This window comes from Kitasatospora sp. NPDC098652, assembly GCF_044760155.1.
In the GTDB taxonomy this organism is placed as follows: domain Bacteria; phylum Actinomycetota; class Actinomycetes; order Streptomycetales; family Streptomycetaceae; genus Kitasatospora.
Genome location: NZ_JBIWAQ010000035.1, coordinates 1 through 55,991 on the forward strand (window position 1 = coordinate 1; position 55,991 = coordinate 55,991).

General features: G+C 74.5%; 40 protein-coding genes. 17 read left to right on the plus strand and 23 right to left on the minus strand.

Annotation, left to right across the window (positions count from 1 at the left end; all coding sequences use genetic code 11):
• The first annotated feature begins 203 nt into the window (after nucleotides 1-203).
• The 3 genes from ACIQWA_RS38320 to ACIQWA_RS38330 all read left to right on the plus strand — a co-directional run bounded on the left by ACIQWA_RS38320 (nucleotide 204) and on the right by ACIQWA_RS38330 (nucleotide 2,832).
• Nucleotides 204-956, plus strand: coding sequence for a DUF6215 domain-containing protein (locus ACIQWA_RS38320; protein ID WP_402491075.1), 753 nt, complete (start codon nucleotides 204-206; stop codon nucleotides 954-956).
• Nucleotides 957-989: 33 nt separating this feature from the next.
• The gene (locus ACIQWA_RS38325; protein WP_402491077.1) at nucleotides 990-1,190 is read left to right on the plus strand and encodes a hypothetical protein; all 201 of its coding nucleotides are present in this window, start codon (nucleotides 990-992) and stop codon (nucleotides 1,188-1,190) included.
• Between the two features lie 142 nt (nucleotides 1,191-1,332).
• Complete coding sequence (locus ACIQWA_RS38330) at nucleotides 1,333-2,832, plus strand: PQQ-binding-like beta-propeller repeat protein (RefSeq protein ID WP_402491080.1); 1,500 nt, start codon at nucleotides 1,333-1,335, stop codon at nucleotides 2,830-2,832.
• A 44-nt stretch (nucleotides 2,833-2,876) separates the two neighbouring features.
• On the opposite strand, the gene ACIQWA_RS38335 is transcribed toward ACIQWA_RS38330, so the two are convergent.
• Genes ACIQWA_RS38335 through ACIQWA_RS38350 form a run of 4 tightly spaced genes read right to left on the minus strand, consistent with a single transcriptional unit; the run spans nucleotide 2,877 to nucleotide 4,535 of the window.
• Nucleotides 2,877-3,101, minus strand: a complete 225-nt coding sequence (locus ACIQWA_RS38335) for a DUF397 domain-containing protein (protein ID WP_402491083.1) — start codon at nucleotides 3,099-3,101, stop codon at nucleotides 2,877-2,879.
• Between the two features lie 58 nt (nucleotides 3,102-3,159).
• Nucleotides 3,160-3,384: a DUF397 domain-containing protein gene (locus tag ACIQWA_RS38340; RefSeq protein ID WP_402491086.1), complete on the minus strand. Its 225-nt coding sequence runs from the start codon at nucleotides 3,382-3,384 to the stop codon at nucleotides 3,160-3,162.
• A 60-nt stretch (nucleotides 3,385-3,444) separates the two neighbouring features.
• Nucleotides 3,445-3,678 (minus strand): DUF397 domain-containing protein, encoded by a 234-nt coding sequence (locus ACIQWA_RS38345; protein WP_402491089.1) that lies wholly within the window; start codon nucleotides 3,676-3,678, stop codon nucleotides 3,445-3,447.
• Nucleotides 3,675-4,535, minus strand: coding sequence for a helix-turn-helix domain-containing protein (locus ACIQWA_RS38350; RefSeq protein ID WP_402491091.1), 861 nt, complete (start codon nucleotides 4,533-4,535; stop codon nucleotides 3,675-3,677). Before ACIQWA_RS38350 ends, ACIQWA_RS38345 begins: the two co-directional genes overlap by 4 nt.
• A gap of 172 nt (nucleotides 4,536-4,707) precedes the next feature.
• On the opposite strand from ACIQWA_RS38350, the gene ACIQWA_RS38355 reads away from it, so the two are divergent.
• The 3 genes from ACIQWA_RS38355 to ACIQWA_RS38365 all read left to right on the plus strand — a co-directional run bounded on the left by ACIQWA_RS38355 (nucleotide 4,708) and on the right by ACIQWA_RS38365 (nucleotide 6,810).
• Complete coding sequence (locus ACIQWA_RS38355) at nucleotides 4,708-5,121, plus strand: ATP-binding protein (protein ID WP_402491094.1); 414 nt, start codon at nucleotides 4,708-4,710, stop codon at nucleotides 5,119-5,121.
• Between the two features lie 42 nt (nucleotides 5,122-5,163).
• Nucleotides 5,164-5,889: a hypothetical protein gene (locus ACIQWA_RS38360; protein ID WP_402491096.1), complete on the plus strand. Its 726-nt coding sequence runs from the start codon at nucleotides 5,164-5,166 to the stop codon at nucleotides 5,887-5,889.
• Nucleotides 5,890-6,000: 111 nt separating this feature from the next.
• Nucleotides 6,001-6,810 (plus strand): alpha/beta fold hydrolase, encoded by an 810-nt coding sequence (locus tag ACIQWA_RS38365; protein WP_402491099.1) that lies wholly within the window; start codon nucleotides 6,001-6,003, stop codon nucleotides 6,808-6,810.
• Nucleotides 6,811-6,899: 89 nt separating this feature from the next.
• Here the strand turns inward: ACIQWA_RS38365 and ACIQWA_RS38370 are convergent, their stop codons facing one another.
• Entirely contained in the window at nucleotides 6,900-7,892 is a 993-nt protein-coding gene (locus ACIQWA_RS38370) for a helix-turn-helix domain-containing protein (RefSeq protein WP_402491101.1), read from the minus strand.
• A gap of 181 nt (nucleotides 7,893-8,073) precedes the next feature.
• Between ACIQWA_RS38370 and ACIQWA_RS38375 the strand changes: the two genes are divergently transcribed.
• Nucleotides 8,074-9,462, plus strand: coding sequence for an alpha/beta hydrolase (locus ACIQWA_RS38375; RefSeq protein WP_402491104.1), 1,389 nt, complete (start codon nucleotides 8,074-8,076; stop codon nucleotides 9,460-9,462).
• A gap of 76 nt (nucleotides 9,463-9,538) precedes the next feature.
• On the opposite strand, the gene ACIQWA_RS38380 is transcribed toward ACIQWA_RS38375, so the two are convergent.
• The 4 genes from ACIQWA_RS38380 to ACIQWA_RS38395 all read right to left on the minus strand — a co-directional run bounded on the left by ACIQWA_RS38380 (nucleotide 9,539) and on the right by ACIQWA_RS38395 (nucleotide 12,045).
• Entirely contained in the window at nucleotides 9,539-10,096 is a 558-nt protein-coding gene (locus ACIQWA_RS38380) for a hypothetical protein (protein ID WP_402491107.1), read from the minus strand.
• A complete protein-coding gene (locus tag ACIQWA_RS38385) occupies nucleotides 10,093-11,235 on the minus strand; it encodes a serine hydrolase domain-containing protein (RefSeq protein ID WP_402491110.1) in 1,143 nt (380 codons plus the stop codon). Before ACIQWA_RS38385 ends, ACIQWA_RS38380 begins: the two co-directional genes overlap by 4 nt.
• A gap of 133 nt (nucleotides 11,236-11,368) precedes the next feature.
• Entirely contained in the window at nucleotides 11,369-11,695 is a 327-nt protein-coding gene (locus tag ACIQWA_RS38390) for a hypothetical protein (RefSeq protein WP_360242772.1), read from the minus strand.
• Between the two features lie 86 nt (nucleotides 11,696-11,781).
• A complete protein-coding gene (locus ACIQWA_RS38395; RefSeq protein WP_402491113.1) occupies nucleotides 11,782-12,045 on the minus strand; it encodes a hypothetical protein in 264 nt (87 codons plus the stop codon).
• Between the two features lie 234 nt (nucleotides 12,046-12,279).
• On the opposite strand from ACIQWA_RS38395, the gene ACIQWA_RS38400 reads away from it, so the two are divergent.
• The 3 genes from ACIQWA_RS38400 to rfbH all read left to right on the plus strand — a co-directional run bounded on the left by ACIQWA_RS38400 (nucleotide 12,280) and on the right by rfbH (nucleotide 15,338).
• Nucleotides 12,280-12,864 (plus strand): flavin reductase family protein, encoded by a 585-nt coding sequence (locus tag ACIQWA_RS38400; protein WP_402491116.1) that lies wholly within the window; start codon nucleotides 12,280-12,282, stop codon nucleotides 12,862-12,864.
• A 254-nt stretch (nucleotides 12,865-13,118) separates the two neighbouring features.
• Entirely contained in the window at nucleotides 13,119-13,739 is a 621-nt protein-coding gene (locus ACIQWA_RS38405) for a TetR/AcrR family transcriptional regulator (RefSeq protein ID WP_360242763.1), read from the plus strand.
• Nucleotides 13,740-14,036: 297 nt separating this feature from the next.
• On the plus strand, nucleotides 14,037-15,338 hold the full coding sequence (gene rfbH / locus ACIQWA_RS38410) for a lipopolysaccharide biosynthesis protein RfbH (protein ID WP_402491119.1): 1,302 nt from the start codon (nucleotides 14,037-14,039) through the stop codon (nucleotides 15,336-15,338).
• On the opposite strand, the gene ACIQWA_RS38415 is transcribed toward rfbH, so the two are convergent.
• The 3 genes from ACIQWA_RS38415 to ACIQWA_RS38425 form a co-directional block, all read right to left on the minus strand.
• Complete coding sequence (locus tag ACIQWA_RS38415; protein WP_402491121.1) at nucleotides 15,310-16,242, minus strand: SDR family oxidoreductase; 933 nt, start codon at nucleotides 16,240-16,242, stop codon at nucleotides 15,310-15,312. The genes rfbH and ACIQWA_RS38415 overlap by 29 nt on opposite strands.
• A gap of 129 nt (nucleotides 16,243-16,371) precedes the next feature.
• The gene (locus ACIQWA_RS38420) at nucleotides 16,372-16,566 is read right to left on the minus strand and encodes a (4Fe-4S)-binding protein (protein WP_360242754.1); all 195 of its coding nucleotides are present in this window, start codon (nucleotides 16,564-16,566) and stop codon (nucleotides 16,372-16,374) included.
• Nucleotides 16,567-16,643: 77 nt separating this feature from the next.
• Entirely contained in the window at nucleotides 16,644-17,894 is a 1,251-nt protein-coding gene (locus ACIQWA_RS38425) for a cytochrome P450 (protein ID WP_402491124.1), read from the minus strand.
• Between the two features lie 295 nt (nucleotides 17,895-18,189).
• On the opposite strand from ACIQWA_RS38425, the gene ACIQWA_RS38430 reads away from it, so the two are divergent.
• Complete coding sequence (locus ACIQWA_RS38430; protein WP_402491129.1) at nucleotides 18,190-19,377, plus strand: cytochrome P450; 1,188 nt, start codon at nucleotides 18,190-18,192, stop codon at nucleotides 19,375-19,377.
• A 92-nt stretch (nucleotides 19,378-19,469) separates the two neighbouring features.
• On the opposite strand, the gene ACIQWA_RS38435 is transcribed toward ACIQWA_RS38430, so the two are convergent.
• On the minus strand, nucleotides 19,470-20,675 hold the full coding sequence (locus ACIQWA_RS38435) for a nucleotide disphospho-sugar-binding domain-containing protein (RefSeq protein ID WP_402491132.1): 1,206 nt from the start codon (nucleotides 20,673-20,675) through the stop codon (nucleotides 19,470-19,472).
• Between the two features lie 202 nt (nucleotides 20,676-20,877).
• Between ACIQWA_RS38435 and ACIQWA_RS38440 the strand changes: the two genes are divergently transcribed.
• Nucleotides 20,878-22,383 carry an MDR family MFS transporter gene (locus ACIQWA_RS38440; protein WP_402491134.1) on the plus strand — a complete coding sequence of 502 codons (1,506 nt, stop codon included), beginning with the start codon at nucleotides 20,878-20,880 and terminating at the stop codon, nucleotides 22,381-22,383.
• Between the two features lie 115 nt (nucleotides 22,384-22,498).
• The gene (locus ACIQWA_RS38445; protein WP_402491137.1) at nucleotides 22,499-23,362 is read left to right on the plus strand and encodes an aldo/keto reductase; all 864 of its coding nucleotides are present in this window, start codon (nucleotides 22,499-22,501) and stop codon (nucleotides 23,360-23,362) included.
• Between the two features lie 231 nt (nucleotides 23,363-23,593).
• Here ACIQWA_RS38445 and ACIQWA_RS38450 read toward each other — a convergent pair whose 3' ends face one another.
• Entirely contained in the window at nucleotides 23,594-35,686 is a 12,093-nt protein-coding gene (locus ACIQWA_RS38450; protein WP_402491140.1) for an SDR family NAD(P)-dependent oxidoreductase, read from the minus strand.
• Nucleotides 35,687-35,878: 192 nt separating this feature from the next.
• Between ACIQWA_RS38450 and ACIQWA_RS38455 the strand changes: the two genes are divergently transcribed.
• From ACIQWA_RS38455 to ACIQWA_RS38465, 3 genes are all read left to right on the plus strand, one after another.
• The gene (locus ACIQWA_RS38455; protein ID WP_402491143.1) at nucleotides 35,879-37,330 is read left to right on the plus strand and encodes an NDP-hexose 2,3-dehydratase family protein; all 1,452 of its coding nucleotides are present in this window, start codon (nucleotides 35,879-35,881) and stop codon (nucleotides 37,328-37,330) included.
• 106 nt (nucleotides 37,331-37,436) lie between these two features.
• Entirely contained in the window at nucleotides 37,437-38,207 is a 771-nt protein-coding gene (locus ACIQWA_RS38460; protein ID WP_402491145.1) for a thioesterase II family protein, read from the plus strand.
• 23 nt (nucleotides 38,208-38,230) lie between these two features.
• A complete protein-coding gene (locus tag ACIQWA_RS38465; RefSeq protein WP_402491148.1) occupies nucleotides 38,231-39,754 on the plus strand; it encodes an FAD-binding oxidoreductase in 1,524 nt (507 codons plus the stop codon).
• A gap of 118 nt (nucleotides 39,755-39,872) precedes the next feature.
• Here the strand turns inward: ACIQWA_RS38465 and ACIQWA_RS38470 are convergent, their stop codons facing one another.
• Nucleotides 39,873-41,144: a nucleotide disphospho-sugar-binding domain-containing protein gene (locus ACIQWA_RS38470; RefSeq protein WP_360242725.1), complete on the minus strand. Its 1,272-nt coding sequence runs from the start codon at nucleotides 41,142-41,144 to the stop codon at nucleotides 39,873-39,875.
• 178 nt (nucleotides 41,145-41,322) lie between these two features.
• Nucleotides 41,323-42,522, minus strand: a complete 1,200-nt coding sequence (locus ACIQWA_RS38475; RefSeq protein WP_402491151.1) for a nucleotide disphospho-sugar-binding domain-containing protein — start codon at nucleotides 42,520-42,522, stop codon at nucleotides 41,323-41,325.
• A 166-nt stretch (nucleotides 42,523-42,688) separates the two neighbouring features.
• Between ACIQWA_RS38475 and ACIQWA_RS38480 the strand changes: the two genes are divergently transcribed.
• Nucleotides 42,689-43,288, plus strand: coding sequence for a TetR family transcriptional regulator (locus ACIQWA_RS38480; RefSeq protein WP_360242719.1), 600 nt, complete (start codon nucleotides 42,689-42,691; stop codon nucleotides 43,286-43,288).
• A 93-nt stretch (nucleotides 43,289-43,381) separates the two neighbouring features.
• On the opposite strand, the gene ACIQWA_RS38485 is transcribed toward ACIQWA_RS38480, so the two are convergent.
• From ACIQWA_RS38485 to ACIQWA_RS38515, 7 genes are all read right to left on the minus strand, one after another.
• The gene (locus ACIQWA_RS38485; RefSeq protein WP_402491154.1) at nucleotides 43,382-45,250 is read right to left on the minus strand and encodes a 2-oxo acid dehydrogenase subunit E2; all 1,869 of its coding nucleotides are present in this window, start codon (nucleotides 45,248-45,250) and stop codon (nucleotides 43,382-43,384) included.
• Complete coding sequence (locus ACIQWA_RS38490; RefSeq protein ID WP_402491157.1) at nucleotides 45,247-45,474, minus strand: acyl carrier protein; 228 nt, start codon at nucleotides 45,472-45,474, stop codon at nucleotides 45,247-45,249. Before ACIQWA_RS38490 ends, ACIQWA_RS38485 begins: the two co-directional genes overlap by 4 nt.
• Nucleotides 45,471-47,357 (minus strand): HAD-IIIC family phosphatase, encoded by a 1,887-nt coding sequence (locus tag ACIQWA_RS38495; RefSeq protein ID WP_402491159.1) that lies wholly within the window; start codon nucleotides 47,355-47,357, stop codon nucleotides 45,471-45,473. Before ACIQWA_RS38495 ends, ACIQWA_RS38490 begins: the two co-directional genes overlap by 4 nt.
• Complete coding sequence (locus ACIQWA_RS38500; protein ID WP_360242706.1) at nucleotides 47,354-48,382, minus strand: 3-oxoacyl-ACP synthase III family protein; 1,029 nt, start codon at nucleotides 48,380-48,382, stop codon at nucleotides 47,354-47,356. The genes ACIQWA_RS38495 and ACIQWA_RS38500 overlap by 4 nt, the downstream gene beginning before the upstream one ends.
• Nucleotides 48,383-48,734: 352 nt before the next feature.
• Nucleotides 48,735-50,219 carry an FAD-dependent monooxygenase gene (locus tag ACIQWA_RS38505; RefSeq protein ID WP_402491162.1) on the minus strand — a complete coding sequence of 495 codons (1,485 nt, stop codon included), beginning with the start codon at nucleotides 50,217-50,219 and terminating at the stop codon, nucleotides 48,735-48,737.
• Nucleotides 50,220-50,238: 19 nt separating this feature from the next.
• Nucleotides 50,239-55,071, minus strand: coding sequence for a type I polyketide synthase (locus ACIQWA_RS38510; RefSeq protein ID WP_402491168.1), 4,833 nt, complete (start codon nucleotides 55,069-55,071; stop codon nucleotides 50,239-50,241).
• Between the two features lie 26 nt (nucleotides 55,072-55,097).
• A partial coding sequence (locus ACIQWA_RS38515; protein WP_402491165.1) for a beta-ketoacyl reductase occupies nucleotides 55,098-55,991 on the minus strand: 894 nt, incomplete at its 5' end.

Genomic DNA, 55,991 nt, shown 5'->3' on the forward strand with positions numbered 1-55,991 from the left:
GCCAACCACCGGCGACGCGCACACGCACGGGGCGAAGCCCCCGCGCGGCACGCGCGGCCGGAATCCCCGTCCCTTTAGGGCAGGGAGGAAGTCAAACGTCGTCCCCACGCGGGTGGGAGCCGGCCTCGGAGCCGGCCTCGGGGCCGGCCTCGGGGTCGGGGAATTCCGGTGCGGACGGGCGCCGACGGGGATAGGGTCCGCCGGTGACTGGTGATCGTGGGGGAAACGTGGAGACCGGCACCACCGAGCCGGAGCCCGCACCCGAGGTAGAGCCCGAGGCGGAGCCCGACCCCGAAGCCGACGCCCGGGCGCCGCGGGTGGGCTTGCAGGTCGCCCTTGCGGTCGTCCTGGTGGGGGCGCTGCTCGCCGGCCTCTGGTACCTGACCGGGGACGGCCGGGGCCTCGGGCCGAACAATGCGCCGGCGAAGTGCAGTCCGGCGAAGCCGACGGACTCGGCCAGGTACCCGGCGCTGTGCGCCGCGCTCAACCGCCCCGACCTGCCGGTGCTGATGGGCGTGCCGAAGGAGCGGGTGCTGGTGGCGCAGGCCGGGATGACGCTGGGCGGCGGGCCGGGCCTGGACAAGGACGGCTACGGCGCGGCGGAGGTGCAGTTCAGCGAGCTCTACGTCCAGCTCGCGGACAGTACGGACGTCGACGTGGACGACTACGCCCGGCTCTACCCGTCGGCGGACCCGCGCGCACCCGTCCTCGGGCACAAGGCACTGTTCTACCGCGCCCCCACGATGACGCTGTCCTTCTCCCTCGGCGGCGGCAAGTCCACCACGGGCACCGGCGCCCCCGCCCACGCGCTCGCCGTGGCGAAGAATCCGGACGGGAGCGGCGGCAGCTTCGAGCTCAGCGTCTGGCGCAAGGACTCGCTGCCGATCGACGACGCCGCCCTCTACCGCCTCGCCGAGGCGGTGCTTCCGGGCCTCCCGGGCTGGGCGTCGAGCTGACGACGGGCCGCGGCTGACGAGGAGGGGGCGGAGATGCTGGTGACGCTGACCGGCGGGGCCGGTGCGGGCAAGACGACGCCGGCCGTGGCGCCGGCGGCCACCGTCGGCCCGGAGCGGGTGCGGGTGCTGCACGGGGACGACTACTACTTCGCCGAGCCGGGCCGAGCGGGCGTGTGGGCACCGGACGAGACCGGGGTGCTGCGGCTGGACGTGGGGCACCCGCGCGATTCGTAACGATCGCGCCGGTCAGGGCCTCCCATGTGCAGGGCAGGACGTGGTTTTTCCTGCTCTTTGTTCAGGAATTTGCCCTGCTCTGCGACGATCCGATGATCGACGCCCCACTGCGGGGGCGGCGCTTCGCAGGGGAGAGACGGGCATGGCCGAGCGGCCCGAGGACAGCGTCGTCCGGGCAAGGTCGAGGTGGGCCGCCAGGTTCGCCGAGCACAGGGAGACCGGGGCCGTACTGACCGGCGGCGTGCTCGGGGCCCTGTTCGCGAGCATGGGCCTGGCCGTGCTGTTCGGCCCTGCGAACGGGTTCGGCGGCGAGAGCCTGGGCTACCTGGGCGCCATCAGCATCCTCGGCCTGCTGCCCTGCGGCGCCGGCTTCGTCTGGGCGCTGATCCACCCCAGGCGCGGGCTCCCTGCGGCGGCCGTCGGCACCGTGCTGGGCCTGGGGGTCTTCTTCTGCTTCGCCGGGGACGGCCTCAACGACTCCTGGAAGGCCCCGGCGGACCACCCGGCCACCGTCCGGGCCGTCGGCAGCTGGACCAACGGCAGCCTGGTGGTGCGGGTCCGTCCCGACCAGGTGGTGGCCTACCGCAGCAGCGGCGGGTCGGTGGCCTGGCAGTGGACGCCGCCGGGCTCCGACTCCGTGTGCACGATGAGCCGGGGGATCGGAGCGGGCGGCATCGGCCTGGTCGGGCACTCGCCGCACGGCAAGCCCTGCGCGGCGGTGACCTCGCTGGACCTCGCGGACGGCAAGCAGGGCTGGACCGCCACCGTGAACGCCCCCGCCCGGGACGGGGACAGCGCGGACTCCGACCTCGTCGCGGTGGCGGGCGCCCAGGCCGTGCTGCAGGGCACCGACGGCTGGCGGGCCGTCCGGCTGACCGACGGCCAGGAGCTGTGGCGCAGCGCGCCCGACGCCGGGTGCACCCCGATCGAGGTCGCGGGCGGGGACCAGGACGTGGTGACGGCCGCGGAGTGCGGTGACGGGACGGCGGTCGTGCGCACCCTGGCGCCCGGGGACGGGCAGGGGCGGACGCGGGCGGCCATGGCGGCCGAGGGCGGGCTCAAGAACTTCATGGTGGTGTCCGTCGACCCGCTCGCGGTCTGGGTCGACGCCCAGGCCGAGCGCGGCACCCACGCGGTGCTCAGCTTCGACCGGACGGGCCGCCGCCGCGCGGCGATCCCCGTCTCCGGGGACGAGTACGACCTGGACGTGATGCTGGGCGGGGTGCACGCCTTCGACGAGTTCACCGCCCGGCCCCTGCTCGGCGGGATGGTGGTCGGAGACCTGTTCATCGTGCCGGGGGAGCGGCAGGGCGACGTCAGCATCAGCGGCGGCCCGCACCCGAGCCGCACCGCCACCGGGCGGCTGGTCGCGTACTCCCTCGCGGACGGCACCAAGCAGTGGACGGCGGGCCTGGACGACCAGGTGACGGGCGTGCTGGTCGACGGGACGTCGGTGTGGGCGATGACCCGCGACAAGCTGACCCGGATCGACGCCGCGACCGGCCGGCAGAGCCGCGAGCTGGACGTCAACGACACTGCCTCGCTGTACCCGGTGGACCTGTCGGTGGCGGGCAGGGAGCAGTTCACGGTCGTCGCGGAGGACGGGACCAGGGACGAGCCGCCGGTCCGGGGGATCGGCTGAGGACGGCCCGGCCCGTTGGTGAACGGGCCGGGCCGGAGGGTCTGTTAGGCGGTGAAGCGGGGGTCGCGGGCTTCGATGGCCTGGATGAAGGCGGTCCACTCGGCCTGGTTGAAGGCGAGGTGGGGGCGGTTGGGGTTCTTGTCGTCGCCGAGCCAGACGTCGCCATTGGCGAAGCGGGCGATGGTCACGCAGTCGCCGTTGTCATCGGCGGAGAAAGGGGACTTGACCCACTGGGCGTCGGCGGGGTTGTGGTTGTACGGGTTGTGCATGATTGCCTCCCGATGGCCGGTGGCCCTGCTCGTTGTGTCGAGCAGGGCCACTGCCAGGTTAGGCGGTGAAGCGGGGGTCGCGAGCTTGGACGGCTTGGACGAAGGCGGTCCACTCGCTGTGGTTGAAGGCGAGGTGGGGGCGGTGGGGGTTCTTGTCGTCGCCGAGCCAGACGTCGCCGTTGTCGAAGCGGGCAATGATCACGCAGTCGCCGTTACCGTCACCGGAGAAGGGGGACTTGAACCAATCGGCAGAGGCCGGGTCGTGGTTGTACGGGTCGTGCATGAGACCTCCCGGTGGGCAGCGGCCCGGCTCGTTGGTGAACGGGCCGGGCCGGAGGGTCTGTTAGGCGGTGAAGCGGGGGTCGCGGGCTTCGATGGCCTGGATGAAGGCGGTCCACTCGGCCTGGTCGAAGGCGAGGTGGGGGCGGTTGGGGTTCTTGTCGTCGCCGAGCCAGACGTCGCCGTTGTCGAAGCGGGCGACGATCACGCAACTGCCGTTGTCATCGGCAGAGAAGGGGGACTTGACCCACTCGGCGTCGGTTGAGTTGTGGTCGTAGGGGTCGTGCTTCGCGCTCACGTCAGCTCTTCCAACTTGCGTTCAAGGACGGTGATGGTCTCTTCGGGCGACAACGCGTAGCGCTCAACACGAGCGATGGCCCGCTCGGCCCGTCGTACGTCGCGTCCCGTTCTGCGAGGGAGCATACCTCCGACGGCCTCGATGAAGACGAAGCCTCCATCAGGGTCACCGGGGAACCGCATCAGCACCACGCCTGAGGCCAGAATGCCAGGTCGGCCAGCGCTGAGCGGGACCATCCTGACTGTGACGTTGGGATATTGAGCGACCTTGATCGTGTGTCGGATCTGGTCTGCGAGGACCTGCTGATCACCTGCGACCAGCAGTGCGACTTCTCCGAAGTAGGCATCGAATTTGAGCGGATGGTCGTCGGTCAAGCGACTCTGTCGACGGAGGCGGACCTCGGCTGCGGCTTCGATCTGTTCGTCATTGGGAGCGCTCAAACTGGCTGCGATCATCTCAGTTGCGTAGCCCTCGGTTTGGAGCAGTCCGGGGAACGCGGCAGGGAAGTACTCCGAGATGTGAGAGGCATCGGCTTCGAGGTCGAGGTACTCGGCGAAAGCGGCCGTGATGCTGTCGGCGAAGTCCAGGCTGCGCCACCAACGCCGTGCAGGGCCTGCGGTGAGCAGACTCTCAATGTCCTCCCGCTCCTGGCCGGTAATGCCGTAGTGGTCCAGGAGGATCTTCAGATCGGCGCCACCGATCGGCTGCTGTGCGCGCTCTATTCTGCTGAGCCGGGCGGGGTTCCAACCCTTCAGCCCTGTCGTGGCGTCCGCCAGGGTCTTGTTGTTGTCCAGCCGCCAGGCGCGCAGCTCCTCGCCGAGGCGGATTTGCCTGATTGCGGACAGATCCTTGTTCAAGTGGCGCCCCTCCCCATCGGTGTGGACCGCCAGTCTTGCGGTTGTCTCGATCCGTTTCAAGATCCACGGAATTGTGATTGCGTTCGGGTTGCAGGTTCGAATTTACATCCGTCACACTCAACGTGACCGCACGGACACGCACCTGACGTCGTGTCGAAGCGAAGGGGCACCCATGTCCGCGTTGAGCACACCTCTCCTCCGCACCTCCGAGCTCACCCTCACCGAGCACTCCACCTCGGTCCGAACCGCCCGCCACCACATCCGCAACCAGCTGGGCTTCTGGGGCTACTTCGGCGACACGGTCGACGACCTCGTCCTCATCGGCTCCGAGCTCGTCACCAACGCCGTCGTCCACGCCTGCCAGGGCCACGGCGAAATCCGCCTCTACCTCCAGGAGTTCGGCGGCGACTGCCGCCTCGAAGTGTGGGACCCGCGCTTCGACCTGCCGCTCCAGAAGCCCCGCCTGCGCCGCTTCAACGAGGGCGGCCGGGGCATCCAGCTCGTCCGTGAGCTCTCGCTCGACTTCGGCGTCGTCGTCCGCCGGGGCTCGGGCAAGCGCGTCTGGGCGCGCGTCCTCCTCACCTGACCCCCGCCGACCCTCCACCTACCCCGAGGAAGTCCACCCGCCATGCACCCCGCCGCGATCGCCTTCCGCAACCCCGCCGCCCTGCACGCCCGTTGCGACTACGGCCGCCCCCGCCGGCTCTACTTCGAGCCCGACTACGAGACCTGCGCCGTCGTCCCCGACCCCGACGCCTGGGAGCCCCTGCCCGGCGGCTACCCCGAGCGGTTCGCCCCCGGTTACTTCACCCCCGCCTCCGGTCTGGTCGAGCTGTTCCGGCTCCCCGACACCGTCACCGACCGCGACACCCTCGCCGCCCTGGTCGAGACCCTCGGCGACCCCCACCCGATCACCCTCGGTGACGCCGAGGACCCGCCGGGCCTGCCCACCACCCACGTCCTCCCCGAGTCCGCCCGACGCCCCGGCCTCCACGTCGACAACCACCAGAACCTCCCCTACGGCGAGCGCCGGAAGGCCCGCCGACGACTCTGCGTGAACCTCGGCCCCGGCCCCCGCTACCTTCTCCTCGCCGACACCGACATCCTGACCATCTGCCGCTGCGTCCAGGACCGCTACGAGGACCACCACCCCTCCACCGACGACCTGCGCGCCTACCTCGCCCTGCACCGTCCGCTGCGCCTGCTCCGCCTGCGCATCGACCCCGGTGAGGGCTGGTTCGCGCCCACCTCCTTCCTTCCCTACGACGAGTCCACCGAGGGCCTCGCCCTGCCCTCCTCCACCTGCTCCTGGCTCGGTCACTGGGAGCCGCACCTCTTCGAGTCCCCGATCTGACCGGAGTCCGTTCCGCCTGACCGGACCGTCCGTCCCGCCTGACCGGACTGTCCGTTCCGCGTGCCTGTGTCAGGCTGGTGAGGGAGCACCGCCGAGATCGGGAGGCTCGTGATGGCCGAGATCAGGGTGAACGGGGTCGGGCTGCACTACGAGGCCCAAGGCGAAGGCCCCGGCGTCGTCCTGGTGCACGGCTCGTGGACCGACGGTGACTCGTGGGCCCGGGTGATGCCGGGCCTGGCCGAGTCCACCACCGTCGTCGCCTACGACCGCCGGGGCCACAGCCGCAGCGAGGACCCGCTGACCCAGGGCTCGGTGCACGAGGACGCCGCCGACCTGGCCGGGCTGATCGAGGGCCTCGGGCTCGCTCCGGCCTTCGTCGCCGGGAACTCGTACGGTGCGCTGATCGCGCTGCGGCTCGCCTCCGTCCGGCCCGACCTGCTGCGGGGCCTCGCCGTGCACGAGCCGCCCGGCACCGGCATCCTGCTCACCGACCCGGAGCTGCGGCCGATCGCCGCCGCCCTCGCCGGCCGGACCGCCGCCGTCCGGGAGCTGCTGGAGCAGGCGGAGTCGGCCGCGGCGGCGGAGCTGTTCGTGGAGACCGTCGCCTTCGGGCCGGGGGCGTGGGCCCAGCTGCCCGCGCCGGTGCGGCACACCTTCATCCGCAATGCCCCGACCTACCTGGACGAGCTGCGGGACCCGGATGCGCTGGATCTGGACCTGACCGCGCTCAGCGGCTTCAACGAGGCCGTGCTGCTCACGCAGAGCGACGACAGCCCGCCGATGTACGGCGAGGTGCTGGACATCATCGACCTCACCCTCCCGAAGGCGGAACGGCACCTCTACCAGGGCGCCGGTCACGCTCCGCACCTGTCGCAGCCGGAGGAATGGGTGCGGGTGGTGCTCCCGCGCGCGTTGGTGTGAAACGGACCTGAGGGGCGCGAAATCAGGAGCACGCGCCCGCTCATGCGCCCATCGCGGTGCGCCCCTCAGTGCGCTCCTCAGAGCGCATGTCAATGCGACATCACCAGCTCCTCCCCGCGCGGCGTCCGCCGGTACAGCACCTCCCGCCCGCTGCGCACCCGGCTGACCAGCCCCGAGCGGTGCAGCACCCCCAGGTGGTACGAGACCGTTCCGGGGCTGAGGAAGTGCCGGGCGGCCAGCGCCGCGGTGGTCGCCGGGTCCACCAGTGCGGCCAGCAGGTCCGCCCGGGTCGGCCCGACCAGCTGGGCCAGGGCGGGCGCGGGTGTCCGGGGCGCGGGTACGGACGGCGTGATCGGGTACATCAGCGTCGGCGCCCGGTGACAGCCGTCGACCGTGTCGAGGATGACGTGGATCGAGCGGCTGACCAGCGTCGGCATCAGCAGCACCATGCGGGCCGGCAGGTCCACCTCGAAGCGGCTCTCCAGCTGGATCAGCCCGTCCGACCAGGAGAGTTCCGGGGAGAGCGAGTTGAACAGCGACCCGGTGCCGTACCGGGCGACGTGCCGGCCCCGCTGGTCGATCTCGGCCTCCAGTACCGCGCGGGCGTCCGGCCAGTACGGGGCGACCGCCAGCTCCCAGTACCGGCCCAGCTCGTCCGCGACCCGCTCGGCGAAGTGGCGCGGGCCGCGCCGCAGCGCGCTCAGCACCACGTCCGGCAGCGGCCGGCCGGCCAGGTTGGCGGCGGGCAGCCCGTGGCGGACGGTGTCCAACTCGGCCAGCACCCGGTCCGGGTCGGCGCGACGGACGGCCTCCAGCTGCTCGGCGATCGTCGGGTCCGGCCCGGTCGGGTGCGGGGCGAGGAAGTCGGGGAGGTAGCCGCCGGCTCGCTCCAGCGCCAGCCCGGACAGCAGCTCCAGCCCCTCCCGGCGCAGCACCCGGCGGGACCGGCCGACCCAGGCGTACGGGCCGGTACGGGAGTTGAGCGCGGAGGCGGCCGTCAGGGTGTTGACCGCCTCGTGCAACGGCGAGACGACGAACCGGGTGCGGGCGAGCCCGGTCGAGTCGATCGTGAGCCGGATCATGGCGTCCACCCCTCTGCCAGCCTGCCGGAACGGTCGGGTTTGTCGTCCTTTCGGTCGTCAACCCTTCGACCCTGGTCGAATCCTGGCACGAATGCTCGCCTTCGAAGTCACCCGGGCGCAGGCTTCTTCCCGTGACCGCGTCAGGACGGACGCGGCGCGAGCGGAAGGAACCCCGACGAACATGACGAGCACGCGCGGCCGCATCGCCGCCCTGCTGGGCGCCGTCGCGGTGGTCGCCGGCACCACCCTGGCCGGCCCCGCCGTCGCCGCCCCGACCGAACCCCAGCGCCACGGCGGCGGCGTCACCGGGCAGGCACCCTGCCAGGGCGCGCCCGAATTCACCTGTGGAACCATCACCGTGCCGCTCGACCACAGCGGCCGGACCCCCGGCACCCTCCAGCTCGCCGTGGCGATGACCGGCAACGCCGACGCCCCCAAGGGCGACCTGCTGTTCCTCGCCGGCGGCCCGGGCCAGCCCGGCGTCCCGCTGATCCGCCGGATCGCGGGCAAGATCGCACCCGTCCTCAAGGGCTACCGCCTGATCATGTACGACCAGCGCGGCACCGGGGAGCGGGCCCTCCAGTGCCCCGGCCTCCAGGAGGACATGGGCTCCTCCGACCTCGCCTTACCCCGCAAGCAGTCCATCGCCGACTGCGCCGCCGCCCTCGGCCCGAACGCCCGCTACTACAGCAGCGCGGACACCGTCGCCGACATCGACCTGCTCCGCCAGGCCCTCGGCGACCGCCGGCTGACCCTGGACGGCGTCTCCTACGGCACCTTCGTCGCCGAGCGCTACGCCCTCGCCCACCCGGCGCACGTGGAGCGGCTGGTGCTCGACTCGGTGGTGCCGCAGGGCGGCTACGACCCGATGGACCTGGTCGCGCTGCCCGCCACCGCCCGGGTGCTGCGCACCGCCTGCCAGGCCACCGGCTGCACCACCGACCCGGCTGCCGACCTGGCCGCCACCGTGCGGAAGTACGGCAACGGCGCGCAGATCCTGGACGCGCTCACCAGCTACGAGTTCGCCGACCCCAACTACGGCGGGGTACCGGAAGCCCTGCACGAAGCGGCCGGCGGCAACCCGCAGAAGCTCCAGGCCTTCATCGACGACGTCCACAAGAACGACGCCGCCCCGGCCGAACTGCTCAGCCAGGGCCTGCACGCCGCCACCCTGTGCGCCGACGGGCGCTACCCGTGGGGCTCCTCGGACACCCCGGTGGCGGGCCGGGCGGCCGCGCTGGAGCGCACCCGGCAGCGGCTGACCGCCGAGCAGACCTGGCCGTACGACCCGGCGACCGCGACCGGCCTCGGCAGCCTGCTGGTCTGCCTGGACTGGCCGCGCGAGCCGGTGCCGCCGCTGCCGCCGGCGCACCGCAAGCTGCCCGACGTGCCGGTGCTGCTGCTCGGTGGGGACCGGGACCTCTCCACCCCGTACGAGTGGCTGTACCAGCAGGCGAAGCTGACGCACGACCCGCAGATCGTGATCGTCCCGGGGGCGGCGCACTCGGTGCAGACCCGGGCGGCCAACCCGGTCGGGCGGCAGGCGGTCTACGACTTCCTGCTCAAGTAGCCGGTCGGCTTCCTGCTCAAGTAGCCGGTCGGCGGTGGGCCGTTCCGCACAGGGGACGGAACGGCCCGGCGCCGGCTCAGAGTTCGGCCGCACCCCAGCCGTCGTCCGGCAGGGTGCCGTCCGGCTCGGGGCAGTCGGGGTGGTCGTAGCCCCAGAGGCCGACCTTGTACAACAGCCAGTCGTCCAGGGGCGGTTCGTCCCGGGCGATCCGGTCGGCCAGCACGAACGCGACCCGGACCTCCTCGGTCGGCGCCACCTCCAGGGTGCGCTGGTCGGGGATGTTCTCGTAGGTCACGGTCTCCCAGGCGAGGCCGGCCGCCGTCAGCGCGGCGACCAGCGCGGACTCGGTGACCCGGGTGTCGTACGTCAGCAACCCCGGGCCGTCCGCCGGGAGTTCGAGCTCCCCGTGCCAGGTCGGCAGCGAGAAGGAGCGGAGCCGGCGGCAGCGGCAGAACACCGTCCACGCGTCGCCCCAGCCGAAGGCGTGCGGCCAGCGGGTGCCCCTGTGGACCGGGCCCGAGTCGTACGGGTCGCCGAAGCGGGCGGCGAGTCGGGGCAGCGAGGCGTCGTAGCCCAGGCCGCCGAGGTCGGCGGTGGCGGCGAGTCCGATCAGCCGGTCGAGGAACGCCGTCACCCCAGGCACCCGCGCAGCGCCTCGATCAGCCGGTTGGCGCGGGCGTCGCCGTGGCCGATCATCCGGTTGGCGACGTAGCCGAAGCCGACGCCGAACTCGTCGTCGCCGAAGGCGAACTGGCCGCCGGCGCCGTCGTTGCCGAAGCTGCGCGCGCCGAGCAGCGGGCGGAACCCGGCGGAGTCCAGCAGCAGGCCGGAGCCCCAGCGGGCACCCAGGTCGAAGCCCAGGAAGCCCGCACCGGAGGAGACTTCGCGCACCGCGTCGGTCAGGGTGTCGGCGGACAGCAGCCGGGGGCCGCCGTCCAGGCCGGTGGCCGCGGCCGCGTAGAGGCCGGCCAGCCCGGTGGCGGAGGCGACCGCGCCCGCGCCGGGGAGCTCGATCGCGTGCAGGGCCGGGTCGTTCCAGCCGTGCGGCACGTCCAGGCCGGGGAAGACCAGGGCGCCGTTCATGGTGACGATCCGGGTGAGCAGGTGCTCGGGGCCGGGCATCGGGCGGCGGCCGTCGGCCTCCACCAGCCGGGCCAGGCGCGGGAGTTCGCTCTCCGGCAGGCCGATCCACAGCGGCAGGCCGAGCGGCTCGGCGATCTCCTTGCGCAGGAACGCGCCCGGGGTCAGGCCGGTGATCCGGCGGATCACCTCGCCGACCGCGAAGCCGAACACATGGCCGTGGTACTCGTAGGTGGTGCCCGGCTCCCAGAGCGGCTGCTGGGCCTCGATCGCGCGGATCACCGGCTCCCAGGCGGCGACCTCCTCGAAGGGAAGCACCGCGTCCAGCGCCGGGATGCCGGCCCGGTGGCCGAGGATCATCCGGGTGGTGATGTCCTGCTTGCCGTGGCGCGCGAACTCGGGCCAGTAGCGGGCGACCGGGGCGTCCAGGTCGAGCCGGCCCCGCTGGGCGAGCAGCAGGGCGCTGATGCTCACCGCGCCCTTGGCGCAGGAGAACACCGGGACGACGGTGTCCTGCGTCCAGGCCCGGCCGGTGCGTTCGTCGGCGGTGCCGCCCCACAGCTCGACCACCTTGCGGCCGCCGACGAAGACCGTGACGGCGGAGCCGAGTTCGGGGAAGTCGGCGAAGTTGCCGGCGAAGGCGTCGGCGACGGCGCCGTAGTGTTCGTCGACCCAGCCCTGGTAGTCCTGCATGGTGTACCGCCCGCTCCGCGTGCTCCAAGATCGTTGACCGGACCACGGTACGGCGTCGGGACGGCCGGGGCGAGGGGAATTCCCGGGGCGGGGAGGGTGGTACGGATGGGGCGGCCGGGACGGGCCGTCCGGCTCAGTCCGCGGCGGGGTCGTACAGCGGCAGGAAGTTGACCACCGGCTCCTCGTAGGGGTGGGCGGCGCGTACGGCCGCCAGTACGGCGGCGGCCTGCTCCCGCTCGCAGGAGGACTCCACCCGGCACTCCTCGGCCCGTTCCACCTCGCCGGCCGTGCCCAGGTAGGGCCGGGCGGCGGGGGAGGGCAGCCAACTGCCGGTGATCCGCCAGACGCTGGTGCAGCGGGCGTACTCCCCGAGTCGGCCGGCGCCGGCGGCGTGGAGGGCGTCGACGACCTGTTCGACGTGGCTCTCGGGGACGGAGATCTCGATCTTCACGCGGGTCATGCCGGGGACTCTAGCGGGCGGCCGGTCGGGTCGGTCCGGTCGGGCGGGTCGGTGGGTCGCTCCGGCGAGGCGTGTGCCGGGCGCGGTCAGCGGGGGAAGCGGAGGACGAGTTCCTCCCAGAGCCGGCGCTCCAGGGGGCTCAAGCGGTCGGTGGCGAGGGCTTCGGGGTGGCCGGACGGCAGGGCCGGGTGCGGGTCTGGAGCGGCGGTGTGGGTGGCGGGTACCCGGGCGGGCCCCGGACAGTAGGGGGGCGGGGGTGCCCAGCCCATCAGGTATCCCAGGTCGCCGACCCCCTGCCACCAGCGGAGCAGGGCCGGGATGGCGGTGCGCCATCTCGCTCGGTGCGGCATTGCGGTTCCTCCACCGTCCGTGGGTGCCGGTCTCCCAGCCTGTGGAGGTCGATTGTCGGAACGGCCGCTAAGTCGGGGCTAAGTGCTTCCGGCCGCCCCGACCCGGGGGCGGAGGTGCCGGGTCGGGGCGCGAGCAGGCTAGCCGGAGGCAAGTCCTGTATTAGCCCTGCGGGGGACCATGGCCGGGACAACGGCCAGGACGGCGGTTCAGGGAGCACCCGTGGAAGGATCCGGATGGCAGCGAACCGTATCGAAGCACTGAACGACCTGCTGGACGAGCCCCGGGAGGACGCGTTCGACCAGGCGGACTTCCGGCGGGTGCTGGGCCACTTCGCCTCCGGCGTGGTGGCGGTGACCGGGATGGACGGCGGGGAGCCGGTCGGGCTGTTGGTGAGCTCGTTCACGTCCGTCTCGCTGGACCCGCCGCTGGTGGCGTTCTGCGTGGCGCACACCAGTACCAGCTGGCCCCGGCTGCGGGGCGGCCGGCGGCACGGCATCTGCTTCCTGGCAGCCGGCCAGTACGGGCAGGCCCGGCGGCTGGCCACGGCCAGCGGGGACTCCAAGTTCCACGGGGTGGCCTGGTCGGCGTCGCCCGCGGGGATGCCGGTCCTCGACGGTGCGCTGGCCTGGCTGGAGTGCTCGGTGGAGGCTGAGCATCCGGCGGGCGACCACATGATCGTGGTCGCCCGGGTGCACCGGCTCGCCAAGACCGGGTGCAGCGCCGAGGCCGGGCCGATGGTGCTGTTCCGCGGCGGCTACGGGCGGTTCACCGCGGTCGCCCCGGCCCCGGTCGACGCCGCCGCGGAGGCCTCGCCGTGAGCCTGCCCGTCGGATCGGGGCCACCGGCGCGATCCTGAGGCCGCCGCCCGGGACGGTGCTCTCCGCGACGCCGGCCACAGCGCCGCGCCGCGCATATACCGTGGGGGGCTTGGACGGTGACGGACATTCAGGTGCCCGGCCCGGGGGCGTGCGGGCCTCCGCGAGGGCCGGGCCGGTGCACAGGCTTCGGGCGATGAGAGGAGGACGGGGGCGGCTGACCGTCCGGCGCGTTCCGGCCGGCCCCCTGACCAGCCATGACCGCAGACCAACCGATGGGCATGCGGGCCCGCAACAAGCAGGCCACCCGTGAGGCGATCGGTGCCGCCGCGCTGCGGCTGGCGCTGGAGAAGGGCCCCGAGGGGCTGGCCCTGGTGCGGGTGCGCGACATCGCCGAAGCCGCCGGCGTGGCGCCCCGGACGTACAACAATTACTTCTCCAGCCGGGAGGAGGCGATCTGCGCCGGCCAGACCGACCAGTCCCGCCGCCTCGGCGGGGCGCTGCGGGCCAGGCCCGCGGAGGAGCCGCTCGGCGAGGCCCTCATCGCGGTGGTGGTCGAGGTCTTCGCCGATCCCGAGCCCGACCGGGCCGGGCTCGCGATGATCATGTCCACGCCCGCGCTGCAGGGCGAGGCGCTGAAGGCGTTCAGCATGGCCGAGGAGCCGCTGGCGGACGCGATCGCCGAGCGGACCGGCGCCGAACGCTGGGAACTGGCCCCGGCGGTGACGGCCGCCGTGGTCGCCGGGGCCGTCCGGGTGGCGGGCCGGTACTGGCTCAGCAGCGTCAACCCCCCGTCGTTCGCCGAGGTGCTGCGCGAGGCCCTGCGCCACGCCCTGGGGATCGGCCCCGGGCCCGACGGCCGCGCGGGGTGCGGCTGAGCCGCCGGTTTTAGATCCGACCAGGCTCGCTGTTAGGGACGGCGGCGAACCTGTCCCCGTGGGCACCCACTGAGGGTGCCCAGGGGGGACGCTTCGTCCCGACGCGGCTCGGCCGATCGGTCGTGCCGCCGGTACCGGCTGCCCGGACAGGCCCAGACGGAGCGGAGCTCCGGCCGGCCCCGGCCGGGTCGAACTCCTGCACCTGGTCGACCGGGAACCCCGGCAGACCCGAGCCACGCCCTGGATCCGCCCGGCGGAAGCGCGCCGCACCGACAACGGCTACGGAGGTACCACCACATGGGTGAGGACAAGGAAGCGATCCTGAAGCTGGTGAGGGACTACCACCAGAGCCAGGCCGACGGAGAGTTCGTCCCGGGGAGGACCCCGGTGCTCACCTCCGGCGCGGTCCTCGACGAGGAGGACCGCGCGGCGCTGGTCGAGGCGGCGTTGGACATGCGGATCGCGGCGGGCCCCAGCGCGCGCCGCTTCGAGCGCGACCTCGCCAGGTACTTCAAGCGGCGCAAGGCCCACCTGACCAACTCGGGGTCGTCGGCGAACCTGGTCGCGCTGACCGCGCTGACCTCACCGCAGCTGGGGGACGTGCGGCTGCGTCCCGGCGACGAGGTGATCACCGCCGCCGCGGGCTTCCCCACCACCGTCAACCCGATCCTCCAGAACGGGCTCGTCCCGGTCTTCGTCGACGTCGAACTCGGCACCTACAACCCGACGCCGGAGGCCATCGCCGCCGCGATCGGGCCGCGCACCCGGGCGATCATGACCGCGCACGCGCTCGGCAACCCGTTCGCCGCCGAGGAGGTCGCCGAACTGGCGCGTCAGCACGACCTGTTCCTGATCGAGGACAACTGCGACGCCGTCGGCTCGCGCTACCGGGGCAGGCTCACCGGCACGTTCGGCGACCTCTCGACGGTGAGCTTCTACCCGGCCCACCACATCACGGTCGGCGAGGGCGGCTGTGTGGTCACCAACGACCTGGCACTCGCGCGACTGGTGGAGTCGATCCGCGACTGGGGCCGGGACTGCTGGTGCGAGCCGGGCGAGGACGACCGCTGCCTGAAGCGCTTCGACCAGCAGCTCGGCACCCTCCCGCCGGGCTACGACCACAAGTACATCTTCTCCCACGTCGGTTACAACCTGAAGAGCACCGACCTCCAGGCCTCGATGGGCGTGACCCAGCTGCGCCGCATCGAGGAGTTCGGCGAGGCGCGCCGCCGCAACTGGCGGCTGCTGCGGGAGGGGCTGGACGGGGTCCCCGGCCTGCTGCTGCCCGAGCCGACCCCCGACTCCGACCCGAGCTGGTTCGGCTTCGTGCTGACCGTCGAGCAGGACGCGCCGTACACCCGCCGCGAGTTGGTGGCGTTCCTGGAGGAGCGGCGGATCGCGACCCGTCGGCTCTTCGGCGGCAACCTCACGCGCCACCCGGCGTACGCGGACGTCACGTTCCGGGTGTCGGGCGACCTGTCGGTCAGCGACATCGTCACCGAGGACACCTTCTGGATCGGCGTGTACCCCGGGATCACCCCCGAGATGATCGACTACGTGGTCGGCTCGATCAGGGAGTTCGCGGGAGTTCCCCGCTGAGGGCGAGTTGGTCCCGCATCGTGGCCAGGGCGTCCTCGATGCGGGAGAACCGCACCCCGAGGACCCGGGTCGCGTGCTCGTTGGACACGTTCAGCCAGCGCGGGTACGGGCGTCCGGCGTCGCGCAGGTAGTCCGCGAGGCGGCCGCGGGCGGCGGGGGCCGCGTCGAGCCCGAAGGTGCGGGCCACCGTCACCGTGAGGTCGTAGGGGGACAGCGAACTGCCGCCCGCGCAGTGGAACAGCCCGTCCGGCGGCCGGAGTTGTGCCACCCGCTCGACGGCCGCGGCGAACTCGTCGACGAAGGTGGGGGTCACCAGGGTGTCCTCGAACATCGGCGGGATCCGGCCGGCGGCGAGCCAGCCGACCAGCTTGCGGACCAGGTCCTCCTTGCGCCGGTAGCGGGCCCGGAACGGGAAGCTGGGGCGGAGGACGGAGAACGCGCAGCCGGACTCCTGCACCTCGCGCTCGGCCCAGAGCTTGGTCCGGCTGTACCAGTCCAGCGGGTCGGGCCGGTCGGTCTCCCGGTACGGCTCAACCTGGTCGCCGCTGAACACGTAGTCGGTGGAGACGTGGATCAGGTAGCGGCCGTGCCGGCGGCACGCGGCGGCGAGGTTCGCGGTCCCGTCGACGTTCACCCGGTAGCAGCGGCCGTCGCGGTCGCCGGTCTGCGCCGCCGCCGCGTTGAGGTCGGTGAACGCGGCGAAGTGCGCGACCACCTCGGCGGGGCTCTCGGCGACCGCCCGGTCCACCGCGGCGGCGTCCGTGAGGTCGCACTCCAGCTGGTGCCAGCGGTTGCGGCCGCCGAGTTCGGCGGCCCGGTCGCCGACCAGGCCGCGCAGGCCCGTGCCGGCCAGGGGGGACGACTGTCCGGTGCCGGCCAGGGGGGACGACTGTTCGGTGTCCACGGGTTCTCCCGTCATCGGTGTCCGACGGCCCGTCGGAGGAGGCCGGCGTACGGCCGGCGACGACCGGCGGGCGCCGGGGCAGACGTGGGGGGAGGCCGCCGGAACCGGCGGCCTCCCCCGTGCGGGCGCTCAGTCCTCGATCGACAGCGCCCGGGCCGGGCACAGGCTGACCGCGACCCGCACGGTCACGGTCGTGCCGGGGTCGGGACGGTCGGTCAGCAGCTCGACCATGCCGTCCTCGTCGTTCTGCTGGAAGACGCGGGGCTCGGTGAGCACGCACTGGCCGGCGCCGATACAGACGTCGCGGTCGACGACGATGCGCACGGGGGGTCCTTTCCGTTCGGAGTGGTCCGGGGAGGTGGCCGGGGCGGTCAGGAGCCCGCCCGGCGCCGGGCGGACCGTCACCAGGTGACGGGCAGCTCGTGCAGGCCGTAGGTGTTGGAGTCCTGCTTGAACGGGAGCTCCGACACGGGCACGGCCAGCCGCAGACCCGGCAGCCGCGCGAACAGCGTGGTGAAGACGATCTCCAGCTCCGCCCGGGCGAGGTTCTGGCCCAGGCACTGGTGGATGCCGTAGCCGAACGCCATGTGGTGCCGCGCGCCCCGGTGGATGTCCAGCCGGTCGGGGCTGTCGAAGACCGTCTCGTCCCGGTTGGCCGAGCCCAGGCCGAGCAGGACGCCGTCGTCCTTGCGGATCGTCACGCCGTCGATCTCGATGTCCTCGCGGGCCGTCCTGAGCAGCACGTCCGAGATGGTGAAGTACCGGAGCAGTTCCTCGACGGTCCGGCCGATCCGGCTCGGGTCCGCGATCAGCTCGGCCACCACCTCCGGGTTCTCCAGCAGGCCGGTGGTGCCCAGCGCGATCATGTTCGCGGTCGTCTCGTTGCCGGCGACCAGCAGCAGGTAGGCCATCTGGATCAGGCCCATGTGGGTGAACACCCCGGTCTCCCGGTTGTTCACGACGAGCCGGCCGAGCACGTCGTCGGTCGGCTCCTGTTCCTTCTCCCGGATCAGGCCGTCGATGAAGGTGGCCAGTTCGATCATGGCGGTGCGGCGTTCCTCGGGGGTGCTCGCGCGGCTGAGCATCGCCGAGGTGCGGGTGTGGAAGAACTCGCGGTCGGGCGGGTGGACGCCGAGCAGTTCGGACAGCACCATCGAGGGCACCCGCACCGCGACCGTGCCGACCAGGTCCGCGCCGGGGCCGGCGGCGATCAGGTCGTCGATGCAGCTCTCCACGATCTCCGTGATGCGGGGCCGCAGCTCCTGGATCCGCCGGACGGTGAACTCGGCGATGACCATCCGCCGCGGCGCGGAGTGCTCCGGCGGGTCCAGCCCCACCAGGGTGTTGCCCATCGCCTGGGACTCCCCGCCCTGGGTGCCCTCCTCGGAGAGGCCGAGCGGGACGAGCAGCGGCAGGTTGGGGTGGTGATGGTCCGAGCTGATCCTCGGATCGGTCACCAGCGCGCGCACGTGCGCGTAGCTCGTGACCAGCCAGGCTTTCTGCCCGCTGGGCAGCGCGACCTGGGTGACCGGCCGCTCGGTGCGCAGCCGCGTGTACATCGGCGCCGGGTCGAGCGGGCAGCCGCGCGACATCGGGAAGTCGGGCACCTCGGGAAGGTCGCCACTGTGCGGTGCCGACGTGGCCTCGGTCATGGCAGCTCCTGTTTCGGCGGCGGTGCGGCACGGCCGGAATCGTCGGATTTCCGGCGCCGCGGGATTACCGACACCACGGGAATGCCGGCGTCATGGGATTGCCGGTGCCGCAGTCGTCGGAATTCGTTTGTCCATGGCGGATGTCAGGCTAGCGGTGAAATCTAAAATCTCACTAATATGCGGTCCCGGGTATTTTTTCCCACGACAGGCCGCCGGTTCGTTGATAAATTGGGCCGCTGTCGCGGGCCGCGAAACGGGATTCGCCGGAATCCCGCGGCCCGATACGGGAGGTGTGATGAGCACGGGCGAAACCGTCCGGATGCCGCTGTTCACCGACGGCGGCGCCGAGCTCCTGGAATGGATGCGGCGGATGCGCGACGAGCAGCCGCTCTGGCAGGACGAGCGCGGCCACTATTTCGTCTTCCGGTACGACGACGTCCAGGAGGTGTTCTCCGACCCGGCGCGCTTCTCGTCGAACATCGGCCGGCTCATGCCGGTCTTCGGCGAGGAGAAGCTCAGCGCGAACCTGCCCTGGCAGGATCCGCCGGACCACCGGAAGCTGCGGCAGCTGGTCAGCCAGGCGTTCACCCCGAAGACCGTCGCCGCCCTGCGGCCACGCATCGGTGAGATCGTCCAGGAGCTGCTGGCCGCCGCCCCGGACGACACCTTCGACTTCGTCGAGTACCTGGCCTACCCGCTGCCGGTCATCGTGATCGCCGAACTCCTCGGCATCTCGCCGGCCGACCGGGCGTTCTTCCGGCAGTGCGCCGACCGGCTGCTCGGCATCCGGGCCGACGACTCGGAGTCCGACCAGGCCGCGGCCCAGGCCATCGCGGACACCACCAAGGAGCTCGACGAGTACCTGGTGGCCGAGGTCCGGCGCCGGCGCTCGGACCGGTCGACCGGGGACGTGCTCGGCGCGCTGGCCGCGGCGGAGCTCGACGGGCAGCGGCTGACCGACCTCCAGGTGGCCACCTTCGCGGCCCTGCTGCTCAACACCGGCCACATCACCACCACGCTGCTGCTCGGCAACACCCTGCTCTGCCTGGGGGACACCCCGGAGGCCGAGGCCCGGATCCGGGCCGACCGCTCCCTGGTGCCCGCGGCGCTGGAGGAGGTCGTCCGGTGGCGCCCGCCGTTCCCCCGGGCGCTGCGGATCGCCACCGAGGAGCTGGAGTTGGCCGGCGGCGTCATCCCGGCCAACGGGATCGTCATGCCGTCGATCCTGTCGGCCAACCACGACGAGCGGCAGTTCCGGGAGCCGGAGCGGTTCGACATCGACCGCGACCCGAACCGCCACGTCGGGTTCGGCCACGGCATCCACTTCTGCCTCGGTGCGCCGCTGGCCCGGCTGGAGACCGAGATCGCCCTCAACGGACTCATGGACGCCTTCACCGAGCTGCGGGCCACGGGCGACGCGGTCTTCCACGACTCGGAGTTCTACGGGGTCAAGAAGATGACGGTGTCCGCCCGGCGGTCGTGAACGACGGCCGGACGACGACGGGCGGACGACGACGGGCGGGGCGCCTCCCGGTGCCGGGAGGCGTCCCGCCGGGCCGGGGCCGGCCGGTGCGGTCAGGCCAGCTGCTCCAGCGTGCGCACCAGGTCGGCGGGCGACGGGGCGGCGGCGATCTCGTCGCGCATCTTCCGGGCGGCGGCCCGGATTCCGTCGTCGGCGAGCACCGAGTCGACCGCGGCGCCGATGGCCTCGGTGCCGGCTTCGGTGCCGCTCAGGGTGATGCCCGCGCCGCTCTCGCAGAAGTTCGCCGCGTTCGGCGGCCGTTCCACCAGGGGGAGCAGGACCTGCGGGGCGCCGAGCGAGGCGGCGGTGAGGATGGTGTTGGTGCCGCCCTCGCTGATCACGGCGGCGCAGTCGGGCACGAGCGCGTGCAGCGGAAGGCCGTCGGCGAGGCGGATCCGGTCCGGGAGCGGGCGGTGCCGGACCCGGTCGATCCCGCTGCCGGTGAGGACGACGTCGACGTCCCGGGCGGCGAGCGCGTCGAGGACGCGGGTGAGGACGGGCGCCTCACCGACCCCGCCGTCGGGCTCGCCCCGCTCGCCCCAGCTGACGCAGACCTGCGGGCGGCCGCTCGGCTCCGGGGCCCGGTCGGGCGCGGCGGCCGCGCCGTCGTACGGGACGAAGCGCACGGGGATGCGGGCGGGTGCGTCCGGTACCTGCACGCTGCCCGGCCAGGGGTCGATGCTGCCCGACGCGTAGTCGTCGCGGACCGCCGCGCCGAACTCCGTGAAGAGTTCGGCCAGCCCGGTGGGCCAGTTGGGGGTGTACTCGTCGCCGGTCGTCGGCCCGTGCATCGGATTGTGGGTGCGGTGCATGATGTCGGGCCCGGTGAGGTGGCGCAGCAACGGGATGTCCCGCGCCGCCGCGACCAGCGGTGCGGCGAAGGCCATCGGATCGGCGACGACGAGCTGCGGGCGCCAGTACTCGGCGAACCGCACCAGGTCGGGGGCGGTGCGGACGGCCGTGTCGACCAGGGGGGCGAACCTGAGGTCGAGGAGCCTGCGCCGCTCGTCGTCGGATGCTTCGGCGAGGAGGCCGGGAGTGGCGGGCCGGCCGCCGGGAGGGGTGGGCGCCGCGGGTGCCGCCGGGTGCGGTCCGGCACCGATCTCGGCCGGGGTCAGTCCGGCCCGGACCACCGCCTCGGTGAGGTCGGGCGGTGCGGCGATCCGCACCTCGTGCCCGGCCGCCCGGCAGGCCCAGGCCAGCGGTGCGACGAAGTACAGGTGGGAAGCCCTGGGGAGCGGGGCGAAAAGGATACGCACAGGGTCACCTCTCGGGATGCTGGTGGCCCATGGAAGCCCGGTGCGCTAAAGGAGGGCTGAACCCTCCCCGGCTCGGCCGCCGAGCCGCAGTGATCGGCAGATTTCTGCAGAGTCTGCAACTGGTTGCGTGTCACGCAAGCTTGTGGGAGCCTGATGCCGTGATCGAAAGGCCCGGATATGCGGACGTTCGCGAGGGAGTCTGATGGCGCAGAGTTCGAGTGACGCCCAGCCCGCAGGCAAGAGCCAGCCGTTACCACCGGAGCTGCTGAGAGTCGCCGGGGTCGTCCTGATCGGCCTGCTGGTGATGCAGCTCGACGGGACCATGGTCAGCGTGGCGCTCAACACGCTCGCCCACGACCTGTCGGCCTCGGTGGCGACCCTGCAGTGGGTGGTGACCGCCTACCTGCTCGCCCTGATGGTCGGCATGCCGCTCGCCGGCTGGGCCGCGGACCGCTTCGGGCCCCGGACGATGTGGATCGTCTCGCTGGCCGTCTTCCTGGTCGGATCGGTCCTGTGCGGCCTGTCCACCTCGATCTGGATGCTGGTGGCGGCCCGGGTGCTGCAGGGCCTCGGCGGCGGGATGATGGTCCCGGTCGGCCAGGCGATGCTGATGCGGCTCGCCGGCATGGAGCACCGGGCGAAACTGGTCGCCCTGATGGCGATCCCCGGCATGATCGGCCCGACACTCGGCCCGGTCCTCGGCGGGGTCATCGTCGACGGCATCGACTGGCGGTGGATGTTCTTCATCAACATCCCGATCGGCGTGATCGCCTTCCTGGTGGCGGGCCGCAACCTGCCGAACATGAAGGCGGAGACCGCCGCCAAGCTGGACGTGCTCGGGGTGCTGCTGCTCGTCCCCGGCCTGGTGGCCATCGTCTACGGCTTCTCCCGGGCGGGCGCGGTCGGCTTCGGCAGCGGCCAGGTGATCGCGCTGCTCGCGGTCGGCGGAGCGCTGCTCGCCGGATTCGGCGTGCACGCCGCGCGGCCGAACGTCGACGCGCTGGTGTCGATGCAGATGTTCAAGTACCGGGGCTTCGCGACGTCCTGCACCCTGCTGCTGCTGGTCGGGCTCACCATGGGCGCCGGCATCGTCCAGCCGCTGTTCCTGCAGCAGGTCCACGGTGAGAGCCCGATGAGCACCGGCGTGCTGCTGGTCGCCTTCGGGGTGGGCTCGGTGGTCACCTCCGTCCTGCTCGGCCGGGTGTTCAACAAGCTCGGCCCGCGGCTCGTCGGTGTGGTGGGCATCGTCCTGGCGATCGCGGGCGCCGCCATCTACCCGATGTTCGACGCGGGCACCTCGCGGGTCCTCATCATCACGGCCATGCTGGTCTCCGGCGTGGGCCTGGCGATGGTGGTGCTGACCATGTCGACCGCACTCTACGTCGGGCTGCCGCCGCAGCAGATCGCCCGGGCGACCGGCGCCTCGCGGATCTTCCAGCAACTCGGCCTGTCGGCCGGCACCGCCGTGATCAGTGTGGTGCTCCAGATCCAGCTGTCCGACCAGACGGACCGGGCGCCCGACGGCACCGTCGGCCCGACCGGTCTCGCACACGCCTACAGCACCACCTTCTGGTGGGGCGTCGGCTTCCTGGTGCTCGCGGTCGTGCCGACCCTGTTCCTGCCGAAGACGGTGGTGGCGCCCGCGCCGGTTCCGCGACAGGCGGCCGAGGCCGCCCAGTCGCAGGGGGCCCAGCCGCAGGAGGCGTGACCGGCCCGGTGCGGCGATCCGGCCCGGCGGTGTCCGCACTGCCGGGCCGCGTGCGTCGGGGTCCCGACCTGCTCAGACCTGACCTGTCCAACCGACAACCCGAGGATGCACACACATGACCACCACCACGGCCTCCTCCGCCGGAGAATTCCTGCTCGGCGGTGACCTGCGGGTCAACCGGCTCGGTTTCGGAGCGATGCGGATCGCCCTCGGCGGCTCGGTGCGCGACCCCGAGTCGGCCGTCGCCGTCCTGCGCCGCGCCGTCGAACTCGGCGTGAACCACATCGACACCGCGGGCTTCTACGGCTTCGGGGACCTCCAGTCGCACGAGACGATCCGTCAGGCGCTCTCCCCGTACCGCGACGACCTGGTGATCGCCACCAAGGTCGGCCCGATGCTGGAGGGCGGTGTGGTGCCCACCGCCGAGGCCACCCCCGAGCAGCTGCGCGGCCTGGTCGAGGAGGACCTGCGCCGGCTCGGCGTGGACCGCCTCGACCTGGTCTACCTGCGGGTCGGCGGCATGGGCGAGCCGGGTGGCGAGTCGATCGGCGACCGCTTCGAGGCCCTGGCCGAGCTGCACGCCGAGGGGTTGATCCGGCACCTGGGCGTCAGCAACGTCGACGCGGCCCAGCTCGCCGAGGCCCGGGCCATCGCCCCGGTGGCCGCCGTGCAGAACCAGTTCCACGTGCACCGCCGGGCCGACGCCGACCTCCTGGCGATCTGCGAGCAGGCGGGCATCGCCTACGTGCCGTTCTTCCCGCTCGGCGGGGGCGGCGAGAAGATCGACCCGGCCCGGGTGGAGGCCGTCGCCGCCCGCCACGGCGCGACCACCCATCAGGTCGCGCTGGCCTGGCTGCTCGCCCACTCGCCGGCGGTGCTGGCGATCCCGGGTACCAGTGTCCTGGAGCACCTGGAGGAGAACGTCGCCGCGGCCGGCCTGCAGCTGACCGCCGAGGACCTGACCGAACTGGCGGGCTGAGGACGCGGCTGCGTCCGGGCGCCACCGGCGCCGCCCGTCGGCGGCCCCGGGCCCGGCGGCAGCGGACCCCCTTCGGCGAGGACATGATCCTCGCCGAAGGGGGTCCTCGGCGTTCCGGGCAGGTGAGGGCGTTGCGGGCACGTGAGGCCGGTGACGGGTCCGGGCCAGGGGCCCGCGGCCGCGGGGCCCGCAGCCGGGGGGACCGGCCGGAGCCGCTCCCCCCGGCGACGGTCACCCCTGGCGGAACTCGCGGTCGATCAGGTCCATCAGCTCGTCGGCCGAGGCCGTCCCGATCCCGGCGCCGCCCGGGGCGCCGTCGGTCGTACCGTCGGTGGCCCCGTCCGCGGGTGCGCCTGCGGATCCGTTCCCGGACCCGTTCCCCGCGCCCGCATCCTGCGGGCCGCCGGGTACGGCCCTCGGGCGGAAGGCCAGCAGTCGCAGGCGCTGGTCGATCGAGGCGTCCGAGTCCTCCTGGGGCAGCGCCGCCAACGCCGCCTCCAGCTGGTCGAGGTAGGCGAGCACCGTCTCGGCGGGCGACTGCTCCGGCGGGGCGAGACGCTCCCTCAGGTACGCGGCCAGGGCCCCCACCGTCGGGTAGTCGAAGACCAGGGTGGCCGGCAGCGCGAGACCGGTCGCCCGGCTGAGCCGGTTGCGCAGCTCGATCGCGGTCAGCGAGTCGAAGCCCAGCTCCTGGAAGGCGCGGTCGATGGCGATGCCGGCGGGTGAGCCGTGGCCCAGAACGGCGGCCGTGTGGCCGTGCACCACCTCGGCCACCAAGGCCAGCTGGTCGGCCGGTGCCCGGCCGGTGAGCCGTTCGGCGAGGGCGGGGCCGGTGTCGTCCGCCCGGCGCTGCGGCACCCGGACCAGTCCGCGCAGGACCGGCGGCAGGGCGTCGGCGGCCGCCTGGGCGCGCAGTGCCCGCAGGTCGAGTTCGGCCAGGACCAGGGCCGCGGGGCCCGCGTCGAGGGCGGCGTCGAAGCGGTCCAGCGCGTCCGGCGTGGTGAGCCGGGCGAGGCCGCGGCGGACCGGGCCCGTCCCCCGGGCGCCGTCCGTGTGGGCGGTGAGCGCGCTGGTCTGCTCCCACGGGCCCCAGGCCAGGGACACCGCGGGCAGCCCCCGGGCCTGCCGGTGGGTGGCGAGCGCATCGAGGAAGCTGTTGGCGGCGGCGTAGTTGGCCTGGCCGGGGGCGCCGAGGACGCCCGCGGCGGAGGAGAACAGCACGAACGCCGACAGCCCGAGGTGCTCGGTCAGGGCGTGCAGGTGCCACGCGGCGTCGGCCTTCGGGCGCAGCACGCCGTCGAGCCGCTCCGGGGTGAGCCCGGCCACGGTGGCGTCGTCCAGCGTCCCGGCGGCGTGCACCACCGCGGTCAGCGGGTGCTCGCCGGGGACCGCCGCGAGCACCGCGGCGAGTGCCTCGCGGTCCGCCGTGTCGCAGGCGGTGACGGTGACGGTGGCGCCGAGGCCGCCCAGTTCGGCGGCCAGCTCGCCGGCGCCGTCCGCCAGCGGGCCGCTGCGGCTGATCAGCAGCAGGTGGTCGACGCCGTGCGCGGTCACCAGGTGTCGGGCGACGAGGCCGCCCAAGGTGCCGGTGCCGCCGGTGACCAGGACCGTGCCGCCCGGCCCGAAGGACGAGGGCGCCGACCCCGGCACGGGCCCGGACCCCGGCAGGGGCGCGGCCCCCGGCACGGACGCAGCCGAGGGCACGGGCGCGGCGGCCGCCGGCCGGGCCAGCCGAGGCAGGTGGACCCTGCCTCCGCGCACCGCGGCCTGCGGCTCCCCGGCGGCGACGGCCGCGGCGAGCGCGTCCTCGGTGGTGTCCGCGTCCACGTCGACGAGCAGGAACCTGAACGGGTTCTCCGACTGCGCGCTGCGGACCAGCCCCCAGACGGCGGCCGCAGCGAGGTCCGGCACGTCCTCGTGCGCGGTGACGGGCGTGCCGTCCCGGTCCGTGACGGCGACCGCGCCGCGCGAGAGCAGGACCAGCGTCGCCCCGGCGAACGCCTCCTCGGTCAGCCACTGCTGGACCAGTCCCAGCGCGTGGCGGGTCGCCCGGCGCGCCCGTTCGGCCGGGTCGCCCGACCCCGCCCGCGCGGCGCCGCAGTCCACCACCACGGCGTCCGGTGCCGGGGCGCCGGCCGCGACGGCCGCGCGCAGCGCGTCCAGGTCGGCGTACCGGGGGGAGCGGTCGCCGGTGACGCCGGCCACGCCGACCAGGGCCAGCGACGGCGCGGCCCCGCCGGCCGGGCCGGCCTCGACCCACCGGGTGGCCAGCAGCGCCCCCCGGCCGCGGCCGGCCCCGAGCCCACCCGGGCCCTGGGTCAGCGGCCGCAGCCGCAGCGCCCCGATCCGCCCGAGCGGGCGGCCGGCGCCGTCGGCCAGGTCCAGACCCACGGAGCGGTCGGCGCCGGAGCGCACCCGGACGCGCAGCGTGCGCCCGGCGGCCGCCTCCAGCGAGAGACCGGTCCACGAGAACGGCAGCAGCACCGCCGACCCGTCGGCCGCGTCGGCCGGTGCGGGCGGCGCCGCCATCAGGGCGTGCAGGGCGGCGTCGAGCAGTGCGGGGTGGACGCCGAACCCCTCCGGGTCGACATCCTCGGGGAGGGCGACCTCGGCGTAGAGGTCGCCCTCCCGCCGCCAGACCGCCCGCAACCCCTGGAACACCGGTCCGTAGACCTGGCCCTTGGCGGTGAAGCGGTCGTACGCGGCGCCGGCGTCGAGCCGTTCGGCCCCGTCCGGCGGCCACACGGTCAGCGGCTCCGCCGCCGGGCCCGCGGCCACGGCCAGCGACCCGGTGGCGTGGAGCGTCCACTCCGCGTCGGGGTCGTCGGACTCGGGGCGCGAGTGCACCGTGACGGGGCGTGCACCGTCCTCCTCGGCCAGGACGACGACCTGCAGGTGGACGGCGCCCTGCTCGGGAAGCACCAGCGGCGCGAGCAGGGTGATCTCGTCCACCGCCGCGCAGCCGGTCTCGCGCGCCGCGTGCAGCGCCAGTTCGACGAAGGCGGTGCCGGGCACCAGGGCGGCGTCCTCCACCCGGTGGTCGGACAGCCACGGGTGGCTGCGCAGGGAGACCCGCCCGCTGAGGATCCGCCGGCCGTCGGCGGCGACCGACAGCCCGGCCGAGACCAGCGGGTGCCCGGTGTCGGCCAGTCCGGCGGCCGAGACGTCGCCGGCCACCGTCGAGGGCCTGAGCCAGTACGGGGTGCGCTGGAACGCGTACGTCGGCAGGGCGGGCCGTGCGGTGGCGGGGGCGAGCACCGTCGTCCAGTCGACCGGGGCGCCGTGGGTGTACGCCCGGGCGAGGGCGGCCAGCAGCTCGCGGCCGCCGTCCTCGTCGCGCCGCAGGGTGCCGAGGGCGTGCGCCGGGACCTCGGCGCGTTCGATGGTCTGCTGCACGCCGACGGTCAGCACCGGGTGCGGCGCGGACTCGACGAACAGCCGGTGGCCGCTGCCCAGCAGCGCCTCGGTGGCCTCGGCGAACCGGACGGTGTGCCGCAGGTTGCGGTACCAGTAGTCGGCGTCCAGTTCGGCGGTGTCGATGATCGTGCCGGTGAGGGTGGAGTAGAACGGCACGGTGCCGGTCCGCGGGCTGACGGGGGCCAGCACCTCCAGCAGCTCGTCGCGCAGCGCGTCGATGTGCGGGGTGTGCGAGGCATAGTCCACGGGGATCAGCCGGGCCCGGACGCCCTCGGCCCGGTACCGCTCGACGAACGCCCGGACGGCGTCCGCGCCGCCCGCGACGACCGTGCTGTCCGGCCCGTTGACCGCGGCCAGGTGGACGTCGTCGGCCTCGGCCAGGCGGGCGGCCACCTCCTCGGCGGGCAGCGGCACCGAGGCCATGGTGCCCGTCCCGGCGAGCCGGGTCAGGACCTTGCTGCGGAGCGCGACCACGCGGGCCGCGTCGTCCAGCGACAGCGCCCCCGCCACGTAGGCGGCGGCGATCTCCCCCTGGGAGTGGCCGACGACCGCGTCCGGGAGGACACCGGCGGACTTCCAGAGCTCGGCCAGCGAGGTCATCACGGCGAACAGGGCGGGCTGGACCACGTCGACCCGCGACAGGTCGGCCGCGCCCGGTCCGCCGCGCAGGGTGTCGAGCAGCGACCAGTCGGTGTGGCGGTCGATCGCGTCGGCGCAGGCGGCCAGGTGCGCGGCGAACACCGGAGAGCGTTCCAGCAGGTCGAGCGCCATGCCGTCCCACTGCGAGCCCTGGCCGGGGAAGACCAGGACGGTTCGGCCCGGCCCGGAGGCGGCGGCCGGGCCGTGGACCAGTGCCGGGTGCGGCCGGTCGGCGGCGAGCGCGGCCAGCGCTGCCGCCAGCTCGTCGCGGTCGCGGCCGAGGACGACGGCGCGGTGCTCGAACGCCTCCCGGCCGGTGGCCAGCGCCCAGGCCGTGTCGGCCGGTGAGGCCGCGCCGTCGCCCGCCGCGTACCCGGCGAGCCGGGCGGCCTGGGCGCGCAGCGCCGCCGGCGTCCTGCCCGACACCGGCCAGGGCAGCGCGGCGCCCGGGTCCGGTACCAGGACGGCCGGGTCGGCGGCGGCGGGTGCCGGCGCGATGGCGCGGTCGGCGGCGGCCGGCTGCTCCAGGATGACGTGGGCGTTGGTGCCGCTGATGCCGAACGCGGACACGCCCGCCCGCCGGGCCCGCCCGGTCTCCGGCCACGGCACCGCCCTGGTGAGCACCGAGACGGCGCCGGACTCCCAGTCGACGTGCGGCGTGGGCTCGTCGACGTGCAGGATCGCCGGCAGCCGGCCGTGCCGCATCGCCTGGACCGTCTTGATCACGCTCGCCACGCCGGCGGCCTGCTGGGTGTGGCCGATGTTGGACTTGACCGAGCCGATCCGGAGCGGCTGTCCGTCGGGCCGGTCCTGCCCGTAGGTGGCCAGCAGGGCCTGGGCCTCGATCGGGTCGCCGAGCGTCGTCCCGGTGCCGTGCGCCTCGACCGCGTCCACGTCCGCCGGGGTGATGCCCGCATTGGCGAGGGCCTGCTCGATCACCCGCTGCTGGGAAGGCCCGTTGGGGGCGGTCAGGCCGTTGCTGGTGCCGTCGGAGTTCACGGCCGAGCCGCGCACCACCGCGAGCACCTGGTGCCCGTTGCGCCGGGCGTCCGACAGCCGCTCGACCAGCAGCAGACCGACGCCCTCGGAGAAGACGGTGCCGTCGGCGCCCGCCCCGAACGGCTTGCAGTGCCCGTCCGGCGCCAGGCCGCGCTGGCGGCTGAAGCCGACGAAGACGCTCGGTGAGGGCATCACGGTGACGCCGCCGGCCAGCGCGAGGTCGCACTCGCCGTTGCGCAGCGACTGCGCTGCCAGGTGCAGCGCCACCAGCGACGACGAGCAGGCCGTGTCGACGGTCATCGCCGGGCCCTCCAGGCCGAGGGCGTAGGCGATCCGGCCGGACGCGACGCTGCTGGCCGCACCGGTCAGCAGGTAGCCCTCGACCGCCTCGGCCTCCCGCGACGCGCCGGCCGGGTATCCGTAGGACGTCATGCCGACGAAGACGCCGGTACGGCTGCGCCGCAGCGTCCCGGCGGGAATGCCGGCCCGCTCCAGGGCCTCCCAGGCGGTCTCCAGCAGGACGCGCTGCTGCGGGTCGGTTCCCAGCGCCTCGCGCGGGCTCATGCCGAAGAACTCGGCGTCGAAGTGCCCGGCCTCCTCCAGGAAGCCGCCCCGGTCGACGTACGAGGTGCCGGGGTGGTCGGGGTCGGGGTCGAAGAGGGTGTCCAGGTCCCAGCCGCGGTCCTCGGGGAAGCCCGCCACCGTCTCCCGGCCGGTGTCGACCACGTCCCACAGGTCGTCCGGGGACCGGACGCCGCCCGGGAAACGGCAGGCCATCGCGACGATCACGACCGGGTCGTCGGTGCCGCCGGACGCGGCCCTGGCGCTGACGGCGGCGCTCTCGGTCCGGCCGCCCAGCCGCTCGCGCAGGTACTCGGCGAGCGCGGCCGCGCTCGGGTGGTCGAAGACCAGGGTGGCGGGCAGCCGCAGGCCGGTCTCGGTGTTCAGGCGGTTGCGCAGTTCGACGGCGGTCAGCGAGTCGAACCCGATCTCCTGGAACGGGCGCCGGGGGTCGATCGTCTCCGGCGCGGGGTGGCCGAGCACGGCGCCGACGTTGCCGCGCACCAGGTCCAGCAGCAGGCCGCGCTGCTCGGCCGCGGAGCGGCCGGCGAGTTCCCGCGCCAGCGAGCCCTGGACGGCGCTCCGGCCGCCGGCCCGGCGGCGGGCGGGGCGCAGGAAGCCGCGCAGTACCGCGGGCGCCGCCCGGGTCTCGGCCGCCGCCCGGACCGCGGCCAGGTTGATCCCGGCGGGGACCAGGTCGGCGCGGCCCCCGGCGAGCCCGGCGTCGAACAACGCGAGCGCCTCGGCGTCGGACATGGTGGTGAGCAGGCTGTGCGCGACGGCGTGCTGCTTCTCCTCGAAGAGGTCGGCGGTGATGCCGCTGGCGCTCTCCCACAGGCCCCAGGCGAGCGAGACCGCGGGCAGGCCCAGCGCGTGCCGGTGCGCCGCCAGCGCGTCGAGGAAGGTGTTGCCCGCCGCGTAGTTGGCCTGCCCCGGGTTGCCGAGGGTGCCGGCGAGCGAGGAGAACAGCACGAACGCGGTGAGGTCGAGGTCGCGGGTGAGCTCGTGCAGGTGCCAGGCGGCGTCGACCTTGGGGCGCAGCACCGGGCCGAGCTGACCGGGCTCCAGGACGGTGACGGCGGCGTCGTCGGTGACGCCCGCGGAGTGCACGACGGCGGTGAGCGGGTGCTCGGGCGGGATCGTGCCGAGCACCCGTCGCAGCTCCTCCCGGTCGGCCGTGTCGCAGGCCAGCACGGTCACCTCGGCGCCCGCCGCGGCCAACTCGGCCCGGAGTTCGCCGGCTCCGGCCGCGTCGGGGCCGCGCCGGCCCACCAGCAGCAGGTGCCGGACGCCGTGCTCGGCGACCAGGTGCCGGGCGACCGCCGCGCCGAGCGTGCCGGTGCCGCCGGTCACCAGCACGGTGCCGTCGGCGGCGAGCGGCCGGGGGACGGTGAGGACGAGCTTGCCGGTGTGCTTGGCCTGGCTCATCAGCCGGAACGCCTGGGGCGCCTCGCGGACGTCGAAGGCGCTGACCGGGAGGGGGTGCAGGACTCCCTCCTCGAACAGCCGGCCCAGCTCCGCGAGCATCCCCCGGACGTGGTCCGGGCCCGCCTCGACCGTCTCGAACGCCCGGTAGTCGACGCCCGGGTGCCGGGTCGCCACCTCGTCGGCGTCGCGGACGTCGGTCTTGCCCATCTCCAGGAAGGACCCGCCGCGGGGCAGCAGGCGGAGCGAGGCGTCCACGAAGTCGCCGGCCAGTGAGTCCAGGACGACGTCGAAGCCCTCGCCGCCGGTCGCGGCCAGGAACTCCTCCTCGAAGGCGAGCGTCCGGGAGTCGGCGATGTGCGCGTCGTCGAAGCCCGCCGAGCGGAGCGCGTCCCACTTGGGGCGGCCGGCGGTCGCGAAGACCTCCGCGCCCCAGTGCCGGGCCAGCTGCACGGCGGCCGTGCCGACCCCGCCGGTGGCGGCGTGCACGAGCAGCCGCTGCCCGGGCCGCAGCCCCGCCAGGTCGTGCAGCGCGTAGTAGGCGGTCAGGAACGCGACCGGTGCCGCGGCGGCCTGGACGAACGTCCAGCCGGACGGCACCCGGGTCAGCGCGCGCCGGTCGGCCACCGCCACGGGGCCGACCGCGCCCTCCGGGAACAGCCCCATGACGGCGTCGCCGGGCGCGAGGCCGGTGACGCCCGGGCCGGTCTCCAGCACCACGCCGGCGGCCTCGCTGCCGATGGCCGCCTCGCCCGGGTAGAGGCCGAGCGCGATCAGCACGTCGCGGAAGTTCACCCCGGCGGCCCGGACGGCGACCCGCACCTCCCCGGCCTCCAGCGGCCGTTCGAGGGCGGGGGAGGGCTCCAGGACGAGGTTGTCGACGGTGCCCGCCGCGGTGGTCGACAGCCGCCAGGCGGCGCCCGCGGGCGGGGTCAGCAGGGCCTCGGTGTCGGCGTGGACCAGCCGGGCCGCGAAGGCGGAGCCGTCGCGCAGGGCGAGCTGCGGCTCCTGCGTGGCGAGGGCCTCGGGCAGCCGGCGCACGGAGGACTCCCGGCCGTCGAGGTCCACCAGGGCGAACCGATCCGGCCGCTCCAGCTGGGCGACCCGTACGAAGCCCCAGGCGGGGGCGTCGGCCAGGCCGGTGACGTGCTCCCCGGCCCGGACGGCGACCGCGTGCTCGGTGACCACGACCAGCCGGCTGTCCTCCAGCCGCTCGTCGGCCAGCCACTGCTGGACCAGGCCGTGGATCCGGTGGGTGGTGGCATGGGCGCCGTCGACCGGCTCCCCGGCACCGGTGTCCGGACCCGCCGCGCCCCCGGCTCCGGCCGGGCCCCGCGCCGTGGCGAACGCGACCACCGTCGCCGGGAGCGGCACGCCCGCGTCGGCCTCCCGCAGCAGTGCCGCGAGGTCGTCGGCCTCCCGGGGCCGCCCGTCGAGCCACTCGACGGGGTGCGGGAACGCGCCGAGCACCGCCCAGCCGGCCGGGTCGTCGCGCTCGGCGGGGGCCGTCACGGGCTGCCAGGACAGTCGGTACAGCGCGTCCCGGCGGACGGCCGGCGCGGCGCTCCGCCCGTCGGCGAGCGGCCGTACCGTCAGTGCCTCCACCGAGGCCACCGGTGCGCCGCTCCGGTCCGTGATCGACAGCCCGACGGTCTCCGGCCCGGACAGCGTGAGCCGCACCCGCACCGCCGTCGCCCCGACGGCGTGCACGGCCACCCCGCGCCAGGCGAACGGCAACCTGGTCCGGCCGTCGTGCTCGGCGCCGCTCAGCGCCGTCACGTGCAGTGCGGCGTCGAACAGCGCCGGATGCAGGGCGAACCCGCGGACGTCGGCGCCCGCGGGCAGCTCGACCTCCGCGAACAGGTCGTCACCCAGCCGCCAGGCGGCCCGCAGCCCCTGGAAGACCGGGCCGTACTCCAGGCCGAGGGCGCCGAGCCGCGGATACACCTCCGCCGTCTCCAGCCGGGTCGCCCCCGCCGGCGGCCACTCCTCGACGGGCTGCTCCGCCGGCGGCGCGGACGGGGCCAGCACCCCGGTCGCGTGGCGGGTCCACGGGACGTCCTCGGAGTCCGGGCCGTCGTCCTCCGGCTGCGAGTGGATGCCGACGGCGCGCTCGCCGTCCGGTCCCGGCGCGCCGACCATCACCTGGATCCGGACCGCGTCCCGCCCGGGCAGCACCAGCGGGGCGTGCAGGGTCAGTTCGGCCAGTTCGCCGCAGCCGACCCGGAACGCCGCGTGCAGGGCGAGTTCGGCGAACCCGGTGGCCGGCACGATCACCGAGCCGTGGACCGCGTGGTCGGCCAGCCAGGGATGGGTGCGCAGCGACAGCCGGCCGGAGAACAGGTGGCCGGTGCCGTCGGCCAGCACGGTCTCGGCGGCCAGCAGCGGGTGGTCGGCCGAGCCCAGCCCGGCCGACCGGACGTCGCCGGCCGCCCCGGCCGCCTCCGGCCAGTAGCGCTCCCCGGCGAAGGCGTAGGTCGGCAGGTCGACGGGCGTCGCCGGGCGGCCGGGCGCGATCCGCGTCCAGTCCGGGCGGGCGCCGTTGACGTGCGCCTCGGCGAAGGACTCCAGCAGCCGGGCCCGGTCGCCGTGGTCGCGCCGGAGCGTGCCGTGCGCGACCGCCTCGGCACCGGCGTCCTCGATCGTGTCCTGGATCGAGGCGGTGAGCACCGGGTGGGCGCTCACCTCGATGAACAGCGTGTGCCCGTCGGCCAGCAGGGCCCGGGTGGTCTCCTCGAAGCGCACCGGCTGCCGCAGGTTGCGGTACCAGTACGCCGGGTCGAGGGCCTCCTCCAGGCCGAGCGGAGCCGCCGTGACGGTGGAGTAGAAGGGGACGCCGGTCGGCTGCGGCACGATCCCGGCCAGCGCCTCCCCGATCCGCTCCCTGACGGCCTCCACGAACGGGGTGTGCGAGGCGTAGTCGACCGGGATCAGCCGGGCCGGGACCCGGTCGGCCCGGCACGCGTCGACCAGTTCCCGCAGTTCCTCCGGCGCGCCCGCCACCACCGTGGAGCCCGGTGCGTTGACCGCGGCGACGCTCAGGCTCCGCCGGTCCGGGCGGTCCAGCAGCCGCGCGGTCTCCGCCGCCGGCAGCGGCACGGAGGCCATGCCGCCGGTGCCGGCCAGGTCGAGCAGGGCGCGGCTGCGCAGCGCCACGATCCGCGCGGCGGCGTCCAGCGACAGCGCCCCGGCGATGTGGGCGGCCGCGATCTCGCCCTGGGAGTGGCCCACCACCGCGTCCGGACGGACCCCGGCGGCCTGCCACACGCGGGCCAGCGAGACCATCACGGCGAACAGCGCCGGCTGCACCACGTCGACCCGGTCCAGCGTCGGTGCGTCCGGCGCGCCGTGCAGCACGTCGAGGAGCGACCAGTCGGTGTAGGGGGCGAGGGCGTCGGCGCAGGCGTGCAGGTGCTCGCGGAAGACCGCGGAGTCCTCCAGCAGGTCGACCGCCATGTGCTCCCACTGGGAGCCCTGCCCGGGGAACACGAACACCGTTCGGGCCGTGGTGCCCCGGCCGCGGACGACGTGGGCGCCGGGCTTTCCGTCGGCCAGTGCCCGCAGGCCGTCCAACAGCTCCTCACGGGTGCCGGCGACGACCGCCGCGCGGTGCTCGTGGTGCTCGCGCTCGACGGCCAGCGCGTGCGCGGCGTCGGCGGACGGCAGCTCGGGGCGGGCGGCCGCGAAGTCCAGCAGCCGCTGGGCCTGGCCGCGCAGGGAGCGCTCGCTGCGGGCCGACACCAGCCAGGGGAGGGCGCCGTCGGCCACCAGGGGCGGGGCGGCGGCCTCGGCGGAAGCAGCGGGCGCGGCGTCGGCGTCGGGGGCGGCGTCGGGGGCGGCCGGGTCCGGTGCGGCCGGCTCCGGGCGCGGCGGTGCGGCCTCCAGGACGATGTGAGCGTTGGTTCCGCCGACGCCGAACGAGGAGACGGCGGCGCGGCGCGGCCGCCCGGTCTGCGGCCACGGCCGGGCCGAGGTCAGCAGCCGGACGTTGCCCGCCTCCCAGTTGACGTGCGGTGTCGGGGCGTCGACGTGCAAGGTCCTCGGGAGCAGCCCGTGCTGGAGCGCCAGCACCATCTTGATGACGCCCGCCACCCCGGCGGCGCCCTGCGGGTGGCCGATGTTGGACTTCACCGAGCCGAGCCAGAGCGGCTCGCCGTCGGTCCGGTTCTGTCCGTAGGTGGCGAGCAGTGCCTGCGCCTCGATCGGGTCGCCGAGCGTGGTGCCGGTGCCGTGCGCCTCGACGGCGTCGACGTCCCCGGTGGTCAGCCGGGCATCGGCCAGCGCCAGCTCGATGACCCGCTGCTGGGACGGCCCGTTGGGCGAGGTCAGACCGTTGCTGGCGCCGTCCGAGTTGACCGCCGAGCCGCGCAGCACGGCCAGCACGCGGTCACCGTCCCGATGGGCGTCCGACAGCCGTCGCAGCATCAGCAGGCCGACGCCCTCGCCCCAGCCCAGGCCGTCGGCGGCGGCCGCGAACGGCTTGCAGCGCCCGTCCGGAGCCAGGCCGCGCTGGCGGCTGAACTCGGTGTACCAGGCGGAGGTGGCCATGATGGTGACCCCGCCGGCCAGGGCCCGGTCGCACTCGCCGCCGCGCAGCGCCTGGATCGCCAGGTGCAGGGCCGCCGCAGAGGAGGAGCACGCGGTGTCCACCGTGAGCGCCGGGCCCTCCAGCCCGTACGCGTAGGCGATCCGCCCGGACATGATGCTGCTCTGGGTGCCGGTCAGGACGTAGCCCTCGACCTGGTCGACGGCCGGCGCGAGGCTCTGGTTGTAGGTCTGCCCGATGCTGCCGACGAACACCCCGGTGCGGGTCCCGCGCAGTGCCGCGGGAGGGATTCCGGCCCGCTCGAAGGTCTCCCACGCGACCTCCAGCAGCTGGCGCTGCTGCGGGTCCATCGCGAGGGCCTCACGGGGGCTGATCCCGAAGAAGTCGGCGTCGAAGCGGTCGGCGCCCTCCAGGAACGAGCCGTCCCGGGTGTAGCTCTTGCCGGGGGCGTCGGGGTCGGGGTCGTAGATGTCGTCGATGTCCCACCCGCGGTCGCCGGGGACGCGCGCGACGGCGTCCCGCTCCGACAGCAGCAGTTCCCAGAGCGCCTCGGGCGAGTCCACCCCGCCGGGGAAGCGGCAGCCCATGGACACCACCGCGATGGGCTCGTGCTCGCGGTCCTCGACCTCCGCGAGGCGTCGGCGGACCTGACGGAGACCCGCGGTCGTCCGATTCAGATAGTCACGCAGCTTCGCCTCGTTGGCCGTCGGGCCCAGAGCAGCCGAGTCGGAATTCATCCGCTTTCCCCGCCTCGCATCGGTCAATAGGAATTGCCGCCGAGAATCGCACCGGCGGCTAACGGGGGCCTTGGCCGATGCTAAAACCGCATGCCGGAACAGCGGCCTCCGGGCGGGAATTCGGCCGGTTTTAGCGCGGGTTTAAAGCGGGGCGTCACCATATGTGCCGGCGCTTCTGCAGAGGGGTGAATTATGAGCGAAATTCTCAGTCGGCCGTCCGCGTCGGCCGAGGTCCTGCCCGACGGCCCGCGCGTCACGCGGTCGGGGCTGGCCACCGAGGGTGTCCTGACGACGAACGAGGAGTTCGCGGCCTGGCTCGGCGAGCGTGAGACGACCGACCGGATGACGGTCGAGCGGGTCCCGCTGGCCGACCTCAAGGGCTGGCACTTCACCGAGGGCAGGGCCTCGCTCGTCCACGACAGCGGGAAGTTCTTCAGCATCCAGGGGGCGGACGTCACCTCGACCGGGCCCGGACCGCGGGCCTGGCAGCAACCGCTCATCCATCAGCCCGAGGTCGGCATACTCGGCTTGCTGGCCAAGGAGTTCGGGGGCGTCCTGCACTTCCTGATGCAGGCCAAGATCGAGCCGGGAAACCGCCGGCAGCTCCAGCTGTCGCCGACCGTGCAGGCCACCCGGAGCAACTACACCAAGGTGCACGGCGGGGCGGCGATCCCGTATCTGGACCACTTCCTGCAGGAAGGCCGGGGCCGGGTGATCGCCGATGTGCTCCAGTCCGAGCAGGGCGCCTGGTTCCTGGGCAAGCGCAACCGCAACATGGTCGTGGAGACCACCGACGAGATCGAGGTCCGGGACAACTTCCGGTGGCTGACGTACGGTCAGATACGGCGACTGCTGGCCGTGCCGAACCTGGTCAACATGGACTCCCGGACGGTGCTCGCCTGCGTGCCGATCGCCACGGACGGACTGCCGGACGGCCCGTCGGCGGACGCGCCCGACCCGGAGTTCGCCGCCGAGCTGTGGCACTCCCTGCGGGCCGCCGACACCGACGGCCGCCACACCGACGCCGAGATCTCCGCCTGGCTCAACGACGTGCGGGTCGACACCCCGCTCGCCGTCGGACCGGTCGAACTGACCGGGCTGCGGGAGTGGCAGGTGTCGGACGACGAGATCGCGCACCGGCAGGGCAAGCACTTCCGCATCATCGGCGTCTCGGTGCGCGGCCGGCGCGAGGTCGACGCGTGGCAGCAGCCCCTGCTGGCCCCCGTCGACGTCGGCGTCGTTGCCTTCCTGACCCGCCGGATCGACGGCGTCCTGCACGTCCTGATGCGCGCGGCGGTCGAACCCGGCTTCCTGGACGTCGTGGAGCTCGGCCCCACCGTGCAGTGCAGCCCCGCCACCTACGCGGACGCTCCGCCGGAGCGGCGGCCCCGCTTCTACGACTACGTGCTCGGCGCGACGGACAACGTCCGCTACGACGTCCTGCTCTCCGAGGAGGGCGGCCGCTTCCACCACGCCGAGTGCCGCTACCTGGTCGTCGACTGCGGTGACCTTCCGGAGGCCCTGGAGCCGCACCCGGACTTCCGCTGGATGACTGTCCGTCAGCTGACGGCCTGGGTGCAGCACCGCAACTGCGTCAACGTCCAGGCGCGCACCCTCCTCGCCTGCCTCAACTCGCTCTGGTAGAACGGCTGTGCGGATCGTCCGGAGGCAAGCGGAGACCGCCGGCCAGGCGGTGGGGGACAGCGGAGGAGACGGCCGGAGGGCGGCCGCGGAGACAGGAGGGGAACCGATGACGACGGTCTCGGACGAGGGCGCCCGCTGGTTCCGGCGATACGTCCCGGAGGCCCGGGAGGCGCCGGTGCGGCTGGTCTGCCTGCCGCACGCGGGCGGCGCGGCCAGCTACTTCTTCCCGTTCGCCCAGGCGGTCGGGGAGCGCGTGGACGTCCTGGCGGCGCAGTACCCCGGCCGTCAGGACCGACGGCAGGAGCCCTGCATCGACGACATCGGGGCCCTGGCCGACGCCGCCTTCGCGGCGCTGCGCCCGTTCCTCGACCGGCCGGTGGCACTGTTCGGCCACAGCATGGGGGCCACCCTCGGGTTCGAGCTGGCGCGCCGGATCGAGACCGTCCCGGGGGCGACCCTGGTGCGGCTGTTCGCCTCCGGGCGCCGCGCGCCCTCGCGGCCGGGCGGGGAACTGGTGCACACCTTCGACGACGACCGCCTGCTCGCCGAAGTGGCCCGGCTCAGCGGCACCGACACCCGCGTCCTGGCCGACGACGAGCTGATGCGCTCGGCGCTGCCGGCGATCCGGGCCGACTACAAGGCCGCCGAGTCCTACCGGCTCGCCGGCGAGGCGGAGTTGGGCTGCCCGATCACCGCCCTCGCCGGCGACGCCGACCCCAAGACCTCGCTGGACGACGTCCGCGCCTGGGAACGGCACACCACGGCCGGCTTCGACCTGCACGTCTACGCCGGCGGTCACTTCTTCCTGGCCGAGCACCGGCAACCGATCGTGGACCTGATGACCGAGCGGCTGGCCGCGCACACGGCCCGGCGCTGAACGACGACGAAGGAGATCAACGCGTGCCCACTCGTAGAACACTGCTGAAGGGCGGCGCGCTCGCGCTGGCCGCGGCGGGCCTCGGCTCGATGGGAGCAGGCCCGGCCAGTCTGGCGGAGGCGTCCGACTGGAGCCGGCTGGGGAGCCGGCTGAAGGGCCGTCTGGTACGGCCGCAGGACCCCGACTACGCGTTCGCCAAGCAGCTGAACTTCATGGCGTTCGACGCCGTGAACCCGGCCGGCATCGCCTACTGCGCGGACGCCGACGACGTCCGGACCTGCCTGTCGTTCGCCCACCACCACGGCATACCGGCCGTGCCCCGCAGCGGCGGGCACAGCTACGGCGGCTACTCCACCACCACCGGCCTGATCATCGACGTGTCGAAGCTCAACGGGATCCGGTTCGGCCCGCAGACCGCCGTCGTGGGCCCCGGCGCCCAGTTGGTGGACGTCGTCGACGCGGCCTCCGCCAACGGCGTGGCGCTCGCGGGCGGGATCTGTCCGACCGTCGCGATGGGCGGCTACCTGCAGGGCGGCGGCGTCGGCTGGCAGACCCGGGCGCTCGGCCTCGGCGCCGACTCGGTGGTGTCGGCGGAGGTCGTGCTCGCCGACGGGAAGGTGGTGACCGCCTCCGAGGAGGAGCACCCCGAGCTGTTCTGGGCGCTGCGCGGCGGCGGCGGCGGCAACTTCGGCATCGTCACCCGCTACGAGCGGCGCCACACCACCATCCCGCGGATGGTCAACTACACGCTGGCCTGGCCCTGGGACAGCGCCGAGAAGGTGCTGGACGGCTGGCAGCACTGGCTGGCCGACTCGGCGCCCCGCGAGATCGGCGCCCGCTGCCTGCTCGGCCTGCTCGACGCCTCCCCGGGCGCCGCACCGTTCCTGCTCACCGACGGCACCTTCATCGGCTCGCCCGAGGAGCTCACGCCGCACCTGAACGCGCTGGCCGCGGCGATCGGCCAGACGCCGCCCTACCGCAACGTGCAGGAGCTGGGATACCGCGGCGGCATGATGTCCTGGTTCAAGTGCTCCACCAGCTCGGTCGCCCAGTGCCACCGGGTCGGCGACAACCCGCAGGCGAACCTGCCCCGCAGCGGGTTCAGCCTGAGCCGGTCGCGACTGTTCCGGGAGAACATGCCGGCCACCGGGTCGGCTGAGGTGCTCGCGGCCTTCGAGGCCGACCGCCGGGCCGGCCACGCCCGGATGGTGCACGTCTTCGCGCTGGGCGGGGCCTCCTCGGACATCGGGCGGACGGCGACCGCCTACGTCCACCGCGACATCCGGTTCTCGGTGGACTGGGCGACCGTGCTGCCGGCGGACAAGGCCACCGACGAGGAACAGGCGGCCGCCCGGGCCTGGATCGACAACGGCTTCGCCGTCACCGACCGGTACTCCGCGCACGAGACCTACCAGAACTACATCGACCCCGCGCTGCCGGACTGGCGGGAGTCGTACTACGCCGAGAACTATCCGCGGCTGGTCGAGGCGAAGAACGCGTACGACCCGCACGGGTTCTTCTCCTTCGAGCAGAGCATCGGCCGCTGACGCACCGTCACCCGCCCCGGACGAGGGGCCCGGCACCCGGGCCCCTCGTCCGGGGCTTGGTGGTTTCCAGCGGTCGTCGGGCCCCTCGGACGCCGGTACGTCCGAGGGGCCCGGACGGTCAGACCAGCGCTTCGAGGGAGCGGACGATCTCGGCCGGCGTCGGCGCGCTCATGATCTCCTCGCGCACCTTCCGTGCCGACGCCCGGAAGGAGTCCTCGGTGAGCAGTCGGCCGACGGCCGCCCCGATCTCCGCCGGGCCCGCCTCGGTCGGGTCCAGGGTGATGCTCGCGCCGCCGGCGGCGAAGTTGGCCGCGTTGAACGGGTTGTCGGCCGTCTGCGGCATCATCACCTGCGGCAGGCCGTGCAGGGCCGCCGTGAGCAGCGAACTCGTCCCGCCCTGGTTGACGATGGCGGCGCAGCTCGGAAGGAACAGGTGGAGCGGCACGTTCTCGGCGATCCGGGCGTTGGCGGGCAGCGGCCCGATCTTGGCCCGGTCACCGGCGCTGATCGCCAGCACGACCTCCACGTCCAGGTCGGCGAGCCCGGCCACCACCTGCGGCAGGACGAACGCCTCGTCGCCGGCCAGCGCGGAGGTGGAGGTGCCCCAGGTGACACAGACCCGGGGGCGCCCAGGGCGGTCGAGCGCCCAGTCCGGTGCGGCCGCCGCGCCGTTGTAGGGGACGAACCGCATCGGCAGTCGCCCGGAGATGCCCGGCAGTTGCAGGCTGGTGGGCCACGGGTCGACGGTGCGGACCGGGTAGTCGTTGCGGATCTCCGCCCCGTACCGGTCGAACAGTTCGGGGAGTCCGGTGGGCCAGTGCGGGCGGACCGCGTCGCCGGCGCCGGGCAGGCCCTGCAGTGGCTGGCTGATCACCCGCAGCACGTCCGGCCCCCAGGTCTGGCGGACCAGCGGGATCCCGAGGGCCGCGGCGACCAGCGGCGCGGCGAACACCATCGAGTCGGCCACCACCAGGTCCGGCCGCCAGCGCTCGGCGAACCGCAGCAGGTCGGGCGCCATGCGGACGGCGGCCTCGACGAGCGGGGCCATGGTGGCGTCGCGGAGCTCGGCCAGCCGGGCGGCCTTCGGGTCGCCGGGGGCGGCCGGCCGGCCGTGCGGGCCGGTCGGGGAGGCCAGCCCGGTCCGGTCCCAGTCCTTCGCCGGCGCCTCGATCACCCGGTGGCCGCCGCGCGAGCGGATCACGCCGTCCATCAGCTCGTAGCCGTGCCCGACCTCGACGGCGGGCAGGCCGACGCCGGTGACGGCCGGGGTGAGGTCCGGCAGGGCGGCGACCCGCACCTCGTGGCCGGCCGCCCGGAAGGCCCAGGCCAGCGGCACCATGTGGAACAGCGGTGTGGTCGTCGCGGCGACCGGTAGGAAGAGGATGCGCAAGGTGCCCTCCTGGGGCGTCACGGGTGTCACGGGTGTCACGGGCGTCACGGGTGTCACGGGCGTCGCGGGCGTCGCGGACGAGAGGGGGGGTGCCGGGCAGGCCGACGGGGAGCTGCGGCGCGGCCGCGGTCCGCCCGGCAGGGTGCTGCCGGGCGGACCGCGGAGCGGTGTCCTTCCGTCAGGCGGCGACCAGGGCCTCCACGGTGGAGACCACCGAGGCGGGCGACGGCATGGCGGCGATCTCCTCGCGGATCCGGTCCGCCGACTTCCGGATCGTGTCGTCGGTCAGCACGGCCGTCACCGCGGCGGCGACGGCCTCGGCGGTGAGTTCGGCCGGTTCCAGCAGGACGGACGCGCCGCTGGCGGTGAAGCTGATCGCGTTGGTCGGCGCCTCGGAGATCTCCGGCACGAGCACCTGCGGGACCCCGGCGGCGGCGGCCGTGAGCACCGATCCGGTGCCGCCCTGGTTGACGATGGCGTCGCAGCTGGGCATCAGCAGGTTCAGCGGCAGGTTCTCGACCACCCGCACGTTGTCCGGCAGGCCGGTGAGGCTCGCCCGGTCGGTGCTGCTGACCGTGACCACGAGCTCGATGTCGAGCGGGGCGAGCGCGTCGACGACGCGCGGGAGCAGGGCGCTGTGGCCGCCGAGCACGCTGGTGGTGGTCCCCCAGGTGACGCAGACCCGCGGCTTGCCGGTGCGCTTGAGGATCCAGTCCGGCGCCGCGCCCGCGCCGTTGTAGGCCACGTAGCGGCGGGGCAGCGGGTTGGCCGCCCCGAAGGTGCGCAGGCTGGCCGGCCAGGGGTCGACGGTCTGGGTGATGTAGTCGTTGCGGACCTCCGCCCCGTAGCGGTCGAACAGCTCGACCAGGCCGGGGTGCCACTGCTCGCGCTCGGCGCCGGTGTTGGGCTGACCCTGCAACGGGTGGCCGAAGATGATGTCGGGGCCCCAGATGTTCCGGATGATCGGGATGCCGAGGACGGCGCTGACCAGCGGCGCGGCGAACAGCGTCGGGTCGGTGACCAGGAGGTCGGGCCGCCACTCCTCGGCGAACCGCAGCAGGTCCGGCGCCAGCCTCTGGTTCAGCTCGATCAGCGGGCCGGACCGGCGCTGCCCCATCGCGCGCCGCTCGTCCTCGGACATCACCATCAGCGCGGCCGCGCTGATCCGGTGGCTCTCGGGCATGGCCGCCATGCTGGCCATGAAGTCGTAGTCGTCGCCGACCTCGACCGCGGTCAGTCCGGTGCTGAGGGTGGTCTTGGTGAGGGACGCCTGCGAGGCGACCCGCACCTCGTGCCCGGCGGCGCGGAAGGCCCACGCCAGCGACACCTGGTGGTAGAGGTGGCTCCCGACTGGGAGCGGGGTGAACAGGACGCGCATGGTGGACTCCCGGGGATATGTGCGGCCGGACAGGCCCAGTCCAGCCGACCGGGCTAAAGGGCCCCTGAAAACACCCGGCCGCGGGCCCGGGCCGCTCTTGCAGACTCGGCAATTCCCTGCGGTGTCCGAACTTGCCCCGCCGGAACCGGCGTGCGACGCTGAGGCCGTGACGCCAACGCTTCGGGACAGCAAAGTGGCCGCCGTCCGCCGCGCGCTCAGCGAGGTCGCGCTCGGCCTGGCGGTGGAACGGGGCTGGGAGAACGTCCGGGTCGAGGACATCGCGGCCAGGGCCGGCATGTCCACCCGTTCGTTCGGCAACTACTTCCGCAGCAAGAACGAGGCCCTGTTCGCGGTCGACCTCGACCGGTCGGCGGCGATCCGCGAGCACCTGAGGGACCGGCCGGCCGACGAGCCGCTGCTCGAAGCGGTCGTCAACGCCATGCTCGCCGCCTTCCTGGCCGGCGACAACGTGGACCGCGACCTCGTCACCAAGGTGCGGCTGGCCGTCGCGACCTCGCCGCTCGGCGGCGAGTACCTCAAGGCGCACGCCGCCCGGGAGACCGCCCTCGCCGCCGGGATCGCCGAGCGGCTCGGCGTCGACCCGCGCACCGACGTCTACCCGCGGCTGCTGGCCACCATGGTGGTCAACGCGGTCCGGGTCGCGATCGAGTTCTGGGTCGACGAACCGCAGAACGTCTCGTTGTCGGAGGCGATCCGCTCCACCCTGGAACGGATCGCCCCCGCGCTCCCCGCGCCCGCCGGGTAGCGGCGCCGACCGCCAGGACCCCGGCCGCGCGGGCCGGGCCGGACCCCTTCGGCCCGGCCCGTCCGACGGCCGGGCCGGGCCGGCCCGGAGTCGTCAGCCCGCGGCTCCGCCGCGCAGCCGGGCCAGCCGGTAGAGCAGGCCGATGGTCAGGGCCGCGGGGACGTTCCCGCCGCGGATCCCCAGCAGCGACCGGATCAGCCACAACTGCGTCTCCACGGAGTGTGCGGGCGCGCCGTGCACGTCGTCGTGGAGCAGGCTCCGGAAGTCCCGTACGTGGGCGCGGAGCAGGGACACGTCCGAGTTCGGGATGATCTCGTCGCGCGCGCAGGCGACGTAGCGGACCGGGATGTCCAGCGCGGCGAGCTGCTCGGGCCGCAGCGCCCACTCCCGCAGCTCCTCGAGCGCGGCGTCGGGCTTGCGGTCCATCAGATGCGCCAGGGTGTCCACGGTGATCCGCGGCAGGGCGGCCTGCCAGTCCCGGTCGGTGAAGAAGCCGCTGACCGGGGCCCCGGCCGTCAGCACCCCCCTGATCCGGCGGTCGTCCAACGCGGCGCGCAGGGCCAGGTGGCCGCTGAAGCTCAGGGCCAGCGCGTACGAGTCGGCCACGTCGGCCCGGTCGGCCACGTGGTCGAGCAGCCCGGGCAGCATCCGCCAGGCGTCCCGGTCGTAGGGCAGGGTGTTCTCGCCGACGCCGGGCATCTCGGTGACGATCCCGGCCATGCCCAGGCGCCGGATCGCGGCCAGCGTGGGCCCCCACTGCTCCTTGACGGTGACGATGCCGCCGCTGACGATCAGCAGCGGCCGCCGCACACCGTCGGACATCCCGGTCGCCCAGGCGGCGACCCGCCCGTTCGGCAGCTCCACCTCCAGCCGCTCGATGTCCGGGTCGGCCCGGCGCCACTCGTCGAAGGTCCGCACCGTCTCCTCCAGCGCCCGCCGGCGCACGGCCCCGTCCACGAACGGGAACCGGGCCATCGAGTAGTGGCGGCACGCGTCCAGCAGCCGCCCCTCGAGCTCCAGCCGCTTCGCCGAGCGGGTCCACTCGGCGGCCCACGACCCCTCGCCGTCCGCGTCGTCGCGGATCCGGGCCAGCACCGCCTCGTGGCCCGCGACCTTCTGCCCCCGGGTGTGCGCCAGCACGAACTGCTTCAACTCGCCGACGTCGTTGGTGCCGCCCGGCCGGGCCGGCTCGTCCTCGAACTCCTCCAACAGGCGCTTGAGGTCGGTCAGCAGGTCGGCGGCCTCCGCGCCGTCGATCACCCGGTGGTCGAAGGTGAGGTTCAGCCGCATCACGGGCGCCACCGTCACCGCGCCGTCGCGCACCACCGGCCGGTCGGTGATCCGCCCGAGGCCGATCGTGACCGTCGTCCCGCCGACCGAGTGGAAGCCGTCCACCGCGCGGTGGGACAGCGAGGTCACCGCGACGGTCCCGACCGCGGCGGCCCGGCCGCGCAGCGGGCGGACCCGCGCGCGGTACGCCGCCTCGCCGAGCACCCAGGGGAGGCGGCGCAGCAGCCGTGCGCCGGCGAACTCCGGCAGCTGCTCGGCGTCACCCCCCGTGTAGTGGTCGACCTGCCGCTGGATCTCCTCCAGGCTCGCCGTCTGCAGGTCGGGGACGACCGCCGACAGCACCACCCGCTGCCCGTTCGTGGTGTGGTCCATCGTGAACTTGCCGTTCACCGAGGCGGAACGGGCCACCCTGGGCCGCACCCGGCCGCCGATCGCGGCATTGGCCTCCGGGTGGGCCGCCAGGGCACGGCCCGCCGCGAACAGCACGTAGCTCAGCCACGACGAGCGCCGGCCCTCGGCGAGCGCGGCCGCCCGGAGCGCCCCGATCCGGGTCATGTCGACCTCGGTGTCGAGGTGCACCGGCGCGAACGACCGGATCTCGCGGAGGAAGTACAGGGTGGGGCGCCGCTCCCGGGCGACCGGCCCGACCGGCACGGACGGCCCGGCCGTCATGCGCCCACCGCCACGCGGTGGATCTCCCGCAGGCTCTCCGCCGCCAGGACGTCCGGCAGCGAGATCGGCCGCCCGGTCTCCCGCTCCAGGGCGGTGAGCAGGGTCAGCAGGTGCACCGAGTCCCAGCCGGGGAGCCGGTCGAGCGGCAGGCCGGCGTCCTCGGGCCCCAGCGGCAGCCCGATCTCGTCGCGGACCAGCACCATGAAGTCCTCGATGGTCGTCAACTGCTCTCCTCCTGGGACTCGGTGAACTCGATGTGTGCGGGCGGCGCCGCGATGCCGGTCAGGTCGTGGCGGTAGAGCGCACCGCCGCCCTCCGCCTCGCCGACCCGGGTGAAGCCGTGCTCCGGGTAGAAGTCCCGCGCTCCGGCGTTCTTCGGGCCCGGCCGGAACACGGCTTCCACCGCGTGCGCCCCGGTGGCCTTCGCGTCCGCCAGCACGGCGGCCAGGCAGGCCGACTCGATGCCCCGGGAGAACACCCGGCAGCTGAGGACGAAGTTGTCGATGTGCACGACGCCGGCCTCGGCCCGGGTGAGGACCACGCCGACCATGCCGTTGTCGCCGAACCGGTCCGCGGAGCGGATGGCGAGCACCCGGCTGCCGGCGGCGGCCGCGGCCGCCCGCACCTCGGGCGGCTGGAGCCGCCGGCCGGTCATGTTGAACTGGTTGGTCCGCAGCGTGAGCTGCGAGGCCCGGGCCACCTCGGCCTCCGTCACGGGCCCGAACCGCACCCGCACCCCGAGTCCGCGCAGGTAGTCGGCGACGGAGTCGAACGAGGCCAGGAAGCCCTGCCGGTCCAGCTCCTCCCGGTAGCGGGCGGACCGGGCGCGGTCGTCCGCGTTCAGCTCCCGGGTGTCGAACCAGCCGTCGGCCAGCAGACGCTCGACGTGCCGGGCGGGTTCCTCGTCCAGCCGGACCACCGCGACGTCGGGCAGCGCGTGCCGGACCATCCCGCACTCGAAAGCGCTGTCGTCCACGAAGACGAAGGAGTCCACGCCGATGTTGAGGGAGCTCGCCAGCTCGGCGAGGTTCTCCGGCTTCGGCCGCCAGTTCGCCGCGACCCGCACGAAGTCCTCCGGCCGCAGGACCATGCCCGGGTGGTCGCGCAGCGCCGCGGCGACCGGCTCCGGATCGTTCTTGCTCGCCACCGCCAGCAGGACGCCCTGCGAGCCGAGCTGGCGGACCACCCGCTGGAACGCGGCGAACGCCTCGCCCCGGGGGGTCCCGCCCAGCTCGACGCCGTCCGCGCCGTCGTCCCCGAGCACCCCGCCCCACAGGGTCCCGTCCAGGTCGCACACCAGCGCCTTGCGGGTCCGCCCGGTGAGGTGCCGCGCCAGGTGCCCGACCTCGCGGGCGTACCGGGCCAGCAGGGCCGGCGACAGGCCGACCCCGGCGTAGCGGCCCAGCCGGGCGTCCTCCGCGGGGATCCCCTCGGCGAGCAGCGGGTCCAGGTCCAGGGTGACCACCGAGGGGAGTTCCTCGCCCAGGGCGAGCAGCCGGGAGTTGGCGGTGCGCCAGGCCGCGCCCAGCCGGGCCCGGGAGCGGTAGTCGACCAGCTGCGCGGCGAAGCGCCTCGGCAGCGGCAGCGTGTTGAGCACCAGCGTGCCGGCGCCCCGGCGGCCGAACGCGGCCGCCAGGTCCCGCACCAGCGAGACCTTCTCGTCCAGGACCCGTTCGACGTCCGCGGCCGTCCACGGGAGCGGCACCTCGTCGAAGACCACCTCGGGGTCCAGCACGCACAGCACGACGTCCGGCCGCGCCGCGTACAGGTCGCTCCCCGGGTCGCCGAGGTCGAAGACCCAGGCGTCGAATCCGGACAGGCGCGTCCGCGCCAGCAGGCCGTGGCGGGCCAGTTCGGCGGTCAGCGGGGGGACCAGGGTGGCCAGCGTGCGGTGCCCGGTGACCGCGACCCCGACCACCGGGACGGACGGGTGCGCGCGCAGCACCTCGTCGGGGTCGAGCCGGGCCAGCACCTGGCCCGCCCTGGCCAGTTCGGCGTCCGGCAGGTCCGCGAGCAGTCCGCGGACCCGCGGGTAGTCGGCGGCGAGTCGGCCGGCCGCGTGCAGGTCGGCGACCGCGCGCGCGGAGGGGGCGGCGGTGGCGGTCATCGCTCCACCCGCTCCAGGGCGTACCCGGCCTTGATCCACTTGCTCGACTCGATCGCGACCCCGACCGCCCGGTCACCGGCGATCATGCGCGGCAGCAGCCGCTCCAGCTGGAAGAACGGCAGCGCGTTGCCGGTGTTGCCGGTCTCCCGGATGCAGCTGACCTCCCGGGCGTCCGGCACGTCCAGCCGGGCATGGATCTCGGCGGTCATCCGGCCGGACAGCTGCGGCGGCAGGATGTAGTCCAACTCGTCCCGGCTCCAGTCGAGTTCCGCGAGCACCTCGTCCAGGGTGGCCACGGCCAGCGGGGGAACCGAATCGCGGACCGCCTGGTAGTCCTCCACCGCCGCGGGCCGGTCCAGGTGCCGGTCCGCCGCGCCGAACCAGTCCAGGGTCTGCCCCGGCGGCCGGTTCCGGCCCACGCACCGCACCTGCGTCCAGCGCAGCGCGACCGGCTCCGCCGACGGCTCCGTGCTCAGCACCGCCGCCCCGGCGCCGTCCCCGAACAGCACACCGTTGACCTGCTCGCCGGGCGGCAGCGCGCTGACGTCCAAGGTCAGGTCGAAGTGCTTGGCACAGGAATCGGCGCCGATCACCAGCGCGGTGCGGAACGCCCCCGAGCCCAGCATGTGCCGGGCCACGTCCAGGGCCTGCACCGCGCCCGCGCACCCCGACTGGAGCTGGTAGCCGGGCACCCCGTCGATGCCCAGCCGATCGGCGACCACGTTGACCGTGGCCGGCATCAGCATGTCCGGCGAGGAGGTGCCCATGACGACGAGGTCGACCTCGGCCGCCGTGATCCCGGCGGCCGTCAGCGCGCGCTGCGCCGCGGTCACCGCGAGGTCGGCCAGGGAGAAGCGGACCTCGCCGGAGTCCAGGTCCACCGAGTAGTGCCGGAGGGGGGTGCCGATGAAGGTGTCCACCCACTGCTCCCAGACCTGGGGCAGTTTGAACCGTCGGGCCAGGGCCGGGATGTCCACCGGCGCGCCGGGCAGCACCGTCCCGGCGGAGTGCACGTACACGTCCATGTTCGTCCTTTCGCCTGCCACCGTCATGCTGGGTCGTGGCGCTTAATCGGTCCTAAGGGCCGCCGGGCCGCCGGGCCGGGGCGGGTGCGGCTCGGCCCGGGGCGGGGCGGGGAGTGCCTTCGGTGGTGCCCTCTAGGGCGTGTCTTGTGGATCAGGTCGGACCAGACCGCGGCGTCAGGGTGCGTGCATCGCAAGGCGGAGGATGGGGGCACCTCCCGGCCGAAGGCTGGGGGAGAGTCCATGCGGTGGGGGCACCTCCCGGCCGAAGGCTGGGGGCCATCGGCGACCGACGACAACGCGGCGAGGTGCGTGCCCTGGCGTCGCGGGCCTGGCCTGATCCATAAGACACGCCCTAGGCGGCGGGCTCGCCGAACAGGGCGGCGAGGGCGGCGGCGAGGCCCGTGGAGTCCCCGCCCGCCGGCAGCGTCCAGGCGATCCGGCCGTCCGGTCGCAGCAGAACGGCCTCGGCGTCCACGCCGGGCAGCGGCTTCGCCGTGACGAAGTCCACCAGGCCCTCCCGGCCGGCGAGTTCGCCGGCCAAATCGGTGCCGGCGTCGCCGCCTCCGGCACGGAGATCGAGCAGCACCGCGCGGCCGGCCTCCCAGGCCGAGGCCAGCCCCGGCACCGCCCGCGCGGCCGCCGCCACCCCCGGCAGCCGGCGGCCGAGCAGCGGATCGGCGTCCGGTCCGGCCTGCCCCAGCGGGTAACGGGTGTCGGTGCCGCCGACCATGGTGACCAGGTACTCGTTGACGTCCGGGAAGCGGACGAGCTCGGCGAAGACCTCCCGCAAGGGCGTCAGCGGGTGCAGCAGCGCCGCCTGCGCACGGGTCGTCAGACAGGCCCGGGCCCCGACCGGGTGCCGCTCGTCGTGGTAACTGTCGAGCAGGCCCTCCGGTGCCCGGCCGGCCAGGTCCGCCGCGAGCTTCCAGCCCAGGTTCACCGCGTCGTCCAGGCCGGTGCTGAGCGCCTGCCCGCCGAGCGGGAAGTGCCGGTGAGCCGCGTCCCCCGCGAGGAACACCCGCCCGGCACGGTAGCGCTCGGCGAGCCGGGTCGCGTTGGACCAGCGGGCCGACCAGAGCGGCGGCCCGTCGGCGAACCCGACGCCCGCGAGGCGGCTCACCGCGCCCTGGATCTCCGCCAGTCCCGGCGCGTCGTCACCCTCGGGAGGCTCCACGCCGAACTCGGCCGTCAGGACCCGGACCGTGTCCGGCCCCAGCGGGCTGACCGCCAGCAGTCCCGCCGGGTACTCGCGGGCGCCCAGGTGCTGGCGCAGGACGCTGTCCGTCGCCACCGAGAAGTCGGAGACCGTGCCGTGGAAGGGTTCCTCGTGGCCCGGGAACGCGATGCCGGTCGCCCGGCGCACCACGCTGTCCACCCCGTCGCAGCCGACCAGGTGCCGGCTGAGCAGGGTCTGCCCGCCCGCCGGGCCCTCGACCCGCGTCTCGACCCGGTGCTCGTCCTGCTCGACGCCGACCACCCGGTGCCCGAACCGCAGGTCCGCCCCCAGCGCCCGCGCCCGCTCCACCAGGTGGTGGACCAGCCTGCCGTGCGGCAGGGAGAAGTTGTACGGGTACCGGTCGGCGAGCGCGGACGGGTCCAGCCAGATGTGCGCGAAGTGGGCCATCGGGAACTCGAAGCCGTCCGGGCGGCAGGCCTCCATCAGCCCGCGCATCTCCAGGAGTTCGATGACCCCGGGGTTGACGGCCACGCCCGGCGCGTGGGCCTCGGGGCCGGGGCGGCCGTCGAGGACGACGACCTCCGCGCCGGCCAGCCGCAGCTCGCACGCGAGCATGAGCCCGACCGGTCCGGCGCCGACGATGACGATGTCGTGCTGCATGGAGATGTCCCCCAGGGTTCTAGCGGGCCGGGTACGCGGACGCGGACGCGGCGAGCTTGGCGGGTGTCGGATGGTCGAAGACCTGCTGCGGTGTCACGTCCAGTCCCGCAGCGCGCATCTGGGCACTCAGGTCCAGGGCGGCCAGGGACGACAGGCCCAGGGCGGGCAGATCGGCGTCCGGGTCGACCCCCCCGGCGGCGTCGATGCCCAGGACCTCCGCCGCCGCGGCGCGGACCAGCTCCAGCACGACGGCGGCGCGTTCGGCGGGGTCCGCGGCGGCGAGCCGGGCCGACAGCACGGGATCCACCGCCGGGGAGCCGGCGGCGGAGCCCGGTGCGGACGCGGCCGCGGCGGCGGAGCCGAAGCCGGGCAGGTCGGCGAAGAGCGGGTCGGACCCGGGCCAGGGCGCGGCGCTCCCGTCCAGGTCGGCCACCGTCACGTCCCCGGCGCCGGGCTGGACGGCGTAGCCGAACGCCTCGACGGCGAGGGCCGCCGGCACCGGCCGGAGTCCGGCGGGAGGGGCGGGGTGCCCCCCGTCGACGGGGACCGCGGTGGTGGCGCCGGCGGAGTCGGGGGCGTCGACGCTGCCGGGGGCGTCGACGGTGCCGGGGGCGAGCGGCCCGAACGCGAGGGACAGCGCGCGCCCCCCGCGTTCCCGCCGTCGCCGGGCCACCGCCGCCAGGGCGGCGTGCACGGGGGCCGGCCCGTCCTCGCCGGGGGCGGCCAGCGCGCCCGGCCCGGAGGAGCACACCACGAACGCCGCCAGGTCGAGGTGCGCGGTGGCCTCGTCGACCGCGAGCGCCGCGTCGACCGCCGCCGACGGGGACGTGCCGCCGGTGTGGGCGAGGTGCACGACGGCCGTGGGCGGCCACTGGGCGACCACCCGGGCGAGCGCCTCGCGGTCGCCGGCCGGGCAGTGCGCCACCGTGACCTCGGTGCCCGCCTGCTCGGCCGGCCCGGTGAGGTCGGACGGCCGGGCGGACCCTGCGGCCGGCGCCGGCGGGCCGGCCAGGACCAACCGGGTGGCGCCGTGCTCGGCGAGCCAGCGGAGCACATGGCCGCCGACCACCGGGTCGGCCCCGGTGACCAGGACCGTTCCCTCCGGCCACCGGGGGAGGTCGCGGCCGTCCTCGGGCGGGGCGATCCGGGCCAGCCGCCGGGCGAAGAGACCGGGACCGCGCAGTGCGAGGCGCGGGTCGGCCGGGGGAGCGGAGAGCAGGCCGGCCAGCCGCTGCGCGGGCCGGTCGGATCCGTCCTGGTCCGTGCGGTGGGGGGCGGCCGGGGCCTGCGCTCCGGGCCGCGCGGGAGGTACCTCCAGGTCGAGCAGGCCGATCGCGCGGTGCGGGTGGTCGCCGACGAGGACCTCGCCGAGGCCCCGGACGGCGGCGTGCTCCGGCGAGGCCGGCGGGTCGAGCCGACCGACCGTGACCGCGCCGCTGGTCAGGACCCACAGCGGAGCGGCCACCCCGGCCCGGTCCAGCGCCGGTGGCAGGGCGGCGGTCAGTGCCAGGCCCCGGCCGGGCTCCGGTGCGAAGGCGAGCAGCGACACGACCGCGCGGGGCGCCCCCTCCGGGCGGCCGGCGGCCCCGGCCTCGGTCAGTGCGACGCCGATCAGTGCGGTGAGGCCGTCGGTGTCCGCGGTCTCCCCGGCGCTCCCGAAGGAGGCCGGAACCACGAGGCGGTCGGCGGCGTCGCCGAGCACGGCGGCCAGCCGGGCCGCCGGGCCGCCGTCGGCCGGATCGTCGGGCACCAGCAGGAGCAGCCGCGGGGCGTCCGCCGCCGGGTTCTGCGCGAGGGGCTGCCAGAGCGTCCGGTGATGCCACCCGGCGCGCCGTCGGTGGACCGCCAGCAGGGGCAGGACCTCGGCCAGCGAGGCGAGTTGGGTGGCGGACAGCCGCAGGGACCGGCCGAGCGACTCGGCGTCCTGCTCGTCGACGGCCGCCCAGAACCGGGACTCCAGGGATCGCTGTCCCGGTCCGGTGCCGGCTCCGGCCGGGTCGGCGACGGGGTTGAGCCAGTAGCTCCGGCGCTGGAACGGGTACGTCGGCAGCGGGACGCGCGCGGCACCCGTGCCGGCGAACTGGGCCGCCCAGTCGACCGGGCGGCCCGTCGCGTGAACCGCGGCCAGCGCCGTCAGCACGGTCTGCGGCTCGGGCCGCCGGGCGCTCAGCACGGGCACCAGCGTGGGCGTCGGCCCGTCGCCCGCAGGCCCGCCGTACGTCCGGTCGCGGAGGCATTCGCGCGCCAGTGCGGTCAGGACCGCGTCCGGCCCGAGTTCGACGAAGCAGGTCACCCCGGCCGCGCGCAGCGTCCGGACGCCGTCGGCGAACCGGACGGGCTGCCGGGCGTGCCCCAACCAGTAGCCGGCGGTGCGCAGTTCGGCCGGGTCGGCGAGCCCGCCGGTGACGTTGGAGACGAGCGGGACGGTCGGCTCGGCGAACGTCACCCGGGCCAGGGCCTCCCCGAACTCGGCCAGGACCTCGTCCATGTGCGGGGAGTGGAAGGCGTGGCTGACGTCGAGCCGCCGGACCCGCCGGCCCTCGGCGCGCCAGTGGGCGGCGACGTCCAGGACCGCTTCCTCGTCGCCGGAGACCACCGTCGCCGACGGCCCGTTGACGGCCGCCAGCGACACCTGGGCCGCACGGCCGACCAGGGTGGCGAGCATCTCCTCCTCCGCCGCCTCGACGGCGACCATCGCGCCGTCCGGCCGGGCCCGTTGCATGGCGCGCGCCCGTGCGGCGACCAGCCCGGCCGCGTCGGACAGGTCGAGGACCCCGGCCACGTGCGCGGCGGCCAGCTCGCCGACGGAGTGGCCCAACAGGAAGTCGGGCCGCAGCCCCCAGTGCCCGAGCAGCCGGAACAACGCCGTCTCCACGGCGAAGATCGCCGGCTGCGCGTACTGCGTCCGGTGCAGCAGCGCGGCGTCCGGGTGGTCCTTGGCGCCGAACAGCAGTGGGCGCAACGGGCGGTCGAGGTGCCGGTCCAGCTCGGCGCACACCTCGTCCAGGGCGTCGGCGAACACCGGGTGGGCCGCGGCGAGGGCGCGCCCCATCCCGGCGCGCTGGCTGCCCTGGCCGGTGAACAGGTAGGCGAGCCTGCCCGGCCCGGACTCGGCGCGGCCCACCACCACGTTGCCGGGCAGCAGGTCCCCCCGGGCCAACGCGTCCAGGCCGCGGGTCAGGTCGGTCCGGTCCGCGCCGACGACCACCGCGCGGTGCGCCATGGCGGTGCGGGTGGTGGCGAGCGAGAACGCCACGTCCACGGGGCGCGGCGCCGGGTCGGCCGCGAGCCGGACGGCCAGGGCGCGGGCGGCGTCACGCAGCGCCTGTTCGTTCCGGGCCGACAGCACCAGCGGGACCGGCCGGGCCGGAGCGTCGTCCGGTGCCGTGCGGCGCACCGGGGTGCCGTTCGCCGGGGCACCGTGCGGCGTCGCGTCGGTGGGCGCGGGCGCCTCCGCCGCGGTCGGCGCGGGCGCCTCCTCCACGATGACGTGCGCGTTGGTGCCGCTGACCCCGAACGAGGAGACGGCGGCGCGGTGCGGCCCGGGCCCGTGCGGCCAGGGGCGGGCCTCGGCCAGCAGCGCGACCTTGCCGGCCGTCCAGTCCACGTGCGGGCTCGGTTCGTCCGCGTGCAGGGTCCGGGGCAGCACCCCGTGCCGCAGGGCCTGCACCATCTTGATCACCCCGGCGACCCCGGCGGCGCCCTGGGTGTGGCCGATGTTGGACTTCACGGAGCCGAGCCAGAGCGGCCGTTCGGCGGGCCGGCCCTGCCCGTAGGTGGCCAGCAGCGCCTGGGCCTCGATCGGGTCGCCCAGGACGGTGCCGGTGCCGTGCCCCTCCACCACGTCCACGTCCGACGGCTCCAGGCGTGCGTCGGCGAGGGCCTGGCGGATCACCCGCTGCTGGGCCGGACCGTTCGGCGCCGTCAGCCCGTTCGAGGCGCCGTCCTGGTTCACCGCCGAGCCGCGCACCACGGCGAGGACCGGGTGCCCGTTGCGGCGGGCGTCCGAGAGCCGCTCCAGCAGCAGCAGGCCGACGCCCTCGCCCCAGCCCGTGCCGTCCGCGCCGGCCGCGAAGGACTTGCAGCGTCCGTCCGGCGACAGTCCGCGCTGCCGGCTGAAGTCCACGAAGACGCCGGGCGTCGCCATCACGGTCACCCCGCCCGCCAACGCCAGCTCGCAGTCCCCGGCGCGCAGCGCCCGGGCCGCGAGGTGCAGGGCGACCAGCGAGGAGGAGCACGCCGTGTCCACGGTGACGGCCGGGCCCTCCAGGCCGAGGGTGTAGGCGATCCGCCCGGTCGCCACGCTGCTCGCGCTCCCCGTCCCCAGGAAGCCTTCGAAGCCCTCCGGTGTCCGCTCCATCAGGCGGGCGGCGTAGTCGTCGTACAGGACGCCGGCGAAGACACCGGTCCGGCTGCCGCGCAGGGTGGCGGGGTCGATGCCGGCGTTCTCCAGGGTCTCCCAGGCGGTTTCGAGCAGCAGCCGCTGCTGCGGGTCGACGGCCATCGCCTCGCGCGGGCTGATCCCGAAGAACTCGGGGTCGAACTCGGCGGCGTCGTAGAGGAATCCGCCCTCCTGCGTGTAGCAGGTGCCGGCTTTCTCCGGGTCCGGGTCGTAGAGTGCCTCGAGGTCCCAGCCGCGGTCGCGCGGGAAGGACGAGACCGCGTCCACGCCGTCCGCCACCAGCCGCCACAGGTCCTCGGGTGACCGTACTCCGCCGGGGTAGCGGCAGCCCATCGCCACGATGGCGATCGGCTCGCGCTGGGCGGCCTCGGCCTCGGCGAGCCGCCGCCGGGTGTCCTGAAGCTCGGCGGTCGTCCACCTGAGGTAGTCGACGACCTTCTGCTCCTTCACCGCGTCCATCTGTGCAGGTCCTCCGGTCATCGGTCCTCCAGCCCTGACAGTCCGAGCTCCTGGTCGAGGACGTCGAAGAGTTCGTTGTCGGTCACCGACGCGAGATCGTCGTCCTCGGTGGCTGCCGTTGCCGCCCCTCGCGTCTCGGTGACCCGCAGCAGCAGGGCCTGTAGCCGGGCCCCGAGCCGCTCCCGGCCCGCGTCGTCCAGGTCGGTGGCGGCCACGGCCGCCTCGAGACGGTCCAGCTCCGCCTGGACCGGCGCCTGGCGACCCGCACCGCCCTCGAACTGCTCGCCGAGATGGCTCGCGATGGCCGCCGTGCTGGGGTGGTCGAAGACCAGGGTGGTCGACAGCCGCAGGCCGGTCGCGGCGGACAGCTGGTTGCGCAGGCTGACGGCGGTGAGCGAGTCGAAGCCCAATTCCTTGAGCGCCGAGTCCGGATCGATGCCGGCGGCCGATTCGTGTCCCAGCACCGTCGCGACGTGCGTGCGCACCAGATCGAGCAGGACCTGTTCCCGCTTGGTCCCGTCCAGCCCGCTGAGCCGTTCGGCCAGCGCCGCGCCGCCGCCCGATGCCGCCGCCTGCCGGGCCGGGGCGGGGACCAGCCGGTCGAGGAGCGGCGGGAGCGTGCCGTTGCGTGCGTGGCGGCGTAGGGCGGTTCGGTCGATGGGGGTGAGGAGGAGGTGGGGGTGGGGGGTGTGGAGGGTGGTGTCGAAGAGGGTGAGTGCGGTGGGGGTGGTGAGGGGGGTGAGTCCGGTGGTGTTGAGGCGTTGGTGGTCGGTGGTGGTGAGGGTGTTGGTCATGGTGCTGGTGTCGGTCCAGAGGCCCCAGGCGAGGCTGGTGGCGGGGAGTCCTTGGGTGTGGCGGTGGTGGGCGAGGGTGTCGAGGTAGGTGTTGGCGGCGGCGTAGTTGGCTTGGCC

What these genes read in the sequence shown, in the direction of transcription:
- ACIQWA_RS38500 (WP_360242706.1), bottom strand. Translation starts at nt 48,382, where the DNA reads ATGGACGTGTACGTGCACTCCGCCGGGACGGTGCTGCCCGGCGCGCCG.
- ACIQWA_RS38360 (WP_402491096.1), top strand. Translation starts at nt 5,164, where the DNA reads ATGCACCCCGCCGCGATCGCCTTCCGCAACCCCGCCGCCCTGCACGCC.
- rfbH (WP_402491119.1), top strand. Translation starts at nt 14,037, where the DNA reads ATGGGTGAGGACAAGGAAGCGATCCTGAAGCTGGTGAGGGACTACCAC.
- ACIQWA_RS38405 (WP_360242763.1), top strand. Translation starts at nt 13,119, where the DNA reads ATGACCGCAGACCAACCGATGGGCATGCGGGCCCGCAACAAGCAGGCC.
- ACIQWA_RS38450 (WP_402491140.1), bottom strand. Translation starts at nt 35,686, where the DNA reads ATGAATTCCGACTCGGCTGCTCTGGGCCCGACGGCCAACGAGGCGAAG.
- ACIQWA_RS38395 (WP_402491113.1), bottom strand. Translation starts at nt 12,045, where the DNA reads ATGCCGCACCGAGCGAGATGGCGCACCGCCATCCCGGCCCTGCTCCGC.
- ACIQWA_RS38455 (WP_402491143.1), top strand. Translation starts at nt 35,879, where the DNA reads ATGAGCGAAATTCTCAGTCGGCCGTCCGCGTCGGCCGAGGTCCTGCCC.
- ACIQWA_RS38485 (WP_402491154.1), bottom strand. Translation starts at nt 45,250, where the DNA reads ATGACGGCCGGGCCGTCCGTGCCGGTCGGGCCGGTCGCCCGGGAGCGG.
- ACIQWA_RS38495 (WP_402491159.1), bottom strand. Translation starts at nt 47,357, where the DNA reads ATGACCGCCACCGCCGCCCCCTCCGCGCGCGCGGTCGCCGACCTGCAC.
- ACIQWA_RS38335 (WP_402491083.1), bottom strand. Translation starts at nt 3,101, where the DNA reads ATGCACAACCCGTACAACCACAACCCCGCCGACGCCCAGTGGGTCAAG.
- ACIQWA_RS38390 (WP_360242772.1), bottom strand. Translation starts at nt 11,695, where the DNA reads ATGACCCGCGTGAAGATCGAGATCTCCGTCCCCGAGAGCCACGTCGAA.
- ACIQWA_RS38445 (WP_402491137.1), top strand. Translation starts at nt 22,499, where the DNA reads ATGACCACCACCACGGCCTCCTCCGCCGGAGAATTCCTGCTCGGCGGT.
- ACIQWA_RS38325 (WP_402491077.1), top strand. Translation starts at nt 990, where the DNA reads ATGCTGGTGACGCTGACCGGCGGGGCCGGTGCGGGCAAGACGACGCCG.
- ACIQWA_RS38385 (WP_402491110.1), bottom strand. Translation starts at nt 11,235, where the DNA reads ATGCAGGACTACCAGGGCTGGGTCGACGAACACTACGGCGCCGTCGCC.
- ACIQWA_RS38370 (WP_402491101.1), bottom strand. Translation starts at nt 7,892, where the DNA reads ATGATCCGGCTCACGATCGACTCGACCGGGCTCGCCCGCACCCGGTTC.
- ACIQWA_RS38330 (WP_402491080.1), top strand. Translation starts at nt 1,333, where the DNA reads ATGGCCGAGCGGCCCGAGGACAGCGTCGTCCGGGCAAGGTCGAGGTGG.
- ACIQWA_RS38425 (WP_402491124.1), bottom strand. Translation starts at nt 17,894, where the DNA reads ATGACCGAGGCCACGTCGGCACCGCACAGTGGCGACCTTCCCGAGGTG.
- ACIQWA_RS38375 (WP_402491104.1), top strand. Translation starts at nt 8,074, where the DNA reads ATGACGAGCACGCGCGGCCGCATCGCCGCCCTGCTGGGCGCCGTCGCG.
- ACIQWA_RS38475 (WP_402491151.1), bottom strand. Translation starts at nt 42,522, where the DNA reads ATGCGCGTCCTGTTCACCCCGCTCCCAGTCGGGAGCCACCTCTACCAC.
- ACIQWA_RS38365 (WP_402491099.1), top strand. Translation starts at nt 6,001, where the DNA reads ATGGCCGAGATCAGGGTGAACGGGGTCGGGCTGCACTACGAGGCCCAA.
- ACIQWA_RS38340 (WP_402491086.1), bottom strand. Translation starts at nt 3,384, where the DNA reads ATGCACGACCCGTACAACCACGACCCGGCCTCTGCCGATTGGTTCAAG.
- ACIQWA_RS38430 (WP_402491129.1), top strand. Translation starts at nt 18,190, where the DNA reads ATGAGCACGGGCGAAACCGTCCGGATGCCGCTGTTCACCGACGGCGGC.
- ACIQWA_RS38460 (WP_402491145.1), top strand. Translation starts at nt 37,437, where the DNA reads ATGACGACGGTCTCGGACGAGGGCGCCCGCTGGTTCCGGCGATACGTC.
- ACIQWA_RS38355 (WP_402491094.1), top strand. Translation starts at nt 4,708, where the DNA reads ATGTCCGCGTTGAGCACACCTCTCCTCCGCACCTCCGAGCTCACCCTC.
- ACIQWA_RS38505 (WP_402491162.1), bottom strand. Translation starts at nt 50,219, where the DNA reads ATGCAGCACGACATCGTCATCGTCGGCGCCGGACCGGTCGGGCTCATG.
- ACIQWA_RS38440 (WP_402491134.1), top strand. Translation starts at nt 20,878, where the DNA reads ATGGCGCAGAGTTCGAGTGACGCCCAGCCCGCAGGCAAGAGCCAGCCG.
- ACIQWA_RS38400 (WP_402491116.1), top strand. Translation starts at nt 12,280, where the DNA reads ATGGCAGCGAACCGTATCGAAGCACTGAACGACCTGCTGGACGAGCCC.